A 57,671-nucleotide genomic window follows, 5' to 3' on the forward strand; every position below is an offset into this window, starting at 1 on the left:
TCCTCAAGGGCGCAGATGAGACCAGCCGCTCGCTCGAACTGCTGAATCGTCAGAAGCCGCAGGGTGTAGCGCATGAGGACCCCGACGCCGGCACCACCCTCAGGGCCGCCGCGCAGACGCCGCAGCACCAGGACGAACGCGATCAGGCCGAGGTAGGCCTCTGTCTTGCCACCACCGGTCGGGAACCACAGCAGGTCGGCGACATCGCGGTCGGCGTGCTGCGGGTCCGCCAGGCCGACGAGGTTGAGCAGCACGAACGCCATCTGGAACGGTCGCCACTGGCCTTCGATATCCGGCGGCGTTTCCAGCCCCGCACGAACCATCGCCTGCCGTACCCGCTGCTGCTGCATCACCTCGTTCATGACCCGGAAGGCGCGGGCCGCATCTGGGTCTCGGTCGAGCAGCGCGATCCCCTCACGCATACGGGCGACCGCGCGCCGGGCGTCGCCAAGGTGCCGCTGCGCCGTCCCGACATGCCTCGCCTCGAGGTCAGGAACGCGGGTCGCCTGGCCGGCAATCCACTGTTCGTAGACGTCGACCAGTTCGACGAGTGCACTTCGGTCGTCACTCGCGCCGAGCGTCTTCATTCCAAATGGGGAAACATCGGACCGATCAGCACGCGCGAGGCGCAGATCGTGGCTCGGGAAGAACGTCGTCTCGACCCGCGTGACGAACGAACTCTCCTCCCATGAGACTGCACACCCGTGACCGACGGCAAGGTGTCGCTCGGTCCGGTACAGCAGCTCACCGCCCCGCTCGTCGTCGTCCTGGTAGGCGCGGTTTCCGGACGGTCGCCGGTCGACGAACTGCCCGTCGGGGGTGGTGACCACCAGACGAGGACGGAACCAGCACTCCGCGTCGGAGAACCCCTTGCTGCGCCGGGGCAACGTGTTGACCAGCACAACGGTGACGCTGACGGTCTCGCCCTGCTCGGGCCGGACCACCGAACGCAGCACGAGGCCCTCTGCGACGTTCCACTCCTGGTCGGTACCGGCACGCGTCACGTCCAGCGTGAATGTCACCGACTCCTGCGGGACAACCCTCCACAAACCTTCGTTCGTACTCGCGGCCCGAGTCTCCGCACTCTCCGTCGCCTCGGTCCCCACGTCGGCGGCTGCCTCGCCGAGCAGGGCACGGCGTTCCTCAGCACGTCGGACCAGCTCCTCCCGGGCTTCCGCCAGCTCGTCGGGACCGGTGATCTGGCGGTAACGGTCGGCCGACACGGTTACCTCGACCAACGACGTTTCCGCCGCGACCGAGAAGGTCAGTCCCATGGTCGACGGGTACCGCATACGAGCCAGCGCCACCGCCGGGTCGTTGGCCGAGTCGGCAGCCATCCCTGCATCGGACTCGTCGTCGTCACGCACGTCGTCGATCGGATCGTCCGATCGCGGGTGCAGGATCCCGACGACGAACCGGGACAGCGGCGCCTCGGTCAGCAGGTCATCGGCGTCCCCGGACCCGAACAGGTCCGCGACCAGCGCGTCGACCATGGCAGAACGAGCCGTGTACCAGGCATCAAAATCAGTCATCGTCCTTCTCCGTCCCCCACCTCACGTCGAGCATGCCCGCGGCCGTCACACCGAGCCACAGGCCGCGGCGTCCGACACCTTCCTGAGCCGGTTCCCCGGCGACGGTCACCACGTCCTCCACCCTGGCACCCGCAAGTCTCGGCCACGGAAGTTTTCCCGAACTGCGCTTCTCGGCCGGCCCGACGCGGCGGGCGAGTGCCGTTCCGAAGGCCTCTCCCGTGCGTCCTACCACGACACCGTCGTGGAGCAGCATGTACGTCGGGAGCCGGAGCGTCGACCGCCTCGGGTCAAGGGTGAGATCGAGCGCGTCGCCCGACCGGACCTTCGTCGCGAGGTGCTCCTGTGTCCAGGCGGGATCGGCCCCCGGTGGCGCCGTCGTGTCAAGGTCGCCGGTCCGAAGCTCGAAGCCGAACGTCTGCCATTTCTCACGGCCAGCGAGGTACCAGCGGTCTTCACGGTGCCTGAACACCTTGCTGCGCGGTCCGTCGGCGCGCACGATCCGGTCACGTGCCCGGGTGAGGGCCACAAAGCGTCGGCGACGTTCTGCGTCCGGATCGCGCTGCTCCTGCTTCCCGTACGCGACGAAGTCGACGAGCACGACGTTGTCGAACTCGAGACCTTTCGCCCGGTGGACCGTGGACACGATCAAGCCGTCGTCCTGCCGGTGAACCAATTGGGGTGGGAGCGGTCGACTGCCCGCCAGTCTGCGTGCCAGACGACCCAGGTCGAGCTCGTTGCCCCGCGACCCTGCGACGATCCGCAACGCCCGCCACAGGTCGGTCGGGTCATGATCCTCCGTCAACGGTCCGAGCCGTTCGAACAACTCCTCCTTCCGGATAGAGGCCGGTTCCCAGTCCGCGAGCGCATCGGCGATCCACCGTGCCAGGACGCGTTGGTCCGCCCGCCGCCGGAGGCGAACGGGAGCGCCTGCTTCGCCGATCAGGCGAGCGACGAGCATCGCCTGTCCGTTGGTCTCGGTGAGAAAGGCAGTCGTGCCGCTCCAGGCCTGGGCGATGCGTACCACGTCCGGTACCGCGCCTGCGTGGACGGCCTCTGCCTCGAAGTCTTCGAGGTCGTCGGTGCCGGCCAGCACACCATCGCGCAGCCGTGCTGCACGCCTGGCATCTCGTGTACGAGCGCGGTACTGCCCGTTCAGGACCTTGCGCTCCACGTCTCCCTTCGTCGAGGCCTCTGCAAGCAGCGCTGCCGAGGTTGTGATGGACCGGTCGTCGAGCTGGAAGTCGTAGATTGCCTGGGCGAGGTCCCCGAGAAGGCTGAACCCTGCATCGTCATCCAGGACGTCGAGGATCGTGAGCAAGAAATCAGCTCGAAGTCCGACGACATCCTGGACCTCGTCCACGACGAGGTACCTCACGCCATCGAGCCGGTCCCAGCCCGCCTGGCGAACGAGTTTCGTAGCGGCCTGAACCCGGGCGTCGAAAGAGAGTCCGGTCGGGTCGTCGTCAGAGGCGTCGTGAAGGATCTCCAGCGCAAGCGAGTCGATCGTCTGGACGGTCACCGGGTCGAGGCCCTTACGGGCCAGACGCGCCGTGGCCGCGTGGACGGCGGCGTTCGAAAAGCTGATGACGAGGATCTCGGTGGACGGTTCGAGACCCTCCTCCACCAGGTGCTCGATGAGGGCGGACACCACCTCGGTCTTTCCCGAGCCAGGCCCTGCAACGACGATCTGGCGGGTCTCCGCCTCGATCGCGACAGCAGCGGCCTGGTCCGGGTCAAGTGCCATCACCGCAGTCACCGCTCCCACAGGTACTCGAACTGGTTGAAGGCGAGCATTTCGCCGAACTGCGTGAAGTTGTCCTGAACGTTCACGATCATGACCTCCTCAGATCCGCCGTTGAGCGGCCCGCGGAGACCACGCCCGATCATCTGCTGGTAGACGTTCGGGCTGAACGTCGGTCGGGTGACGTAGACGGCCTGGACCTTCGGGGCGTCGAAGCCCTGGGTGAGTACGCCATAGTTGGTGATCACTCGAATCCTGCCGGCCTTGAACTGCTCGACGTAGTGGCGTCGGGCCGTCATCTCGGTATTGGAGGAGATCGAGACCGCCGGGATCCCCCGGTGCGAGAGCAGCGCGGCAAGCGTGCGGGAATTCTCGACCGAGGATGCGAACACGAGCATGGTCCAGTCCTCGGGCTGGGCAGCGATGTGGTCGACAATGCGCTTCGTGCGGTCGTTGTCGTCACCCAGGCGCTCGGTGACGCCGGCGGGGAGCCGGCTCAACTTCTCGATGTCCGCGATTTCCTGGCTGCTCAGCTCCACGACCACGCCGTCGAGGATCTTCTGACGCACCTGGGCGAGTACGCCCATGTCCTGCAGCTCCAGGTAAGGATTGTCGGGGTCAGTGAAGGCGCCCGTGTCGAGGCGGTTTTTGCCGTAGCGACTCACGAGCCGCTCGGTCTCATACTGCGATCTGCCACGGAACGGAGTGGCGGTCAGACCGATGAGCGGGCGCCTTTGGCTGACCTTGCGGTTACGGCCGCTCCTCCCCAACCACTCGAGCGCCTTCGTGTACTCAGGCGTGACCGAGGTGTGTGCCTCGTCGATGACCACCACCGAAGGACCCCGCAGCCACTCATACTGGTCGCCCTCCTTCTCCGAGACGCTCCGCAGTTTGTCGATACCGGCAACGACCAACTGGAACGACGAAGGATCCTCGACCACGGAGTTCGTCCCCCACAATCGACCCAAGTTCATCGGGACCTCGGGACCTATGGCGCGCCAGATGTAGGTCCAGGTCTCAGCCGCCTGCTCGCAGAGCTCCTCGGTCTGTGCGATCCATACCAAGGGCTCGTCGCTGGCGATATATCCCTCGCGCAGCCCTTCGACCAATGCCTGGACAGCGACCCGAGTCTTGCCAGCGCCGGTGGGCAGCGCCATCATGCCGCGGTCGGTGTCGGTCCCGAGGAAGAGGTCCTTGATCCGCTCGGTGACGGTGACCTGGTAGGCGTGCAGCGGCTCGAGCCGAGCTGGCCCGTCGATCGTTTCCTGAGCCGGACGCGCGTTGGACGAGAACCCCGCCCATTCGGTCGGGAATCCGAGATCCTCGACCCACCGCCGGGTCATGCTGCGCCCCGCCCACTCTCGCGGGGGCTCCAAGCCCTTTTCCTTGAGCGCCGCCAGTACGGACGGCTGTTTGAGGATGCTGACCCCGTGCACAGAGCGGGCGAGCGCCGCGATCTCAAGCGGTTCCAATGTGCCGCTTTGACTCTCGAGGACGTCGAGGACCTGCTTGGGCAGGCTCCTCCGCAGTACGTCCACGCCGACGGCGACGAGCAGCCGGTGGTCGTCAGACTTCGCCTTCCTGACCTCGGTGACGAGCTTTTTGGTCTTCTGCCGTTCCATGTCGTCGAAGACCTTGCGAACGTCGGCAGCCGACATCTCGAGATTGAGCGCCTTTGAGACCTGGGCCAGGACCTTGGCCGGGTCGGTCGCGGTGACGTGGACCACATCGCCGTCCCGGCGCTGCGGGATCGGTCGACCCTTCTGGCCCTCCGGCGTGGCAACGAGCTGCTCGATGGTCCGGCACGGCTGGACCTGGATCTCCTGGTCGACGACCTCCACCCACAGCTTCATCGGTGGATACAGGTCCAGGAGATACTCGGGCTCACCCGCCGTGACGGTGACGATCTCCTCCTGCAGCAGGTCCTTGGCCGGCTTGGCGTTCCACCTGGCCACGAACTCCTCACAGTCGTCATCATCGGACAGCAGGAGCGCCGGGACCTGGGCCTCGATCAGTGATTCGTAGACCGCAGGGTCTGTCGTGACGCCGATGTGCTCAGGTGCAACCTCCTGATAGCGCGACCCCATACGCGCGACGAGCTTCAGCGGCTCCCCCGCCAGCTTGAACGGCAGCCAGCCGTACAGCTTGCCGCGCCGACGATCCGCGTCCACGCTGCCGGTCCAGGCCGCCGCCCGGGCAACCTGCGCCTTCCACGCAGTGGCCGGCATCTGGTCGTCATCGTTCGGATCGGTCTTGAGCCGGAGCTGCTTGGCGAAGGCGTCGCTCACGTCCGCCGTCGGGAAAATCTCGGCGTCCACACCCTCCGACGCCTGGAACACCTCGCTCGGCGGGAGGACCCCGAAACCAGGGACGTCGAAGGCACCGTTCCTGGCCAGGAACCAGACCTCGGGTGCGAGAACCTTCAGCTCGCCGTAGCTCGCATTCGTTGCGTGCCGCACCACCCATGCCGCGGGCATGCCCCGTCGGATGATCGTGTCGGTCGCGATGGCGCGTGCCTCCGCGGACATGCCGATTAGCGGCTCCAGCGGCCACGGCGGTGTCGATCCGCCGACATTGATGCGATCACGCTGCGGCGTAGAGCCCTTCTGCCTCGCCAGGAACTTGTCCGCCACAACTTCCTCATAGGCGCGGAGCCACGGCTCAGCGGGTGGATCCGGGCGGTACGTCGGCTCATCGACCGCTCCGATCCGGCGCAGCACGCGGACGTCGCTGTCGGCGTGGAAGATCGGGTCGATCAGACAGTCCTGGTCACGGCCGGTGCCGCGCGCCACAAGGCGCCCCTCCAGGTAGGCGTCGGCGATGCCACGCCAGGCGCCGTCTGCCGTACGGACACGGACGGCACCGGCCAGCCCCGCCCCGAAGTCCTCGACGAAGAGGGCGTAGACCTTGTCGTCGTCCTCGACCATCCGCGCGGTCTGCCAGATCTGCTGCCAGATCTGCCCCAGGCGGGTGCGGTCGTGCAGGATCTCGGGAGCTTTGGCCTGGGCGAACAAACCGCGTAGCTCTCCGCTGCGGTCGAAGATCACGATGCCCAGCACCCGAAGCGCATCCTTGACGCCCGGTAACTCAACGAGCGCCGGGTCGACGAAGTCGTGTCCGGTGTCGGCCTTCGACTGGCGAACGAAGACCCGACCCTTCTCGGGCCTGCGGAATGTGCCGTCCTCCAGGCGAATCAGTCGTGCGCCGAGGACGGCCGTCATTGCACGCGAGCGCCGACTGGCGTCGACGATCCGGTGCGAGTCCTGGCTGATCCGTGCCGCGAGCCGGATCGCCGCGGCCGACGACTCCACGGATCCGTCGACGACGAGCTCCTCGAGCCACTCAGTGACGGACGCCGCGGTCGGGCCTGCTGCTTCGCCGGCAAGAAGCCTTTCGACCTTGGAACGTCGCTCAGGGTTGGAGTAGGCGTCCGGATGGACCCACCGCTCCTTGGGTGCCGCAGGATGCTCCGTCCACTGCTCGAGCCAGGCACGCTCGACGTCATCGGCGAAGCCGGTCCACCGAACGTCCGCGGGCCTCCTCAATACACCCGTCCCATCGGGAACGGAAGGAATAGTCCGCATGTGCTGGAAGACGGGCACGTTGATCGTCTCGTCGGCCCAGCCACGGCTCTCGCGCCCACGGGCAGGGAGTGCGTCGAGGACCCGCACCGGGTCAGCCGTCGACCCGTAGACCTGGACCGCACTGCCGACGAGCCGCGGAAGCACCACGGTCAGGATCTCCTCGTTGAACGGCGTGTCCAAAATGGAGAGTCGGTCGTCGCTCAGTTTCCACGGCGCGTTGACCAGGCCCGACAACGTCGTGAACTCGCGGGTCGGGAAGTAGGCCCAGAACTGCCCGATGCCGGTGGCCGGCGGGACCTTGGTGGCGTACTGGACGGGGACGGTGGCGCGATCGGCGATCCGCCCGGCCTCGGTCCGCGCCCTGGCGCTCGGGGTGTGCACGGCCTCGGCGACGCTCCAGATCTCGGTTGTGTCGCCGACCGTCAGCGTGACGGTGCCGTCCACGTTGCAGCTCCGACGGACAACGTTGTCGGTGACCTCCGGGTGTCCGATGTCGCCGCTGCCCTGGGCCTTCCAGGTCGTCAGATCGTAGAACCGCGCCTCCCGCATGTGCGAAGCGAACAGAAGGAACTGCGGCCTGAACGTCATGAGCCGCCTGCTCACCGCGAGGTACCCGCCCGACAGCGGCAGCACCACCACGGTGCTCGCCCACTCCATCAGCTCCTTCAGGTGCGGGTCCGCGGCGGCGTGCACCTGCGGATCGAGCACCTGTGCCAGGCGCATCGTCGGGTAGCGCGGCGACTCGAACCCGTACTGCCGCAGCGTGGACTCCGACCAGGTCTTGTCGAAGCCGAACGACACCGACCGGCTGAAGACCCGCGGCCGGTCCGAAACAGCGAGCACCGACTTGAACCCGATGCCGAAGCGCCCGATGCTGTCGCCCTCCTTGCGCGAGAGATCAGAAGCCAGGAGCGCGTTGACGCCGTTGGCCACGAACGGCTCGCCGTCGTTGGCGACGTACAGGGTGTCGGACGTCAACCTGACCTCGATGCGGCTGCCACCACGGCGGGCCGCATCCACCGCGTTCTGCACCGTCTCCTCCAGCTGACGGTTGTTGTACCCGCCCTCGGAGATCCGGAGCTCGTTGTTCGCATCCTGTTCGACACGGCTCCGGTCTTCCCGGTAGACCGCAAGACATGTCTCCGTCTGCTCGGCCACGAGTCTTGCGAGATCGCCCTCGCCGCGCTGCCACACCTGCATCAACCTCACAGCCTTCGAATCGACGGTCGCGTTTTCGCCCGAAACCTACTGTCGCAGGCCAGAGGCCCTCTGAGCCCGCATAGAAGCGAACGGACATCGCTTCACCCGGGTGAGGAACGCGCGCTACCGCACACGTCATGCAAGCGGCTCGATGCCTTCCCCCGGCCCCCGAACCACCATTCCGGATCAGCTGTTGCTCCACCATCCCCCGAACCGGTAGCCCCTGCTACCGGTTCAGGTCATGGCAGACCCCCATGTGGAAGTCGGACAAACCTGTCCGCTCAGTGCACACCGGTAGGTCGTGGTCTCAACAGTTCTCATAACGGCAGGGCTCTACTGTGGACCCGTGACAAGAGTGCTCATCGTGGACGACGACACCTTCACCCGGACGATGATCCGTAGGCTCCTGACCGCCGACGGCCTGGAGGTCGTCGGCGAGGCCGCCGACGGCGACCAGGTCCTTGACGCCGTGGCTGAACACCGTCCCGACGTAGTCCTTGTCGATCTCTTGATGCACCGCGTCGGCGGTGTAGAAGCGATCGCCCGAGTCATGGCCCTCCCTGACCCTCCCTACTGTGTCGCGCTGACGAGCCTGAACGCCGAGGACGCCGTCGTGCAGGCGGTCGAAGCCGGGGCGTCCGGGTTCCTCTCCAAGAACGAGGACCAGGAGAACCTCGCAGCGCACGTGCGTAGCGTCGCAGGCGGCAATGGGATCCTGGGAACCGAGGCGACCACGGCAGTACTGCGCCGGATGAGGGAGCAGGCGGACGAGCGTCCGAACCGTGGCGCCGAGGCCCGCGCGAAGATCGCCCTGCTCACCGACCGTGAGCGGGAAATTGCCGCCTTCCTCGTCGACGGCCTGGGCAACACTCAGATCGCCAGGCGGCTCCACCTGTCCGAAGAGACCGTCAAGGTTCATCTCGCCCACGCTCGGGCAAAGCTCGGCGGGCTGAACCGAACCCAACTGGCCGTGCTCCTGGCTCTCGCCGGGCTCGGAGCGGCCAGCTGATCCTCGACAGCTGTTCTCGACCACGCCCCACCAGCAGCAAACCACCACGAAAACGCCTGCTCAACGACTACTCTCGATCTGTGCCTCAGGTGATCATCCCCTCGGACATCCCCTCGATCGACGACGGCCTTCGATCACAGGTGTGGGGGTTCATCGAGAAGCTGCGTAAGAACGACACAACGCCGGGTCTGCACATCGAGCCCATGACCGGCGCGGCGGACCGGCGCGCCCGAATCGGGCGAGTCAACGACAACTTCCGCGCAGTCCTGATCCAACTCACCGGGTCGGACGGCGAATCCCGATACGTCTACCTCGGCACGTTCGAACATGACGAGGCGATCGCATACGCCAAGAACGTCGTCTTCCGGCGCAACGCGCAGACGAGCGGCGCCGAGGTGATCCGGGTCGATCAGAGCGGGACGACCGCCAAGGCGGTACCGGAGCGTGCCAAGCTCGACGCGACGAGCTCCGGTACCGCTGCAGCCGAGCCTCCCACGGGCCCGGCGGTTCCGATCCTCCAGGTCCATGGCGTCACGTTCGAAGAACTGATCGAACTCGGGATCGCGCCGCTGATCGCCTATCGGGCGATCAGCGCGGTCAGCCAGGAAGAGCTGTTGGAGATCGCTCTGGCCGCTCCGTCCGTGTTCCAGACCGACGCCCTCCTCTGGCTCGCCGACGGGAAGAGTGTCCGTGAGGTTCGCGCCACCTACGACGTCGAACCGGTCGCAGGCGGAACCTCGAACGACACGGACGACGACTTGATCGACGCTTTGGAGCACACGACGTCGCGGCTCGAGTTCACCTATCTCGAGGACGACGAGGAACTGCGGGCCGCCATCGACGGAACATTTGCTGCCTGGCGAGTTTTTCTTCATCCGGAACAGACTGCCTATGCAACAGCAGCCACCAAGGGGGCGTTTCGCCTGTCCGGGGGTGCGGGGACCGGTAAGACTGTGGTCCTGCTGCACCGCGCCCGCCATCTGCACCGGAAGCATCCAGACGCGCGAATCATCCTGACCACCTTCAACAAGACACTCGCCGGGGCACTTGAGCACAGCCTCCGCCAGCTCGACAAAGGAATCCGGATCGCGAAGCGACCGGGGGACGCCGGTGTCCATGTCGCGACCGTCGACGCGGTCTCCTGGCACCTGATCGCTTGGGCCACCGAGCACGGTCTCGATCTCCCGACCGCCGCACAGACCTTCTTCGGACGCCCTCGCAGCGGTCTCTTGAACACCACGGAGGACGCACTGTGGGACACGGCCCTGCGCCACGCCGGCCAGCAGCTACCCGAGTCCTTGCGGCAAAAGGACTTCTTCATCGCGGAGTACGCCGCCGTCATCGTTCCCCGGGCAATAACGACGGTCGAGGAGTACCTGCACACCCGACGCCCAGGACGCGGCATCGGGCTCGGCCGAGCCCTGCGGCTGGCAGTGTGGAAGGTCGTCGAGGTGTACCGCTCCCTGTCCGACGGCATCGGGGCCACCGACTTCGATGAGAGAGCTCGCATCGTGGCGCTCGCCCTCGACAAGGCCGCGGACGACGGCGCCCCGAGGATGGCAGACCACCTGTTGGTCGACGAGGCCCAGGACCTCACTCCGGCGCGACTCCTGCTGCTCCGGGCCCTCTGCGCGCCTGGGCCTGACGACCTCTTCCTCGCCGATGATTCTCAGCAACGTATCTACGTCCCCAGGACGGTCCTGTCTCGCCACGGCATCCACGTAACCGGCCGCTCCCGACGTCTGCGGCTGAACTACCGTACGACCGCCCAGAACCTCGACTATGCAGTCAGCGTCCTGGCCGGTCACGACCTCGTGGATCTGGAGGACCAGGTCGTCGACGACAGCGAGATGCGATCCGCACGGACGGGTCCGCCACCTGAGCTGATCGGTCGCTCAACGCTGGAAGAGGCATACCAGACGACGGTCGGAAAACTACGAAGCTGGCTCGCGGACGGTGTCCTGGCGGAAACCGTAGCCGTGCTGGTCAAGACGAAGAACGACGCCTCCGCCGTGCACCAACGCCTGGTCCGCGAGGGCATCCCGAGCCAGAATGTCGGGAGCAGGGAGGTGCCGGGCGCCGACCGGGTCGTCGTGATGACGATGCACCGCTCGAAGGGTATGGAGTTCCGGAATGTACTGATCTTTGGCGCCGCAGCTGGCTCCACTCGAGCACTCGACCGGCTACACCAGGACGAGCGGCCAGATGCGCTGCAGCGTGAGCGCTCTCTGCTGTACGTGGCGATCACCCGGCCGCGGGACCGGTTGACGGTCGTCTGGCACGGCGCACCGAGCGAGCTCTTGCCACAACAAGCTCCTCGGCCCGTCGCAGCGCAACCCGCGTCAGTTCGAAGTCCCCGCAACACTGTCGAGGCCGAGCGTGCCGAATTCGCCCGCGAGGTCCACGATTCCGTCACCCACTACCTCGGAAGGATCGGATTCGCGGCATCCGCTCTCGCCGTCGAGTCGGCCGACCCTGAGGTCCGCGAGCTCTCGAAACTCATACGGGCGGACGCGCAGAGCGCCCATGTGGGCCTCCGGAGCGTCCTGGTCACGCTCCGTTCGGGGGCTGACGGCCGGAGGGAGGTCTCCTTTGCTGATCTCACCATCTTGCTGAATGAGTTCAAGGGAATCAGCGCCCGAATCACAAGCACCGTTGACCTCACCGAAGGCCACACAGCAAACGGGGACCTGACCCGCGCCTGCTACCGGATTGTGCAGGAATCCGTCACCAACGCAATGAGGCATGCGAGCGGACTACCGATCGACATCGCACTGCGTGGGGCGCCCGGAACCGGAGTGACGATCGTCGTCACCAACCCGTTGCCGGACGGACTCACCGGGCTTCCTCGACCAAGTTCCGGGATCACCGGTATGTCCGCCCGAGCTGCGGGAGTCGGTGGGGCTCTCTCCGCCGGCCCGTCCGGTGGGTTTTTCCGCGTAGACGCGCGGCTCCCGTGGCCGGTGGGGTGACCTTGTGGACGACCTGACCGCTGTGGAGGCCGGGTTCTCCCGGCCACCACAGCGACGGTCTACAGCTCGAGATCCAGGGACCCCTGGGTGAACCCTGCATCGTCAGCCGGCTCCTGGTCCGGGCCGTCCTCGTCCGCCTCCTCGGCCAAGCTCTCGGGAAAGGCGTATTCCCCCGCCTTGGAGCACAAGTCCAGCACGTGAGGCAACCCGCGCCCATCCGTGTAGTCCTCGGTGGACCGCTGCTGGTGGACGAACGCAGCCCAGGCCGCAGCGGCGCCGTCCCCGTCGGACGGAGCCAGGCCAGCGACATCGAGCTCGATGATCCGAGGCACCGGGGCGACCTTGTTCGGCGACGGAGCCTTGGTCCCGTCCCGCGTGAACTTGCGCAAGCTACGGGGGTGGGCGTTCAGTTTCGCGTTCTTCTCGGTCAGGCTGTAGAAGACGCGGTCACCGGGCTCCGCGCCAGCGGCCCGGAAGAGCCCGAACGTGAAGCCGGAGATCCCGTCCTCGCCCGGGACGGTCCACCACATGGGTGTCTCCAGGCGACCGGCGTCGGTCCGCACGCGGACGACACGAAGCTGCTTGTTGTGTGCGGCGAGCCGCATCGTGGCAGCCTCGCCGAGGGAGATCGTGTCCTCGCGCAGTCCGGCGTCGAGCAGCCAGGACCACCGGTTGCGGAGGTTCGCGGCCTCTGCGAGGAGCAGGAGCGGGCGTCCGCGGAGCGACGGGAGGACCACCCGCATGAACCGTCCCATCTCCTCGCTCTGCCGCTGAGCGCTGGCCAGGTCCTTCGGACGCTGGTCGGCGCGGGCGAGACCGCACAGGAACTGGTTGTAGGGGATCCAGTCCTTGGTCTGGGGAGTCCGGGCCATCACGCGCGGCTGTCCGGGGCGGATCAGCACAGCGATCGGCATGAACACAGGTCGAGAGACCGTCGTGGTGACGTTGCGCCGCACAAGCCAGAAGGCCACCTGGTCGATCTGCTCGGGCAGGCCGAGCTCGGCCGAATGCGGGGTGACCAGGCCGATCCCAAGAGACCGGATCCCGTCGGCCCACGCTGCCTCGGCCCGGAACGCAAGGTCGTCGCCGTCGCCAGTGGTGATGAACTGGGTAACCCGTCCGGCTCGGGCAGCTCCCTGGCGGATTGCGTTGTACGGGTCTTTCCGTCGCTCCTGCTTCTGGTAGGCGTCCAGGCCCTGAATCTCGACCAGCGCGAGTTCGCTCGCGAGCTCCTGGCTCTGGAAGAAGGCGTTGACCATCTCCGCACGCTCGTCGATCGCGCGGCGGTGGGCTTCACCACGCTTCGGCGTCGTGCCGTCGCCGAGGGCACTGGTCAGTTGGCCGGCCGGGTGGCAGAGAAGCCGCACCCGGAGGCCCTCGTCCTGGAAGAGAACCTGGCCCGCCGACGTGCCGTCATCCGGCTCGAGACCCAACCACTCCCCCGCAGCCTTGACCAGTGCCGCGCGCACCGCGTCGGTGTCGGTGAGAACGTCGATGCGGAGCTCAGCGCCCTGCAGCCCGAGGGCGAGCATTCCACGGTTGACCTGGGAGTTCCTCGCCTCGTCCCGAGCCCGCTCGGCGGCCTTGACGGGGTGCTCCACCTTCCACTCGGCAAGCTTCTTCTCGTAGGCAGCGTGCTTCACCTCGTAATCGCGGGCTGCCTCTGCGTCGTCCGGCGCGTGCTTGGGCCGCGGCTCCTTCGGCTCCTTCGGCAGCGGTGTGCGCTCCACGAGCTGGCGTTCGACTCCGTTCAGGGAGATCTTCTCCAGCTGTAGCGCCGGCTCGAAGGCGTTGGGCAGGGCCCCAGCCGCCCAGGACAGGATCCGCCGACGCTCGTCGGGCATCACCCCGGGTTGGACCGCGTGCGTCCGCATCCTGGTGTGGAAAGCGACGGCAGCCTCCAGGTTGGAGGTAGGCGGGAGGTAGGCGCCGGGGTCGTTCTTGATGCGTGCGGCATCGGGGAACTTGCCGCCCACGGTCAGGCTCTCGAGCACGCCGGCCGGGCCGTTGTTCCGCCAGACGTAGTCCCCTGCCGACTTGTTCCAGGTCAGGGACGGCACGGCGAACCTGGTCCCGGCGAAGCCTGTGGCAGGGTCGGCGATCGGGCGGACGTACACCGACGGTGAGAGGTTCGGCGGGACGAAGAGCTTGTTCTCCGAAACCCACCGCCGTGTCAAGACCGCGAGGTGGAGCCGCGGGGCCGGGTCGAAGGGAACTGTTCGCATGACGATCGTGAGAACGGCCGAGTAGTACCAGAGGCGTGTCTCGCCGTTCCGGCTCTTCTTGGGGTACGACTGCGGCGGCCATGACATGAGCTCGGCGCCGTCGTCGCTGGCGACCTGGACGAACGAGAGCTCGCCGTCGAACTTTCCGAGCTGCAGGATCCGGCCGGCGACCACCTCGGGGATCAGCCGGTACAGCACGGGGTCGATCGTGGCGGTCCCCGCCTCGTTCACCCCGACGCCGTCCGGGTCGATCTCGGCGGGTCGCCAGTCGGTCGTGTGCGCGTCGAGGTCGAGAGCCCGGACGGCCTCCCGCAGGCGCGGGTAGTCGCTCTTCGCGTCGAGCCGGGTCTGCAGCCAGGACTGGACGACTCGCTTCAGCAGCCCGGCGTCCATCGGCTCGCGCGCATAGAGCCAGGTGTTGAGCCCGTCCTTGCGCTCCAGCTCGGAGCCCGCGTACAGCACGTCAGGGACGAGCGCGCGGATCGCCCGGTTCACGCCGTAGACGGGCAACTTCTTCTCCGGGTCGTACGCCTTGGCGTCGTGCTCCCAGACCTGACGGATCACCTCGGGCCAGGACTCGGGGAAATTGAAGGCGTGGAACCCGCCCAGGAGCCCGGGCAGGTCGGCGGGCAGCCGCAGCCGGTAGGCGGCAGTCTCGATCCGGTCGTAAGCCATGTCAGTCCCTTTCGTCGATCTTCTTCAAGGCGTCCCAGAAGGGCTCGAAAAGTGCAGCAGCGACGGTTCGGTCGGCCGGGGTCGTCGAGCTGTCGTGCGGGTCGAAGTAGGGCGCGAGGATCTGCTCGAAGCGGCGCAGGAGCGAGGTGCGTGGCGTGTCGACGGTCGCGTCCAACTTCGCCATGGACGGGACGAAGGCCGCGTCGCAGAACCGCACGCGCGCCTCGACTCCGCCGCGAACGAGCCGACCGATCACCTGCCACATCACGACGAGCTGGTCCCAGGCAAACGCGTCCTTCTCGTCGCTCGCCAGGCCGGTCCAGGCGACCTTGCGGGTCAGGTAGCGGAACCACTTCTGCTGGGCCTCCCGGCGAAACCCGGAGGCGGCGGCGTCAATCGTCGGGTACCTGCCCGGTAGGCCGAAGAACTCTCCGCCGGGTCGGGTCTTGCGCACTGCCCAGTCGTTGATCGCGTGGATGGCGAGGTTGATGTCGTCCGGCTTGTCGTGGGGCCGGACCAGGAAGTAGACGGCGCCGATCGCAGCGGTCCCGTCGGACAGGACGATGTTATGCCCACGCTCGACCGCGAGCAGCGGCGCGACGAGAATCTCGCTGTCGGTCGCAGCGAAGTTCGCGACGTCGCCCCGACGCAGCGCGTACCAGGCGTCGTCCTGGTCGGCGTCGTCAGCGATGAGCAGAGTCACCTTGTTCGCCCATCGCGGTTGTGCGTGGAGGTACTGGGCAGCGGCCCGTGCCTCGTCGTAAGAGCCGGTCAGCAGGAGGATCCGACGGCGGTGGTCGGGAAGGTCTGCCAGTTCCAGTTCCAGCGGGCTGAGCGAGCCGACCAGCCCTGGGTCAGCGACCGCGAGCGATGTCAGCATCGCCTTCATCGCAGCGGGCCTGTCGTGCTGGGACGATCCGGAGACGGTGATGGCGTTGCCGTCCTGGTCGTACTGGAGCTCGACGGAGAACCGGGTCTTGCGGACGGCGTCGACGTTCCTCTGCGGCGGGCGCAGGATGGCGCCGACCGGGGGGCCGAGGTGGTAACGGGTGGAGGTGCCGGCCCAGCTGGTTCCGGACAGAAGCAGGACGTGCGGTCCGGGAATGTCCTCGGAAAGGCCCAGTGTGGGGAGCCTCCGGAGAAGATCGCGGCCGATCCCGTTGCAGTGGAAGTAACGCAGGGAGCCGCTGTAGGCGGGCGGTCCGGGGCGTTCCTCGCTGAACTGGAAGCCGAGAATGTTGCCCATCGGGGACTCGGCGATCACCGGCTCGAAGTCCTGGGGCGGACGACGGGTCAGCGTGTTGGCAGCGGACTCAAGGTTGAGCTCGGCCTCGACGCTGGGCCACATGTTCGTCAAGGTGGTGAGCTGGTTGGACAGGGCTGCGACGAGCATCGCGAGAGCGAAGCGTCCGCGGTCACGGTTGCGGTCCTCCGGGGAGCGGTCGCGCCCCTGGGAGAACTGGAAGGCTCCACGCGTGAGCTCCACGAGACAGTCGTCGAGCCGCGCGTCGTCGTCCCCGAAGGCGAGGAAGAGGTTGGTCAGGTCGACGAGCTCGGCGGCGATCCTTCCCTTGTCGTCGGAACGGTCGTGGACGGCCTGGATGGGGTTGTCCCGGAAGGCATCGAGGATGCCCTCGAAGAACCGGGCATCGGCCTCCTGCTCGGGGGTCCGGTTCTCCTCGGAGCCGGCCCACCTGCTGTAGAGGCGCTGATGCAGGATGACGGCGCTGAAGTAGTTCGTACCGACCCACTTGCGCAGGTCCTCCGAGCCGTTGAGCTTCATGTAGATGGCGTCGGCGGCGTTGTGGACGACATGCAGGGCCGACGTCCATCGGGCGACGAACGCGTCGCCGAGGTTCTTGCGTCCCTGGGTGGTGAGCTGGTTGATGTTGTGCCGCTGCAGCCAGTCGATCCAAGAATCCTCGCCGCTGTCGCAGAGCGTCTCGGCGGGCGCGAACGCGGTGTCGAGCTGGGTCTGCACCCGGTCGGCCTCGTCGACGATGATCAGGTCGCTGCGGTCCGCAGCGGCCTCGAGGTACCGGACGTTCTCGTCGGACTGGTGGCGCGGCACGCGGGCGTGGAGCAGTCCTGGCATGGTCGCGACCCACACGGGCGCGTCCACGAGCTCCCGCGCGGCCTTGTGCCGGGGGCACCGCGACCAGAGCGGGCACCCGTGCGGCTGGCCGACCTTCGTGTCGTCGGCACTCTTCACAGGCTGGTCGTCGTCGGGCTCCACGTCGAGGTGGTGGCCAGCGGGAGCGGCGACCGGCCTCAGCCTCTCGCAGGGCGCCTCGTGGAGCCGGAGCGGTTCGACGCCGTCGTACCCGCGCAGGGCGTCGACCGGGCAGGCGCTCGACAGGTAGTCGAAGGCCGGCCCGGTGTGGGCGAGCATCGAGGCGTCGCCAGCGGAGTGCCGGCGGCGGTGCAGCCGCTGGAGGTGCCGTTCGCGGGTGGATCGGCCGATGACGGGCGCCGCGCTGATCACGTCGTGCCGCAGGTCGTTGAACACGGCAGTGCTCTTGAGGCTCTCGGCGACGTCGCCGACGACGATCGTCACCTTCAGCCCGAGCTTCACAACGCAGTGGTAGGTCAGCAGGTGCATGATCGTGCTCTTGCCGGCGCCGACCATGCCGACCATGTGGAGTAGGCCGTCGAGGGTGAGTTCCCACTCGGCGTCGTGCCGGAAACCGTCATGGCCGAAGGCCATGGGACCGTCCGGCAGGGCAACGGACATCTCGACGTCGCCGAGACTCCTCTCCCAGTTGCGCGGTTTGGTGACAAACGAGTTGGCTGCCTCGGCGGCGTCCATCTCCCGGGCGGCGGTGCGCAGGTCGGCTCGGCTGACGACGATCGGCTCGCCCTTGCCGGCTTTGCCTGCGCGAAGCGGTATACGGGTCGGCGTCGAGCCGTCGACCAGGGTTGCGGGGAGGCGAACGGCGTGCGTCTCCCGCCCGGTGCTGAACCGGTGCTCCCCCGCGCCCGCGATCGGGAGCGCCTTACCCGGGTTCGGATCGAGGCCCTGGAGTGCTCGTTCGTAGACGCCGAACCGGTCGGGCGCGGTCGAGGGCTGCCGTCGCACGGCGACGGCGTCGACCGCGGCGAGGTCGTAGCCGCGGAACTGCTGGTCGACAGCCAGGTACTGCTCCAGGCGTTGGGTCCAGACGTACCGACGCCGCAAACCGTTCAGGTAGTAGCGGGCGGTCTCGATCCGGCGCAGCTTCTCCTCGGAAAGACCTAGGACGAACGCCTGGGCGTAGGGGAAGCCGCTGAGCAGCGGCCAAAGGTCGATCGCCCGCGCGCTCGGGTCGACATCAGCCAGCAGGTGGAGCGCAAGCTCGACGTCGGCCAAATCGGCCGGGCGGGGCCAACCCGCTCGGCCGTCGGGCCAGCCCTGGAGCGCCCGGACGACAGGCAGGCTCCAGCCACGGGTGCTACGCATCCGAACCCTCCTCGGTCGGCAGGCTCAGCCTGCGGTCCACGTCCTTCAGGAACTTCTTGACGAACCGCAGCGCGAGCGGCGGACGACCCGCCGACTCCCGCGCGGTCCGGAACTTCTCGAGGTACTGCTTGTCCCCCGTACGGCGGTAGTCCGGAACGACGAGAAACGCCCGGTCCCAGGGCGGGTCGGACGGGATCCCGGCGAACTTCCGGCCCAGGACCCGCGGGTTGGCGTAGTCCTTGACGTCGACCGCCCACCGCGCGCCGTCGGGGAAGGTGATGAGCAAGTCGTACGTGTCGAACTTCGGCCACATCTCGACGTCGAGGCCACGCTTGTGCAGCTTCGTCTCCAGGTCGAGCTCGAACAGGCCGGGCCCGGTGACGAACGTCCGCAACGGCAGGCGCAGGTGCAGGACGCCGCCGGGCGTGTTCGAGTCGATCAGGCGACCGACCTTCGTCGTCCTGGCGCGGCAGCGGTCAAGGTCGCACCGCCACTCGTCCTGGCCGATCGGGCGGAGCAGGCATCCGCACCAGGCACACTGCGCGTAGTGGTCGTCGCGGCGCAGACGCGCCGAGGCGGTCTCATAGCAACGGTCCAGAAGGTCCACGACGGGCATCAGCTCCATCCGAGCCCGCTCGGTGACGTGCTCGGCGTAGGTCAGCGTCGGATTCTCGATCAGCAGGCGTCGGAACGCCTCGTAGCTCTCCGGGGCGTCGAGCGCCCGGCAGGTGTCGAGGACCTCGCCGAGGATCTCGTTCTCGAGCTTCTCCCCGATCGGGTCGTGACGGTTACCGACGATCAGTTCGGCACACTCCTGGGTCGGGCTGCGGGTGTCCTTGTGGACAAGGACCGCCTCGGAGTCCGAACCCGGCAACCACATGCGCACCGGCTCGTCGGCGATCAGGTCGATCATCGCGGGCACGCTGTCGGGGGTGTCGTACCCGTCGTGGGGCAAGGTCCGCAGCACGAAGTGGTTGTAGACCCGTTGGACTACGTCGTCGTACACCAGCTTGCCCGGTACCTCCTGTTGGGCGAGTCGGTGAACGGCGACTGCCAGGCCGGCGACGAAACCCGACTCGTCGATGACCTCGGCCTCACTCATCGGTCTCCTCCTCGGTTTGGTCTGCCTCGGGGCACCACTGGCGGTAGGAACAGGAACGGCACGCCGCTCCCGGGGTCGGACGGAAGGTATGGTCCTCACGCCACCTTCGGGCAACGGGCTCGACGACGGTGCGGGCCGCACTCACCGTGGCCGGATCAGACGGGTCGAGGTAGCGCAGGTCGGGACCACGGTCGGTGAGGTACTCGACCTCGATCCGCGCGACCGGCTCACCGAGCGCGCCGCAATGGCAGAGCAGGACCGCGAGCGCCAGCTGGAGGCTCTTGCGGGTCTCGAAGGGGTGCTTGCGGCCGGAAGGTGCGGACCTGCTGGTGGTGGTCTCGCGCCAGACGAGGTATCCGTCCTCGCGGTAGAGGAGGTCGGGCTTGGCGTTCAGCACGGCGGAGGCCTCGGGGTCGAACATCACGACTTCCGGCTGGACCTGGAGATCGGAGATCTCGGCGCCGGTGTTCAGGGGGCAGACGGCGGCGTGGTGGCTCAGCAAGGTCCGGGCCCGGACCCTGTCATCCGGTCCGAGACCATCCTGAACCAGGGCCGCTGCCGGGACCTCGGACGGACACGGCCCGACGTCGTCGGTCCCGTGGGCGGCGTCGAGCAGGCCGTCGACCGCTCGGCCGACCTGGATCCGGGTGGACTCCTGAACGCCGTTCGACAGGTGAAGCGCGTGCAGGCGGGCCTGGCGTGGGCAGGCCTCGTGGTAGCGGAGTGTGGTGGCGGAGACCCTGCGGAGCGGGGCCGACGGCACATTGATCCCGAGCAGGCCGGGGGTGCGGTGGATCGCCTCACATGTGTCGACGATCTTGCAGTCATCACAGTTGCGGCCGGGCGTCGCGAGCGTCTCCCCCAGGACGCTCTCTGCAGCGACGCGGCCGTCGCTCTCGTAGCGCACCTGTGCCTCATCCGGGGTCCCGTCGAACCACTTTTTGATCGATCCGTCGAGCAGACCGACCTGGCGCACCGACACCAGGTCGGGACGGACCTCCGGAACGCCTGTCGGTCTGAACGGCTGGGACCACTCGCGAGGCGCCGGCCAGGTGGACGCCGTCCCGAAAGCCGTCGTCAGGGCTGCAATCGCGACCTTCGACGGCGGGGCCGACCGACCCGTTGCAGTCGCAAAGGCCAACAGGACGAACACTCGCTGTCGTCGATCGGCGCTCACGTAGCCTCGGCCCCACGAGTAAAGCTCGCGCAGCTCGTCGCCCGCCTTGCCCCGACGGACCCAGACACCGGGCTCAGGGACGAGACCCTCGTCCAGGAAGTCTGGGTAGTTCGTCACCGCGTTCCTGATCCAGCCGATCTCCGGCTCGTCGAACCTGCCCTGCAGACGCACCAGACCGTCGAGAACATCAGCCCGCGACCGGCTCTGCAGCTCGATCTCGTCGAGAGCTGCCAGGACGGGACGGAGCAGGAAGCCTTCGAGTCCCTCGCGCTCTCGACGGGGACGGTCGATCCGGTCCGTCACTCGAGCCTTGACCCGCTCGAAGCGAGTGCACGACGTGTCGTCAGCCCCGATCCCGGCACCCACACGAACGATGGGGAGCGGAAGCCCGACCGTGGTGGCAGGAACACTCGGGCGAGTCGCCGCGAACGAGGTCGTCGTGCGAGTCGGTCTGCCATAGCGGGCAGATAGTGCGGAGCGCCCACGGGTCGTACCGGGTTGGATCCCGAGCTGGTCGGACATCAGGTCTCCCGAGAGAGTAGCGGACGGTTCGTCGCGGCGACACGAGCCGACCGCGATTGGTGCTCCCGCGGTCGTGCCGACCCCACTACTTTTCCGTGCGCCCACCTCCTGCGGCATCACCCAAACCGGTAGACCGGCATCCCCCATTCGGGTAGAGGTACAGCGATGGAGCCGTCACCCCAGGACCGGAAGTCGGCCCAACGGAGGCAAATTCAGTTCCGGGTTCTGGCCACCGCGACTTCGGACTCAACGACGTGATTCGCCCGGTCGCCAGCGGCGGTGATCGTGTCCCCGTGCCGGTGAACAGGGTGCCCGCTCACAGGCCAATCGACTGCGTAGATACGGAATACGCCGGGCGCGGGGGTGCCAGCTGAGTCGTGCGCCGAGCTCTGCTCCTCACGGCACGGTGTCGTTCAGTCGACGTCTTCCTCGCTCAGGTCGGCGGGCGCCAGCGGACCGTCCTCGAACCACTCGGGCGCGATCTGTGCGAGCGTCGAGTCGCTGTCCAACTCGTCGGTTCGATTTGCCCAGCCAGCCAAGAGGTCCCAGCCCTCGTCGTTGCCGAAGGGCGCGAAGTCGTCCGCTGGATCGTCGTAGATCGGTTCCCGGAAGTGCGCGGCGAAGGCCGGGTGCTTCGGTCAGAGGTCGGTGTCCTCGTCGCTCACATCCGTCGTATCCATGACAGGCATGATCGCACCGTCGGCAATGCCGTTGTGAACGAACGTGCTGATGTCGTCGAGAGCGTTCGCGGCATTGCCACGAGCTTCGTTGTCTTCGAGAAGATCCCGCAAGACAGGCGTGACCGCGTCAAGGTCGGTCCGCCCATGCAAGCGAGCAAGGTGTCCGACCGCCAACGCCGCAATCGAGCGGACCGAGCCGTCTGCATCCCGCATCAGCTCGACGAGTTGACTTTCCATCCATTGCCGATCCGGCTCGGTCAAGGCGAGCGCGATCGCCGCTTCGCAGATGATTGGCACGTCATGATCCGCTCGTGCCCGCTCGAGGTCGTCTCGACCGAGAGGAGTCGGCCGACGGTAGATGCGCTTCACTGAATTATCCCCTTCACGATGGCTATGCCTACGCCCCTACGCAGGGTTCGAGCCCGGCCGAGGCAGCAGGCTCGGTACTTCGCCCGGGTGAACAACGGTCTGCGAGCGGACACGGCACCGGGATCTCGACGAGGGTTAGGCGGGGCTCACGCACCGTCGCAGAAGGCGACGGCGGTGGAAGGCCCAAGCCGCGTCCGACGGAGGATGCTATGACGCACTGGCTCTATCCGGTGAACCCGACGAACCGAGACTCCTGGGGATACACCGATTCACCGACGACGGTGATGGCACGCAAGAAGGAGACCCATACATGGCACGTGCCCAGGAGGTTGGGCATCACCACCGGAGACCTGATCTGGGTGCGAGAGTCCATACACCAGGACAATCCCGTGGCGAAGGTGGTCGGCGTGGGCGTAGTCCGCAGCGACGAGCCCTGGGCCGAGGACGACGCCTATCGATTCAAGGTTCTCTTCGGCACTGGCCTCTGCCAGCACCTGGCAGCCAACCCATTCGGTCTGGTCGTCGACACCGTCCCGATGAGCGCGAGGAAGCTGAAGGACCAGGAACAGGCTCAGCTTGCCCTAACCCTTTTCGAGTTCACCGTTGCAGAGGCGCGAACACAGGCCCTCGGCAAGCGGTCGGGGAGCACACTGTGAACCAAGAGATTCAACTGATCAGTGATGGCGACGGCCTGGCTGTCATAGGGAATCCTGAAGTCGTCGAACGATTCCTCAGCACCGAACGTCTGCAGTCCAAGGACCTCGGTCTCCAGCGGCTCGGGCCGAGCTTCAGTGCCGCGGCCGGCGTCACGCAGGCAGGTTCCGAGCTTGCCGCCAACTCCGGTCGCTGGGTGAAGCTGTCCAAGGAGTCGGCGCAGCTCGTCGACAAGTGGGGGCTTCGGACGAGCTCAAAGACCGGCCTGAGCTCTGGTGTGCTGAAGGGACCCAGCGGTCAGATCAGGGGGTTCGTCGAGTTCGCGGCGAAGGGTCCTGGATCCCTGTTGACGAATCCGGCGGCGCTAGCGGGCGCCGCCGGGATTATGGCGCAGCTCGCGATGCAGCAGGCGATGGATGAGATCACCGACTATCTCGCCACGATCGACGCGAAGGTCGACGACGTCCTGCGTGCGCAGAAGGACGCTGTGCTGGCCGAGATGATCGGAGCGGACCTCGTGATTGAGGAGGCCATGACGATCCGGGAGCATGTGGGACGAGTGTCGGAGGTGACCTGGTCGAAGGTCCAGGCCACCTCGATGACGATCGCGCAGACGCAGGCCTATGCGTTGCGTCAGCTCGACGCCCTCGCAGAGAAGCTGGAGCGCAAGTCCTCCGTCGGCGACCTCGCCGCAGCGTCGAAGGACGCCGAGTCCGCAGTCACGGAGTGGCTCGCTGTTCTGGCTCGCTGCTTCCAGCTGCATGACGCGGTAGCGTTACTCGAGCTCGACCGTGTGCTGGATACGTCGCCGGAGGAGCTGGACCGTCATCGCATCGCGCTGAGGGTCGCACGGGGCAAGCGGCTGGAACTCATTTCGCACAGCACCGCGCACCTCATGGCCCGGATCGACAGAGCGGCTGGGACGGCGAATATGAAGGTACTCCTGCACCCGACCTCGTCCAAAGCCGTGGTGCAGTCGAGCAACAAGATGGCGACCGCCGTCGTCGACTTCCACGGACGCCTTGGGATCGAAGGCGATCGACAGGCTCTGGAGGCGAGGCGATGGGTGGACGCCGTCACAGAGGTGAAGGACAAGGCGATCGAGACCGGGGCGGACGGCGTCGATGCCGCCAGGCGCCTTGGCAACGGCACCATCGACCGTGCCAGGTCCGTGACGGGCAAGCTGTCTGGCGAGATCGCTACGAGGACTCTCCGTGGACGCGGGGACGACGAAAAGACGAGGTAATGGGTAGATGGTCCGGACCACGCACAACCTCACTGAGCGGCTCCACGGGGCCATACGATGACAGATCTTCCGCCGCTGCTGAGAGAGAAGACCGCGCCCGAACGCAGTGAAGCTGTTCTGGGTCAGGCGGTGTCTTTCAACCCACAGACCTGGAATCGATGGCTGCCGGACGAGCTCTGGCCGGACGAGCTTGATTTTCTCCAGGTCACGGGCCGCACCCACCGGATCACTCGCGAGGACGTCTTCAAGCTCTCCGCACATGTCGAGACGCCCGCCCAAGCTGTGCGGTGCTATGTCGCAGCGTGCGTGTGGGGTACCGGAACAGCGGGCCTCGGAGTCGTCCGGCGCACCCGCCCGTTGCACTCGCACGACGACGCCGGCGAACGCCTCCTGAAGGCAATCACGATGTTGCGCGAGGACGGTGCCGTCGCCGCTTACCGAAGCCTCCGAAGGGGTGGCGACACGCATCTCAGCGGGATCGGCCCGGCATTCTTCACCAAGGTGCTCTACTTTGCCGGCTGGGGCACCGCAGCGGGTCCGCGTCCGCTGATCCTCGACAGGTTCGTCGTCAGAGCCTTCAACGAGCAGGCTGAACTCAGCTGGCGAACGGACTGGGGCTGGACCCCGAGCCAGTACGAGCGGTACCTGGACACAGTCGCCGGTTGGGCGAGCTCATGGGGGACGACCGCCGATGTCGTCGAACGTGAACTCTTCGATCACGGCAAGGCAATGGGCAGACGACGATGAGCCGCCGGGCTCACCAGACTGCCCGCGAGGAAGCGCACAGATCGGCACGTTGTCGCCATGCCGGATGAATCGCGATTGAACGGCGACGAACCGTTTACGGAGATCGGGGCGACCGTACGGGACTTCTGGGCCTACGCCCTGTCGGACCTGAAGTCGAACGCCGCCCGCGGGCACCTTGCCGAGTTTCTCGTGGCAAAGTCAGTCGGGGCGACCGGGGCGCGCATCGAGTGGGACGCATATGACGTGCTGGCGCCCGACGGGACCACGATCGAGGTCAAGACGTCCGGACACGCCCAGACGTGGCACCGCACTGCTCCCCCAAACCTGAGATTCAGCGGCCTCCCGGGCGGAGGCGAAGGCACCAAGGTCAAGCGATCCTGGAGTGCGGCCACCGGCACGATGATCGATGCCCACGTTGCCGACGTGTACGTGTTCTGCGTACACACCACGCGTCAGGACGAGCCCTACGATGGCCTCGACATCGCTGCCTGGGAGTTCTACGTCCTTCCAGGAACGGCAGTCGCCCGTTCCAAGCAGAAGTCGATGGCTTTGTCGACCGTGGTGCGCCTTGGCGGGACCCGGCTCAGGTGGAGGGACCTTGCACGGGCGATCAAGGATGCAGCCACGCTGAATGCAGTCGTAGCCGACCAACCGGCGGCACCCACAGAGCGCTCACACGCCATCGGATAGAACGAACTGTTCTTGGCCCGCTGGCCGAATGCGTCGTGTGCGAGTGCCGGGAACTGATGCCTGGGCAGCTCTGTGCCATCGTCGCGACGGCGGACTTGTCCAGCCCAGTCTCGTCCGGCGAATCACCAGTCACCGATCGTGCCCAGGGAACCTGGCTGCCCTTCGCAGATGAGCGCGATGATCGAGCCGCTCTCGTCGGCTTCGGCAACGACAAACTCGTGTACGGGCCAAGGGCGAAGCGGGCGTCTCGTCGACTCATCAAGCACGCTGCAGGGAATCAGCCGGGCTACGGCCCACGACTGACCGTTCCGGTGCCCTCCTGGCCATCGCGAACGCTCCTCATCGTGGGTCGACCCGGCCGACCGCCGCTGGTGGGTTATTCACTCGTCCGCCGCTTGTCGTCGTTGACATCATGTGCGGCGTGCTAGCTACCACCGAGATCGCCGACCGTCTCTCAGACGGTGCCGCTGCCGTGCTCTCGGGTGCGCTAGGTCCGCTCGCTGAGATCGAGAACTGGATGCTGCTCGCGTCGGCAGGTGAACTGCTTCGGATCGACCGGACGGCACGTTTCTGGAGGCACCGCGCCGCGCTGGGAACGGCAAGCCTCTGGGAGGGTGGAACGCTCAGGAGGTCCGGCTGCCTTGGCGCTGCCCTCGCGAGCATGCACGGCGATGGTCGGGTCCGGGAAGCCGCCGTCGGCATCCTCACGCGGACCGATGCCCCGTTGGCCGACCGTATGCTCGCCATCCGCCTCACAGATCATGTCCGGCCCGTCCGAGACGCAGCCACCAGGGCTGTGCTCCGCAGAACATCGCTGACTCAAGCGGACCAGATCGTGCCCGTCCTGCACCTCATCGAGGGACGCACGCGAGGCGCCGAAGTCCTGCCCCTGTACCTGCACGCGCTCGCCGGGGTTCACGGAGAAGCCACACTGTGGTCGCGCTTGCGCGGCTCGACCACACCCGCGGTCCGGCGTATGGCCTTTCGGCACAGTCTGACCAACGAGCTGCTGAGTGTCGGCGACGCCGTCGCCGCCCTGCCGCGCGAGCACGACCGCATCGTCCAGAGCCTCCTCGCACACGCCATCGCCGACCGGGCCGCCCCCGACGTCGTAGCCTCGGCCCTCCTGAGCGACAGGTCGGCCGAGAGTCGTGTGCTCGGCCTCGTCCGGCTGACCGCTGACCTGCTCGATGCCCCAGATGTGGAGCGGCTGCTGGTCGATACTGGCGTCCTGGTCCGGCTGTGGGCACGGCAGCGCTACGAGGAGCAGGGCCTCAACGCGCTTTCGGTGTATCAGGATGTCGCACGAGGCACGGGACCCGCAGCTGTGCGTGCGCGGGCCTACCATGGCCCGATCGAGGCCGGCGGCACAGTGGAGCACGAGACGGCGCTCGACCTGGTCCGCAGCACCGAGCCGCCGCTGACGAAGGCCGGTCTCCGACTGCTCATGGGCTGCGTGGCCCCCAGCGACGCCCCGTTGCTGTTCGAGACGCTACAGGCCGGTACCAATCGTGTCGCACGGCTCGCGTCCGAGGCCCTCCTCGAGATTCCGGCCGCGTGGTCGGACGCCGACCTGCTCCCGCTGACGTCATCCCAAGACCCCGACCTCCGACGTCGGGCGTGGTGGCTCAAGCGCAACCGCTCCGGCTGGGACGAGACGATCGCAGATCTGGAGATCCTGCTCGACCACGACCCCGCTCTCGCCGCGCTGGGCCACAACATGACCTTTCCACCGTTCGCTCGGCCTACCGAGCTACAGCGAGCTCGACTCATCGCTTTGCTTCCGCAGGTGTGGCCCGAGACCTGGCGCACGAGTCGCGTCGCGTTCGCAGCCGGGTTGCGAGGCGAGGCGTGAAGCTCTCGCCGCTCCACGTGGAGTGCACGATGGTGAACGCGCCGTCATCACGGCATGAGCGTCATCGGACGCCGCACGAAAGGCGTTCGTCAGCAACGGGATTCATCAACGCCATCGCCTCCTTGGGCATGATCAGGCCCGTGCCGCCAGGAATCTCTGCTGAAGATCGTGCGCCACGGCAAGTAGCTCTTCGATTCCCTCGACAGCCCACGTCGCGGGCTCCACTGGCGGTCTCCCCCCGAGCAGGGCGATCGCAGCTGCCACCATCTCGAACGACTGGTCCCGACGAGGCTCGTCGGCGATCCGGTCAAGGTACGTCTTCATCGCTCCGATGGCGTCCGGCCCGGCAAGGATCGTGCTGACCGCTGCGAGGGGCAGCGCGGAGTCGTCCCGATGCGACTCGACCATGCCTTCAAGGACAGCCTCGCCGACCTCCTCCGGCGGCACTGCCAAAGCGAACCATGCACCCATGCCCATCCGCCGCCAGTCGCCTGAACTCAGCAGCCATCGCACCTCGTCCGCGGTGATCTTGGCGCTCGCCCGCACGAGCGCTCGTTCAACCTCGTGCAGGTAGGCGGTGGCGTTGGAACCCGTCATCTTGAGGTAGAAGGGCGCGACGAATCGCCGGTCGATCCGAACAGTTCCCCGCCGTTCAGGCGGGCTGTTCCGACGAGTTTCGTCCGGGTCCCGCCCTAGCTCCTGCAGCAAGCGGTCGATGTTGTTGCCTGCCTCGATCGGCAATGGCGAGTACCGCGGGGAGACCGCGAGCTGTCGGAACCGGTCGGACAGCCAGACCACGTCCCAGTTGTTTGCAACGCCCACCCGAACTACACCGACTTCGGTCCCCAGGATCGTCCTGGGCACCGACCAACGTGGGCCGGGTTCGTCCTTGCCGCTCCAGAGCTCGACCCGATCGGCGAGCACGACCACCGCTGCCGGACTCCCGCCGGACGCGTTCGGTCCGGCTACCTGCAGGCCCAGCTCTCTGCCCACCGCACGAGAGGGCGCGAGTGCCGCAACGGGGATCACCGTGCCATCGGGACGCCGCTCGGACGCGTGCCTCGCCACCCGCTCGATCTGCCGGGTCAGCATCCCCAGGAGCGGGATCACCCCCGCTGGCGCAACGATCACCGACAGCACGAATACGGACCAGGCAGGAAACCTGGCTGCGTCGGCCACCACGACCAGCAGACCCGCGAAGACCGACATGGCCACGACCCACACGACGATCATCCGATACGTCGTCCAGAAGAAGTTCGACCGCACGCCCACAACCGTCTCCTGCCGCGTCATCAGCGGGAGTCTCCCATCACGCCAGCACCAGCAGAACCATCCGACTCGGCAATCACCCTGCCCCCGGGCCCTGTCCACGACACCCCAGGACGCGAAGAGGCCCGAACCCGCGAACTTCCGCGGATCCGGGCCTCCAGCCAGGCTCGACTCCCGAGAACCCGGGAGACCGACCTCAGAAGTTGATCATGTGGTTCGGAGGCTCTGGATCGTTGGAATTCTGCGGTTTCTAGTCTAGCGGGGGCGGGACGTGCCTGCTGCGTGCCACTCCGGATGAGACGTCGAATCAAGCCAACGAATTGAGCAGCGCGTCGACCGGCGGACCCGGTCAGCGGTGTCATGCCAGCATCCAGACACGCTGGAGAGGGAGTCGCGTTCGCATCTCTTCGGGGAGTCGCTCATAGAGCCGGAGGACTGCATCGACGACATCTTCGGAGGTCCACGCACGGATCTTGAACTGCTGGTGGCGGACAGCCACTCGAGCGGGTCCGGTGAGGCCGCCCCACGCGATCAGGAGGCCCTGGTCGGCATTCTGGGTCGAGACGACGCCCAGCAGGTCACGTACGACCGACTCGCCGACTCCTGAGCCGGACTTGACCTGGACGATGACCCTGGGAGCGTCCATTCCTAACAGACCGCGCCCCGCGACGATGTCGATCCCCTGGTCTGCGCCCGGAGGGGACATCGTGCACGTGAAGCCTTCGACCTCAAGGAGCGCGGTGATAAGTGCGGCAAGATCGTGTCCGGCAAACTCTTCTGCGATCCGGGTGGTGATCTGGTCGCGCGCCACCTCCTCGACGTCGGCATGAAGCTCGGGCTCGTCGACGGCGTCCTCGTCGAAAGTCTCCTTGCCAGGCTTGGGTGTCGGTCCGAATCCGACGGCACCTGGATCTTCCCCAGTCGTGAGGAGTGCTTCCAGACGCTCGACCGCGTGTCCCTTGCTCGGAGCGAAGATCGTCAGCGCGCTGCCGAGCGTGTACAGCAGGTCTTGCTTGACTGCCGATCGTGGCAGGTCGTTCATCTGCCAGTCGACCTGGACCGTGTGACGCCGGTCGGGTGCCTCGTCCGAGAGGTACTCGTAGCCGCCGATCACCCGTCCGATGGCAATCTCCTTGGTCGCGCGGACAGGCAGGACCATCACATCGCCGACCTGGATCCGTCCCCGCAGGGCCCAGAGCTGACCGGTGTAGCCCGCCTGCTGGACAGCGTTGAGGTCAGGGAAGGCTGCCGCGACGACGACCGCAACTTCCTTGCGCGAGTTACACGCAGTGAGATCCGGGACCTCCTGCCAGCCAGTGCCGGCGCGCCCGTTCGCCAGGACCCACTGCGCTCGCTCACCGTACTTCCCGGCTCGGACCACCCATGCTGCGGTCATGACGTACCTCCCGATACTGATGCGCGATCCGACCGAATTGGCTTCGGCTGGTGCTGCCCCATGATCTCGTAGAGCTCTTGAACCCGGCGCCAGAACCTTCTGCCAGCGGGCTTTCTCGGTGCGGAAGAGATCACAGCTCCTGACGGCCACCTCATCATCTAAAACGTGGCGTGACGTGGTCGAGCGTCAGCGTCACTCTCCTCCAATTGCATCTGACGGTCGGGCAAGCTCTTGCGCGGCGAGACGAGCTCCGGGTCGATCAGCGAACCGCTCGGCGAGCGTCTTCACTGCAGCCGCTTCGGGGAGCGCGACGGAGAACTTAAGGCTCGTGACCATCTCGGCGGAGACGCGGGGGGCGACGTCGTCGAAAGCGACGTCCGCAAGCTCGCCCAACGGTCCAGCCCGGCGGATCACCATGATGTCGTTGAAAGACTGTCCTTCTGCTCCGCCCAACCCGGCGCGCAGGGTCTCGTTGGCTTTGAGCCCTGCCCAGGTCCACACATGGACGTCCTGACCCGATTGCTCGACGACTAGCCCGTCGGGTGAGACCTGGTGTGTCCGCGCCTCGCGCACCAGGTCTAGCCGGTCTACCGCCCGTCTGGACAGCGGGACGTCAGGGGTCTCACCGAGGAGCACGTCCCGTTGAGCACGCATCATCTCGCAGGACAGCGCGATGGCGTCGCTGTGCCAGCGCACGTCGCCTTTGTAGGCGACCGGGCTGACGAGGACCTCGAACCGCTCCCAACTCACGCTCTCGACATGCCAGGCACGCCCGTTGAGGAGGATCGGCTTCGAGTCGAGCTTCGCTACCCCATCGCGTGGTAGGGCGAGCGGCGAGATGAATCCGATCTCCTTGGTGCCGGCGACGACGCGCAGTTCCTTCTCCGCGTCGAACGAGCTCAGCAGGTCCATGAAGTGCCGGCGCCCGAAGGCCTTCTCTGCGGCCGGCCCGAGCATTAGCAGGCCACCGTCCTCGACGAGGAAAGCTTCGTCGCGCAGGTACGCCAGCACCTCCTCGCCGTCCTCCATCAGTGCGAGCGAGCCCCACCACTCCTTCCATGTGTTGGCGCCGAAGGAACCCTCCTGCAGCGCGAGCGCCAGCAGCTGCTGTGCGGTGAGGTGTCTCGGGTGCGGTGGCGGTACGACGGGTTCGACGTAGCCGCGCCGCCAGAGCAGCAGCAGCCCGGCCGCCTCCAAGAACGCATCCGAGCTGGTCGTGAGGAACAACGTGTTCCGCCTGGTCCCGGGTCGCCGCCCAGTCCGGCCCAGCCTCTGGAGAAAAGACGCGACGGTTCTGGGCGCGTCGATCTGGATGACCCGGTCCAGGTCGCCGATGTCGATGCCGAGCTCCAGCGTGGACGTCGCGACGATGACGGTGTTCTGTGCCTCAGCGAATGCCTGCTCGGACCGACGCCGCTCCTCGGCAGACAGCGACGAGTGGGAGACGAAGGTCTGGACGCCAAGCTCCCGAAGCTCGAAGGCGAGCTGTTCGCTGACGCGGCGCGACTCGCAGAAGACGAGCCGCTTCTCACCGCGGTGAAGGGAGGCGACGACCTTGGCCGCGTTGGACACCGACCCGACGTAGTCGAGCAGCACCTCGGGATCGGACGGCGGGGTCACCTCGGACACCACCCGCAGGTCGCGCGACCCGCCGAAGGCCTCCCCGCCCTGCAGCCAGCGCCCGATCTGCTCGGGATTGCCCACGGTCGCGGACAGCCCCACGCGCTGGATGGGCAGTCCTGCGAGCCGTTCGAGCCGGGCGAGCACCCCCAGCAGGTGCCAGCCTCGGTCGGACGCCGCGAAGGAGTGCAGCTCGTCGACGACGATCGCGTGGAGTCCTGCGAAGAGCCCGTCGTGCTCGACCCGGCGGGAGACGAGCATCGCCTCGAGCGACTCAGGGGTGGTCAGAAGGATGTCCGGCGGTTCGGCGAGAATCCGCTTGCGTTCGGTGTCGCCGATATCCCCGTGCCACAGGCCCACCCGACGGCCAAGCCAGCCACCGTATGTCGTCAGGCGCGGATAGAGGTTGTTGAGCAGTGCGCGCAGTGGCGTCACGTACAGAACCGACAGCCCGCTCCACTGGCCCTGCACCATCGAGGTAAGGAGCGGGAAGACTGCGGCCTCGGTCTTGCCGCCGGCGGTCGGGGCGATCAGGACGCAGTCCGCCCCGGACCGCACCGGCTCGACTGCAGCGGACTGCAGCGGCCGGAGCGAGGGCCAGCCGAGCGAGTTCACCACGTGGTACTCGATGGCCTCGTCCAGCTCGGCACCCGCAGGCATCAAAAGCCCAGGTCCACGTCGTCGACTGACGACGCCGTCCGCAGGTCGCCGCGTGCGTGCGCCTCCCGTTCGACGGCGGTCAGCTCCGTCGCGCTGACCGTCAGCCGATAGTCGCGGCGAGGATCGAAGTCGGGGAACTGGTCGACGCGGTCCAGGACGTCCGCGACGAGCTTCTTCAGGAACACACGTGGGGCCACGCCGGTCCGACCGCCGAGCTCACCGGCGACCGCCGCAGCCAGGGTGGCGACATAGGCATCGTCGACCACGGTGTGGATATGCCCGGTGGCCTCGGCGCCCGCCGCGTAGATGTCCCGGACCCGTGACCCGAGCTCCACCAGCGTGTCGGGTGTGAAGCCGCGCAGACGGATTTGCGTCGCACGCGGGTTGTCGAACCGGTCGTCGGTGTCGAAGTCAGTCTGGAGCCGCTGTGCGAGCGGGGCGAGCCGCTGCACTCCTTGCTGGCCGTCGTAGAACGCGGGTGTACCGGTCATGAGCACGTACAGCCCCGGGAACCGACCAGCGTCGACCTCGTCCATGAGCTGCCGCAGGGCGTTGAGGGACTTCTCACGCACGTCGGACCGCATCCGCTGGAGCGTCTCGACCTCGTCCAACACGAGGACCAGGCCGGCGTAGTCGGAGTCTCGTAGCACTGTGAGCAGGCCCTGGAGGAAGCCGAGCGCCCCGAAGTGGTCCAGCTCGCCCCGCACCCCTGCCGAGCGCCGGACAGACGCCGAGACGTGCGGCTGGCCCCCGAGCCACGCCAGCAGCGCATCTGCTTCAGCCTCCTGTCCGGTGGCACGAGCCTGCCGATAGGCCCGCAGCGCCATCGCGAACGCAGGAGCCTCCTTCGAGACGGCCGCGAGCCGCTTCTCCAGGAGCTCGTCCGTGCGGGCCTCGACCGAGTCGGCGTCCAGCGGCCCGCCCCCTTGCACGTCCTGCCCGAGCACGTAGAGCCACCCGTCCACCACGTCCCCGAGCGCGCCCGAAGAGACGCCGGGCGTCGAGAGGTTCTCCACGACGCGCCGATAGACCTTCTCCAATCGATACAGCGGTGTCTCGGTATCGGAGATCTGAATCTCGGCGGTGGCGAAGTTCTTCTTCTTCGCACGCTCGGTGAGCCAGCGCGAGAAGAAGGTCTTGCCGGACCCGTACTCGCCGCGGAGTGCCTTGAACTGTGCCGATCCCTGCCGCACGACGTCGAGCTCGTCATCGACGGCCTTCTCGAACCTCCCGAGCCCGACGGCCAGCACGTCCAGACCCTGTCGAGGCACCGTGCCCCGACGAAGTGCGTCGATGATGTCGCGTCGTCGTCTCGGGCTGATCGTCACGTCTACCATCATGCGACGCCGAACTGCTCCTTGAGCAGGTCAAGGTCCAGACGGAGAGTCGCACCGTCGGTATCGACCGAGAGGATGTCGTAGCCCTCGACGTTCAGCACCCGCTTGACGACGGCAAGGCCCTGCCCGATCGCCGTGGACGACATCCCGGCCGCCGAGGCCACAGTGTCCTGGTGCGCTCGCCCGTCGCGTTCCACCAGGGTCCGCAGCACGGACTCGATCGGGGCCGTCGCGGCAGCGCGTCCGCCCAGACGCAGCTGGTCGGCGTACACACTCGACGCCAGTACGCGTGCCACCAGGTCGTCAGCCTTCGCGACCGGAGCTGCGTCGATCTCGAACAGCGCAGGTCCGACGGCGACGTCGGCCGTCGGCTTGCGCCGCGATTTCCTCACGGGCGCCGCCGGAACCTGTGCCGCGTCCGGCCTGACGGCGGGGTCGTTCCACCAGGTCGGCGTCTGCGGAGGCGCCGCCTCCCACCCGGCCGGTGCGGTCTGCGCGAGCGACCGCTGGTAGACGAGCACGGGCACGGTGATCTCGGCCAGCGACGCGCCCCCGTGGTAACCGGCCTTCGCCGGGCCGTAGCGACGATCCTCCCTCCACAGCAAGACCACCTGACCGGACTCGGCAGCGACTCGAGCCCCGGACACCAGCACCTCGCTGTCGCCCGCCTCACCCGACGACGCCGGCCGCCACCGCGCTTCCCCACCAGGAACTGCGGGGCGCATCTCGGTCGAGCGTTCGACGACGTGGCCGTGGTCCGACGTCACCACCACCGCCCGCCCGGCGATCGATGCCGCGTTCAGCAGGGCGCGCAGCGGTTCGAGGTCCGCCATGGACCACGGGCGGGACGAGGTGTCGTTCTTGTGCGTCGCATCGTCGATCGCATTGATCACGACCCCGACCACGGACACGGACGGGTCCTTGATCGCCGAGACAACATCGTCGGCCAGCTGATTGCCGCCCCGAGCCCGCAGCTCACCCTTGTGGAAGAGGCGCGCACCGGGGAAGGCCACAGCCAGGCCCGTCTTCTCGGTCGAGGAGTCGCCCACCCGGATCTCGCCGCAGAGCAGGCTCGTGCGAGATACCCCGGTCACTGTGGGCAACGCCGCGGCGACGGCGAGCCGACGTCTCGTGGCCGAGGGCACCCACTCGACGAGTCCCGACCGGCCCACCTCTCCAGCCAGGTCGACGGCGACAGACGCGCTCATCCCGTCCAGGACCACGAGCAGCACCCCGCCCTGGGCCCGCCACGGGTCAACGACGGTTCGCAGCACGTGCTCGATCCCCAGCGCCGGCCCGTCGAGCAAGTCGGCCAACGTCCGCATCACCGCGGACTCGCCCAGGCGCGTGGCGGCCGCCTGGTCCCGAGACCCACGCCGGAGCCGTACCTTCTCGATGAGCCGTCCGTACGCGGCGCCCACCTCGGGATCCGACGAACCTCTCCACAGCACGCCGAGCGCCGCATCGACCCATGCGCCGTCGTCGATCTGTCGTTGGAGATCCGCTCCCAGGCTGACGGGCGCGCTCTCCGGCGTGGCGAGCCACCGGGACAGGCGCACGGCCATGCGCGGCGCGAGGTCCTGCCCGCTCAGACCCGCCTCACGGTGATCGAGGACGGCGACCAGCGCGTCCTCCACGTCGCCGCTTCCTCCCGCGGCGGCGGCGTCCAAGGCTGTGGCGAGCGACCGTAGCCTGGCCACGAACCCTGGTCGCAGAATCGCTGACCGCCGCGCGCCAGCGGGCCAGCCCAGGTTGTCGCGCAACAGCGCCTCGGCCTGGTCGAGAACCACGCCCAGCCGACCCTCGGGGTCGTTCTCCCGGGACAGGCGCAGCACGGCGGACACGGCAGCGTCTGCAATCTCTCGTGCCTGCACCGGTGTCAGGGTCCGGCCGCCCACGTACCGCTCGGTGAGCCGGGTGCGTGCCGCGACCTGTTCCTCGGTGAGGTCCGCGACCGACCCCGGCTGCGGCCACAACACGTCGATCGCCAGCCCGAGTGCGAGCGGCTTGACCAGGCCGCCGGGCCGCGCCGTGGTGCGCAGCGCGAATCCGGCCGAGGTCCCGTACTGGTCATCCGCCCATTCGATCAGGTGCTTCTGCAGCTGGGGGTCCACACCGGCCCACGGGGACCTCGAGCCGTTGCTCAGCACGGTCAGCAGCACCACACCATCGAGATCGGTGCTGTCCAGTCCCAGTAGGTGCGCCAGCAGGCCGCCCACGGCGTGCTCGGCAGTCACCGCCACGTCCGTCGTCGGCGTCCACCCGCCCGCCGGCTCGTAGTCGAGCAGCGCTGTGGCGGCCCACTCCAGGCGTCGCAGGTCCCGGCTGACCTCCCGGGCACCACCGAACAGCGCCGGGACACTCCCCCACTCATCCGGCTCCTCGATGCGCTGGCCATAGGCACGCGCGAGCACCGTGTCGGTGAGGTCGGTCCTCGGCCGGTCGGTCAGCACCACCAGGTACTCGTCGGGCGCCTGGCCCGCGTAGGCGTCCAGGATTGCCAGCTGCGAGATGCCCTCGACGACTCGTACCCGGTGTCCGTCGACGACCAGGTCACCACCATGCCAGCGCGGCTGCGCCCGCAGCACCAGGACACGGCAGTCCCTCCCCCTGGCCACCAGCTCAGCGGCGCGGGAACGCACGAGGGCTTCCGAGACCGCGACCGTGCGCGGTGTCTCGGTGGTCGGGCTGGTCACTCCCACCTCCAGCTCACCCGCAGCGACTTGCCCTCGACCGGGTTCGCGAGCTCGTCAGTGATCCGCTGCCCGATCGCCTGGACCTCCGCCACCTTCGACACGAGCTGGCTCTTCTCGGCCAGCCTCGCACGCTTGCGCTCGTCCTGCTCCAGCCGGATCTGGTCGAGCTCTTCGAGCCGGCGAGCGATCTCCGCCTCCCGCGCCTCCTGCTCGCGCTTCTGCGCGTCGAGCCGCTCGCGCTCGCGCCGCAGCTCCTCCTCACGGGCCGTTCGTTCCGCGGCAGCACGGCGCTCGGCCTCCTCCCGGGCCCGTCGTGCCTCGTCGTCGCGCCGGCGGAGCAGGTCCTCCTCGCGGCGACGCTGCTCCTGGTCGTGACGACGACGCTCGACCTCAGCGGGATCGACGGCGACCACCTCGAGGGCCTCGCTCGACGCCGCGTCCAGGGCCGGCTTGAGCGGCGCGTGCAGCTCCGTCTGGTGCGCTGCCTCGCGCAGCGCGGTCAGCGCACGGACGGCGCGGTCGCCGTTTAGCGTGGGCAGCCGGTCGATGAGGAGCCAGTTCGCGCCGCGCAGCGCGGCGACGACATCCCCTGCTCCGGCGACGGCTCGACCGACGGCCTGCGACTCAGCCGGCAGGTCGAACTGCGCCAGGGCCTCGATCCGTGCCACGGCGTTGTCGGCCGTCGCGATGACGGAGACCAGGTCCCGGCCTCGCGTCACGGACTGCCAGCGCGGCGAGGTCTCGTCCAGCCCGAGCACCTCACGGTGCGCGGCCAGCTCGGTGGCAGCATCTGACGTCGTGCTCAGCGCGGGACGCGCCTTGGTCAGCAGGGCGTCGCTCAGGCGACCGACCGCGGCCGTCGACAGGTGGTACTCGTCGGCGCCGACACCGAACAGCGACTTGGCCCGGGTGAGGGCGACCTGCCACTCCTCGTCGGAGGGAAGCACCGGCTCGCGCAGCAGCATCTCAGGTGCCAGCGCACCGATGGTCGGCTCCGGTGTCCGAGCCTCGGCCCGGTACCACTCCCGGTCCTCGATCTTGGCCCAGACCAGCACCAGCAGATCCATCACGTCGCGGGTCAACCCTCGCTCCGCAAGGACCCCGCGGAGCGCCCCGACGGTCACGTCCCCGGCCGCCGCAGCGCGGGTGAACTCGTCGTAGAGCGCGAAGTCCTGTGCTCCCAGCGCGTACGCAGTCTCGCGCAGCGTCCCCACGCCGTAGGCCATGACGATGCGGCGCACCCTGGCATTCGTCGACCGGTCCAGGTCCGCGAGCCGGCCACCGGCGTCCACGGCCCGCCGGGCCAGGTCGAGCACAGCTATCAGCTCGGGCCGGCGCACCTCCTCGGCGCCACGTTCGACCTCGGGGTGCTTCGGGTACCGGACGGCCAACCCCGCCCCCAGCACCCCGACGACCGCGTCCCGCAGCGTCGCCGCCGACGGCTGCGTCGGCGTGAACCCGTCGGCCAGCGTGATGTAGTTCGTCCCGGCGAGCCGCGTACCGAGGTTCTCGTCGTTCGCCGACGAGTCGACCCCGTACGCCTGCCGCAGTAGCGCTCCCAGCTGGCTGCGCAGCGAGTCCCGCTGGCTCGTCAGCAGCCGGCGCGCTGGCTCGCGGTCGTTGACCGGCAGGTTCACCGAGTACTGATCGAACCGGTCACCCGTGAGCAGGTACTCCAGCTGGACCAGCTTGCCGACGTCGTCCATCCGCTGGGCGGTCAGGAAGTGCGGCACCCAGATGACGGTGTCCGAGACGACGCCGTCCTGCTTGAGGTCGTAGATCCGCGCCGCGTCGTCGGACGGGCCGCGACCCTCCTCGTCGTCGAACGGGTAGTCGACCACGAGCTTCCACCGGCCGTCCGACGCCTTCAGCGCCTCGACCGGCATCGCGGCCCGGTCGCGGACGTTGCCGAAGGCGACGTCGACCGTGCGCTTCTGGCCGCGCCACACGTGATCGAGCGTGTACTCGCCCGCGTAGGAGCCGGTGGCGACGGCACCGATCTCCGCCACGAGGGTGTCGCGGATGAGCCTGCGCCGGTTGGGGTGGGAGTCCTCCTGGGTGACGTGGGCGAGGATCGTGTCGAAGTCGACGCCCGTCAGCTGCAAGCTGATCACCGGGTCTGCCGTGGAGCCGACGGTGATCTCCGAGAACTTGCCCTGCCACTCCGTGGCCAGGGTCGCCACCTGCCCGGAGACGTTGCCGCCGAACATCGACACCACGGACCCGAAGTTCAGCGCCGCCAGCTTGGACGCGGTCAAGTCCTTCAACGACGTCGCGCCCGGTGCGATGGCCGCCACCAGCAGCGTCTTGGCCAGGCGGTCCTCACGGCGCATCGCGTGGTTACGGTCCAGCGCAGGGGCCTCGGCGTCGGTGACCTTGTGCTTCTGCAGCAGGTAGGGGCGCATCTTGCCGCGGTAGAACGACGCGGCGGCCTCGAAGATCTTCACCATGTCGTCCGTGAGCGGCTTCGCGTCGCCGAACACAACGACGTCGAACAGGTCACCCACCGGGATCACGTCACCCACGGTGAGCTCGTCCCGCCCTCGGTAGAGCAGCTCGCTCATGATCTTCAGTGCCGTGCGCTCACGCTGCATGATGGCCGACAAGGCGACCATCGCGTCGACCAGGGCGGGCGAGAACGGGTACACCTTCTCGAAGTCCACCGCTCCGGAACCCGCGGAGTCCGTGAGCAGGTGCTTCCAGTCCGTCGAGTTCGCCCGCACCCGCGCCACGGCCGTAGCCAGCGCGTCCTTGCCGTCCGTGGATGACGGCACCAGCAGACGCCTGTTCACGATCTCCGGCAGGTCCGCGGCGGCGAGGGTGATCTTGTCGAACCGGTCCTCCCACCACTGGAACGAGTCCTCCAGCGCCACCTGCTCGGCACCGACGTTCCCGCCGCCGAGGAACTCCTTGAGCGCCCGCTGCCGCGCGACGAACGACACCATCGGGATCGCCATCTGCCCCGACCCGGTCTCGACCAGCTTGGCGACCTTCGACGTCTCGTTCTGGATGAACGCCGAGTCCCGCAGATGGTTCGCCAGCCACAGCACCAGCTCGTCCAGGAACAGCACGAGGCCGTCGTAGCCCAGGCCCTTGGCGTGCGCGGTCATGACCCGCAGTCCCTGGTCGATCGGCAACCACGCCGATGTGGACGTGTACGCCGGGAAGTATGTCTCGACCAGCTTGGCCGCCACGGCCTGCCGGTCACGCTCGCTCGCTGACCCGTCCGTCGCGGCGTCCAGATCGGCCGCCGTCAGGCCGCCGTCGCCCATGCTGCCCAGCACCGGGTCGAGCTCGCCGTCGAACTGCGCGAAGAACGGCCCGTCACCCATCTTGGCCCGCAGCTCCTGCGCGTTGCGGAACAACAGGTCGCTCTGGTGCAGCACCGGCGCCGCGGCCTCCGGGTGCTTGTCCTTGACCGTGTTGAGGTACCCCTGGAACAGAGCGCCCTCGAACGACTCGGCACCGATCAGGTGGTAGTCGACCGCGAGGAACTTCCGGGACAGCACCTCCGTGTACTCCGAGACGACCGCCTGCAGGCCGGGTAGCGCTCGCGCCCCCGCGTTGCCCGTCAGCAGCAGGTGCATCACCGCCATGTAGTGCGACTTACCGGCACCGAACGAGCCATGGATGAACGCGCCCTTGGCGTTGCCCCGTGCCAGAGCCGACTTCACCAGTTTCAGGCCCTCGCCGAACGCCTCGGCGATCTTCTCCGTGACGACGTAGTCCTTGAGGGTCTGCTCCGCGGCGGGCACGCCCTCGTGGATCCGCATGACGAAGTCGTCGTCGTGGACGGCCTCGGGCACGTGGATCGCGTCACGAAGCATCATTGCCAGCGCGCCAGGTGTGGAGGTGCTCATCGGTACAGGCTTCCGTCCTTCATCGTCACTCGTCCGTCGGGCACACGGCAGCCGCGAACCTGCCGGCCGCTCATGACCGCTTCCTACCCCGGCCTGCGGCGGGCGGGCGCCAGTCGTTCACATCGTCGCGTGTCTTCTGCAGCTGCGCGAGGAGCTGGTTGATCTGCCCCGTCACCGCGTCCGCCGCGCTCGACCCGAACTCCGGCTCCAGGTCCGTGTGCCACTGGTGCAACCAGGGCTCCAGCTCTACCAAGCCCGCGACCATCGGGACGAGCGCCTCGTTCGACGCGCCCAGCGACTGCTGGTTCATGATCTCCCGCACCAGCGCGACCGCCTGGTCACGATGGTTCCACCCGGCCCAGCCCAGTACCGGGCTCGTGTCGCCCTCACGCCCGACACCCGGGTACAGCACGAACCGCTCCTTCGGTACGTCGAGCTTGCCGCGTGCCTTCCAGTACCCGACCTTCTGGAAGTCCGGCGTCGAGTACTTCGGCGGCACGGGGATCGTGACACTCTCCCCTGCGTCCTCACGACGCTGGAGATCCCACACCTTCTGCCACTCCCGGTACTTCTCCAAGCCCGACGGCTTGTACCGGTAGGCGGCCAGGTACGGCACCGCCTCGGCGGGCGCCAGGGTTCCCAGCACGGCGGCGAGGTCCGGCTCGGCCGTACCGGTCAGCGCCCGCGCGAGCCCGAGCAGGATCTGGTCGTTCCGGAGCAGGTCCGCAAGCTGTGCGACCGACCGGGTGGCCGGTCCCTGCGCGTCATGCCACAAGTCGGCCGACTCCAGCCGGTCAAGGATCGCCGACTCAAGTGCCTCTCGGACCTGCTTGTCCCACGGGGTGGTTGCCCAGCGCCGCTTGTACTCCGGACGCTCCAGCAGACCGATGCTGCGATCGGACTCCATCACGTCCAGACGACGCTGCACGACGGCGCGATAGTCTTCCGGCCACTCCGGAGGCACTTCGGTCGTCTCTGTGAAGCGGTGGTTCCAGTGGGAAAACCACGTCGTGTCACTGGCGCCCGCAGCCAGTTCTCGCGCCAGCGCAATCGCGAAAGCACGCTCCGACGACGTGATCGCAACCGGCGGACCGCCGTAAGTCAAATCCTGGTCGATCACCCCGTAAAGGCGGTAGACCTCCCAATCCAGTTCCTCCTGCTCGAAGATCATCTGCTCTCGTAGCGATTTCAACCGAGCATGAGCCTCCTCGAGCTCAGGCGCAAGGCTCAGCTCCACGCCGCCCTTTGCATCAGCGACGGCTGTCGCGATGACCGCGGCCGGAGCCACGCGCGTCATCTCCTGCGCGAGACCATCGAGGGCCCGAGCACGTTTCAGAGGAAGAATGGCAGGGAGTGGAAACTCTTCGAGCTTGGTTCCTGTGAACTCGTAGCGGTGCTCCCATGGTTCATCGGCACCCGCACCGTCAGCACTTGGGCGGCCCTTGTTGTGGCTGACCTGCTTGAGCCAGAAGCACGCTGTCGAGCTGTTCAGCACCCCAAGCAGCTCCAGATACTGCTCCTCTGTCGCCTTTGCCGACAGCTGCAGGAAAGATGCCTCTCGGTTGAATACGCGGCCTTCATTGCGGTCAATAGCGAAATGGCAATGAGTAGCAACCCTTGGGTACGTAATACTCCACGGGCCAACGCGATCAAGCGAGACCTGGTGCCACTCCCACCAGGGTCGCCCCTCTTCTCTATAAGACATCTTCGAGAACGTAGCGCGCGCCCAAAGTTGGGTCCGCATCGGCCACATCCAGGCAAACATACCCTGGTGCTTGGCGATCCGTTCGAGCCCCTCAGACCCGTATGGAAAAATTGCGGAATCTCGCGCATCAATTCGAAAATCGCGAACGTTGTCACCCGTAACAAAAGCCTTCACCATCTCTGGTTCGACGCCGCGCCGCGCGAGCGTCGGTCCAGGCGCCAAGAACACACCGTCGGAGTTTGTTTGACCGGTGTACCCCAAGGTGCGCACAACATCTGCAAGGTTCCGTGCGCCCGCCTCCCCAATGCTTTGCCAGGTCTCTGCGGCACCACCACCGCTTAGGGACCACGGGAACGTCAACAGCGCCTTGCGGTCGAGGTCGGCCACGCCAACGAACGTGCCTTCGAAGCCTGGGATGTCGATGTGCTGGACGATCTCGGTCCAGACCAGGCCCTCAGAGGGAACCTTCGGCTGACCAGGTTCGCCTCGAACGCCCAGCACGGCGCGAACGGTGTCGGCATGCGCCCGGCGTCGTCGTCCGACAAGGATTACCGTGGGCGTCCCGTGTCCGGGGATGTACGCACCGGAGGTGTCAATGACGTGAGTGAGGTCGACGGGGTTGTCGACGTGGTATCCGGCGAACAACTCTTCGATGACCTTCTTGCCAAACTCGCGCTTCATGAAGGAGTTGGACGTAATCTGGCCGACGTGACCCGCGCCCCGTCCCTGTTCGCCGCGGACGGACAGCCGGAAGAACAACTCCATGAACGGAACAGACAATGCATATGTTCCTGCAGCGGTGGTGTAGGCCTCACGGTAGATCTGGTTGAGGGTCTTGTCCTTGACCGTGATGTACGGCGGGTTCCCAACGACCACGTGGTACTGCCCGGGCGTGAGGATGCCGGTGTACTCGCTGAGATCTTCGGACCCGTACTCGTAGCCGGTGTCTTCGCCCGACGCCTCGTCCAGGGTGTAATCCAGTCCGAGGTCAAGAGCGCCGTCGTCGAACAGCTGGTTCGGCGCGCCGCCCTGCTCGCCCAGGAGCGAGTCGCCGATCGCGAGGTGGAACCCCAACTCCGGTACTCCGACCAGCGACTTCTCCCCTGCTGCAATCAGGCCCGCGACCGTGAGTCGGAACCGGGCGATGGCGACCGCGAACGGGTTGAGGTCGACGCCGTGGATGGAGTCCATGGCCTTACGGACCCGCTGCTTCGGGTCCATACCGGGCGCTTCGGCGGCCCATTCCTGGTTGATCCGTTCGAACGCGCCAAGGAGGAAGTGGCCGGACCCGCAGGTGGGGTCGATGAGCTTGAGCCCGTCGATCCCGAACTCGTTGATCGCCGGGGTCAGTGTGCGGTCGAGGATGAACTCCTCGACGAAAACCGGAGTCTGGAGCAGGGCGTAGGTCTTCTTCGCGTGCTCGGACAAGTCCTGGTAGAGGTCGCCGAGAAAGCGGGTGCCCAGGTCGGGGTCTGTGAAATCGTGGATCAGGGTGCCGTCGTCCTCGGTACGACGCCAGAAGTCGAGCAGGGCCTTGGCGCCCTCGGCGCTGATCTCGGCGGTCCAGACGGGGTTGTGCTTCGGGTCGACGAGCGCGGCGCCGGCAGGCTGCGCGGCCAGAACGCGGAAAGCCCGCTGGAGCCAGTCGCGATCGTGGTGGCTGGTGTTCATGCGGAAGTACGCGGTCTGGTTCTCCCGCGCCCTGGCGGTGCGATCGCCCGGGCCCGCGATCCAGCCCACCGGAACGGGCTGGCCGTCGAGCGTCGCGCCCACGAGCAGGTCGTTGTCCTCGCAGAACCTCACGAACGTCGTCGCGATGATCCAGGCGACCGCAGCCTGGTCCACCTCGTTGTCGCGCCAGGCGGTCCAGGTCAGTCCCGTTCGCTCGCGTCGCAGTGCCTCCGCGTGCTCGCGCTGGAGCGCGGCGCCCCACGGCGTCGTCGGGTCGTCGGCGCGCTCCTTGAGGTCAGCCTGCAGCGCCTTGAGCTGGGCCTTGAGATCGGTGAGGAGGGCGGAAGAGTTGATCATGCACGGTCTCCGGTCAAGGTGCTGCGTGGTGCGGCGGGGGCGATATCCCGCAGGAACTCGCCGGGAAGGTCAATCCAGCCGCTGGGGCCGAGCGGCACCGACCGGCCTTCCAGCAGCGGAGCGTGGGCGTCGCCGGGCTTGGCGACGAGAAGCCAGCGGGCTCCGGGGCGTCGGGTCCCCGTGTCGAGCAGGGTCGCGAGCAGCGGCGTCAGCCCGTAGCGGACCAGCGGGCCGGCGTTGGTGATCAGCAGCGGGCGGTCCGTGTCGATCCGGTCGGCCCATGCGGGCTCGACGGACCGCTGGACCGCACCCCGCAAGCCCTTCCATTGCTTGCTGTCACGGTCCATGGCGTCGTACCCGAGCAGGCCCGACCACTGCCCGCCGGCCTGCTCGATCTGGACCTTCGTCGCGGCGACGACCAGCTCGGCGACGTCAAGCACGTCGATGTCGAACCCCGCCGCCAGCGCGCGGGTGGCGCCGGTGTACCGCTTGGGCGGCACGGCCAGGGTCAGCGCGGCGTGGCGGTCGAGGGACTCGGTGAGCTTGCGGGCGATCTCGGCGGCCGGCGTCGGGGCGAACTGCGTCGTGGACAGGGTGCCGGTCGAGTACATGGCGCTGCTCTTGGGCTCGTACACGCCGTTGTGGTTGACCAGGTCCGGGTAGAGGTCGCGCATGAGCGCGTCCAGTGCAGCAGTGCTGGACGGCAGCGGCTGGGTCAGGTGCGGGAAGCGCGCGCTGAGCGTGCGACGGACCGCAGTCTGGCTGATGGAGCGGCCGGGCTTCCCACGCATCGCGTGCTCCAGCGCGGTGCGTACGGGGAGCTCCTTCGAGTAGAGCTCGTGGAAGCCCGAGACGGCCGCTGTCTGGCTCGCCGCGGCGGCCAGGCGCAGCAGGCGCGCGTCGGGCACGTGCCACTGGCCGGACACACCGAGGTCATCGACCACTCCCCGCAGGGCCGCAAGGGCCGTGCTCGCCGGGACGACACCTCCGGCGGCAAGATCGTCGGCCTCGCTGCCCAGCTCACTGGCGAGGTCGGTCAGCAAGTCCGCGGACGGGTGCGACTCAGCGGCCGCGTCGTCCGTGAAGGCCTCGCTCAGCGCCAGCAGGTCCGCCTTCGACCCGGCGCGGCGGCGCAGCACCAGCGACGGCGTGACATCGCGGGCATCGAACTCAACGATGGCGCGCACCAGGGCGGTGCCGTAGGTGGTCCGTGCGGCACCGTCGAGCGCCGAACCGCGCACCGTGACGAGGGCGGCGACCGCCTCCGGCACCGTCATGACGCGCGACGCGCCCTCGAGCAGACCCGTCAGCTCGTCACGAGACGCGACGAACGGCGGGTAGGTCGACCAGGCCGACGCGGCATCGTCCATCAGTGCTGTCACCCGCTCGCGAGTGGTCTGCAGGTCCGCGGCGACTTCGGCCGCCGTTGGCCACGGGGCGCCGTCGCCGAGCCCGAGCAGGCTGCGTGCCATCGGTGCTCCGGAAGTGGGCAGCAGGTCCAGGAGGTTCGTCACGATGCGGTCGGCGCCGAGGGAGGCCTCCTGCCCTGCAACGGTGTCGACAGGTCGCAGCGCGGAGCGCCACTGACCGACGCGGGCCTGGATCTCCTTGCGGTAGGTCTCGCCCAGGCCCCGGATGCCGTTGATCTTGACCGGGTGGACGCCAAGCAGGTCGGCGACCGTAACGACGCCGTCGAGCCGCCGCAGGGCCGACAGCGCCTGCGCCGAGAGCCCTGAATCCTCCAAAGGCGTCTCGAGGGTGGCCGCCGCGGCGAGCTCGTCGTCCTTCAGCCGTGCGTCGGCGTCCAGGGCGAGGCTCGCGAACGCGTGCGTCCACGCGCGCAGCAGGTCCTCGACGTTGCTGTACCGATCCTTCACGTTCGGGGCGAGGGCCTTGCGGAACAGCTCCGTCAGGGCCGGCGCGACGGCGGGGTCGAACGCCGAAGGTTCCACCACCGGCTTGTCCGTCGAATGGGCGGGGGTACTGGCGCCCTTGGGCCACCAGGGCAGTACTCCGGTGGCCATCTCGAACAAGGTGACCGAGACTGCCCATAGCTCGGCTGCACGGTCATACCGGGTGCGGCGCCCCTTGCCCAGGTAGGGGTCGATGTACCCGGTGGTGCCGGACTCGATGTTCTCCAGCGGCTCGCGGGCGAGCGAGAGGTCGAACAGCGTCAGGTGCGGCTTGCGGTACTTCGGGTCCGGGGCGATGCCGAGGTTCGCGGGCTTGATGTCCCGGTGGAAGATGCCCTTGACGTCCACCAGGTAGGCCATCGCCTCCAGCAGGTCGGTGCCCCAGCGCTGCAGCTGCTCCAGGGTCGACTGGCCCTCCTTGACCAGGCGGGTCGCGAGAGTCTCCTTGCCGGCGTCGGACATCAGTAGCGTGCGCCGGCCGCCGATCTCCAGCGTCTCGGTGAGTCGCACGATGCGCGGGTGGTCCAGGCCCGCGAGAACCTCGGCCTCGACGTCGAGCCGCCGTCCGGCCGCATCGTCCCGCGCGATCTTGAGGATGAGCTCCCTGTCGTCTCTGGTGGCGTCGTCCAGGACGGCGAACGCGACGCCGGAGGAGCCTTCGCCGCGCTTGCCCGCGACGAGGAAGCGGCCGCCTACTATGTCGCCGGTCTGTGCGTCGAGCGGATCCTCGATCTGGGCCGCCGGAGCCTGCTCGTCCGGGCGGCGGACCTCGTCCCACGCCATGCGCACCAGGTCCAGGGCATCCTCGACCGTCGGCGGGCGCTCGGCCTCGTCGACGTCCGTGAGTTCGCCGATCACCTCGGCCAGCGAGTCCGGCACGCCCGCGACCACAGCTCGAGGGTCGAACCGGCCCGCCTGCTGCTGCAGCTCCTGGACCTCGGCGACCGACGTCGCCGGAGCTCGTCCCGTGAGGATGAGGAAGGAGAGCGCGCCGTAGCCGAAGACATCGAGCGGTGCACCGGGAACGTCCGTGACCGCCTGTCGCGCCTCGGGCGCGAGCCAGAGCAGATCCTCGTGGCCCGCGAGCCCGACTAGGTCGGAGGCGCCTCGACTCACCGAGGTCCAGCTCGTCGCGGCCCCCGACTCGCGGTCCTTCTGGGCGGAGTACCAATCACGGACCTCCAGCCGAGGCCCATCGGCCGACGGCCTGACCCAGACCCGCTGCGGCGACAACGCACGGTGGAACAGGTGGCGGTGGTGCGCGAAGCGCAGGATGTCTCCGAGCTGCTCGATCAGGGCGACGCGGTCGTCGATGGTCAGCGTGGCGCCGTCGTCGGCGAGGAACACGTCCAGCGGCCGCTCGTCGTCCTGGTAGTCGAACACCAGCGCCGGGCCGTCGTCGGTCACGAGGAACTGTCGCGGGACAGCGATGCCCTCGTGGCGGATGCCGAACGTGAGCTGGTACTCCCGGCGGGCAAGCTGTTCGATGCGCCCGCGCTCCGACGCCGACGCCTTGGGCGGCACGTCGTACAGGCGCAACCGGTGCTTGATCTTCGGCAGGTTCGGGTCCGTGACCACGACGTCCTGCCAGTCGACACCCTCCGCGACCGGGTCGGACTCGACCACTGCCAGGTCGCCGACCATCCGCGTCTTCGGGGTCGGCCGGAAGTCTGCCTTTTCGCACAGGACCCGGACCAGGTGAGCCCGCTGCGGGTCGATGGCGTCGCGGGGGTTCTGCGGAGGCGTGGCGAGGAACTCGCTCAGTCGCTGCAGGGGCGGCGTGGACTTGACCTGGTAGCCGTCCAGCTTGATCACGCCTGCCCGGCCAGACTGGTCGACGGCGAACGTCGAGCCCTGACCGTGCATGACGACCAGGGCGTTCACCCACGGCACGTTGCGCGCCTGCTGAGACGTCGCGTAGGACTTCAGCACCGATGCCAGCCGCTTGCCCTTGCTGTCGGTGACGATGAACGGGTTCGTGTGCGTCTTGCGCCGCTGGTACCACCGCTGAGAGGAACCGGTGATCGTGCCGTGCCAGCCCTTGAGCTCGACACAGAAGAATCCGACGGGGGTCAGCAGCAGGACGTCGACCTCGGCCGTGCGGTTGTTCGTGTCGATGAAAGTCAGGTTGACCCACGCCGTCGTGCGGCCGTCGTCGGGCAGCACCTCGCGGAAGGCCTCCAGGGCATCCGCCTCCTCGGGCGTCGCGGGCGGACCCATGACCTTCCAGTGGGGAGAATCGGCCTTCATCGCTGGATCAAGGCTCCGGGTGCGCGGCGCTGCCTGAGGGGAAACACGGGCCCAGCATAGTTCGCGGGTCAGGCAACGGGCCTGGTAAAAGGGTGCGGAGTGGGTGAGGTTTGCTCAGTCACCGACCACGGTCGGTCTGCTGGCGGGGCGAGCCGACCGTGCTACTGGATGAGATCGCAGACGACGGTCTCGACGGGCTCGCCCGTGCGCATGGCGAAGCCTGGTTTCGTACCAGCCAGAGCGAGGGCGATGCCGTGTAATAAGTGCGTCCGCGATGGCAGGTGCAGAGCGTCGAGCAACGCAACGCGGCGGCCCTTGACGGGACTCCCACGCTGGACATCAAGCCTTGATTCGCTGAGATGGGACCGCGTGGTGAGATCCACCCGCCTCCGCGGGTCTCCGAGATGCTCGGTGACTACCACAAGAGGCAGTCAGCCCTTGGTCCTGAGGTCGCACAGCTGGCCGGCTTCGCGTTGGCCCTTCGCCGCAAGAGCCACGGCCGACCGAGCTCTTCAGTCACTCGGTCCCGCAGCCATGGTCCTGGAAACGGAAACGACTGGCCGGCATCCGTTGACGGAGCGTGCTTTCTCGGTCGACGGTGCGCTTCATCTGGCTGTCCACGCTCTCACGGTGTAAACCGTGGAAGGTGTCCTGAACTGCACAGACGCTCCCTGCTGATACACCCGTGGGCATGCCACGGGCATTCGAGGTTCATGTGCGGATGCATGGCCTCAGACTCCCACGCGAACGCGTCGCGTTGCCAGCAGCGCCTGTGTGCCACCCAGATCCAGGACCGCCGCGCTAGACATCACACCGGACACGTGTGGCCGGCCGAGATGTGCCGCCTGACAGTTCGGCTTTAGCTTGACGAACTCGCGCACAAAACTAAAGCGGCGTGCTATGTTCTACACACAACAGTGAAGGGAGTCGACTGTGGCAGTTGACGAGGGGCGCGCATGGGCACTGCGGACGCTGGGCGCTGATGGCGTGCTGGTCCGGGAGAAGATCCCGGAGATCATCCAGGACTGCCACGAGAAGCTGGCTAACGCCCAGGCGGCGGCCGAGATGAATCACTCCGGCCCGTACGGGTACATCTGGCGCCGATGCCTGGACCAGTTCGTTGCAGTACTCGGCAGGCTTCCCTCAGCAGAGCTGATCACGGTAGGGCGCCACAAGCTCGTGGCGTTCAACGGCGTAGTCCTGTTCCCGTGGCGCTACGCGAAGGACCGGGCGGCAGAAGCCAGCACCCGCCCATTCGCGGTCTCGGACTCCCGTGTCTCTCTCTTCACGCAACGGCACCCCGACCCCCAGGACCGGCTTCCGATCGAGTTCGACCACCCCGAACTGAGCGCCGAGGAACACGCATTGCTCGACGAGGAGTCGCAGACCCTCGCCGAGACCCTGGAGCAGCACCGCGTCGTCGTCGTTCCCTACGCGAGCAACCCCTCCGCTTTGCACAGCATCGAGTGGGGCGAGGCAACACTGGGGTCCGACGGATACCTGACATTCGAGTCCCTCGAGTCCCTGCTCACCTTGGGCAGCGGCTCGCTGGTCGAGGTTGAGCCGACGAACGACGGGTTCTCCGACGGGCCCATCCCTCGACCGCAGCTGGGAGTGAAGCAGGAGGACCAGACCGGAGAAACGCATGCGTGACAAGAACACCTCGCTCACGCTCTTCGCGTCCTCCCGCGATCTGGACCTCGAGACGGTCGCGGGAGCGTTCGATCCAGCACGCCTGACCCAAGCACGAGCAGCGGCCGGCCTTTCGAAGGCCAAACTCGCATCTCTGGTCGGCGTGACACCAGCAGCGATCGGCCAGTACGAGTCCCAGGTCGCCAAGCCGCGGCGCGACCTGCTGCCTGCGTTGGCCCGTGAGCTTCACGTGCCGGTGGACTATTTCGCCACTGGGAGACCGATCGGGCGTGTCGATGGGTCTCAAGCCCATTTCCGCAGCCTGCGCTCCACGACCGCGCGCGACAGGTCGAAGGCGATCTCGTTCATCGAGCAGGTCTGGGAACTGACGTTCGCGCTGGAGAAGAAGGTTCAGTTTCCCGACGTCGACCTGCCCACGATCGATCGAGAGCGGACCGATCCAGTGTCAGCCGCGCAGCAACTGCGAGCCCACTGGGGCCTCGGCCACAAGCCCGTGAAGCACCTGGTTGCTCGCGCGGAGTCGCATGGGATCGTCGTGTCCCTGCTGACGATGGCGAATCAAGACGTGGCCCGTGTGGGCGCCTTCTCCACATCGCACCTGGCCCGCCCGGTCATCATCATCACGCCCGAACGGGCCAGGTCAGTGTTCGTCTACCGGTTCACCGTCGCCCACGAGATTGGGCACATCCTTCTCCACGGCGAAGCAGCTCCCGGTGACCAACAGCAGGAACGCGAGGCGGACCAGTTCGCTGCCGAGTTCCTGACCCCGCACTCCCAGATCGTCAACCTGCTGCCACGCACGGTGAACCTCGCCCGCCTGGATGAGCTCTCCCGACACTGGGGTGTCTCGGTCGACTCGCTCCTGCTCCGCATGAAGGAGGCCGGCACGGTCTCCGAGGCGTCGATCCGTCGTGGCTACCAGAAGCTGAATCAGCTACGAAGCACAGGCTTGGTGACGCTCGAACCAGTCAGCGCCTATCCCGGAGAGACGCCATCGATGCTGAGCGAAGCAGCGCGTTTGGCCGACACCACTGGATTCACAGAGGTCGACCTTGCCCACCAGCTGCGCTGGCATCCCTCTCGCGTCCGAGAAGTCCTAGGAACGGAAGACACGAGGCCGGTCCTGCGATTGCTCGACGGCGGCGCCAGTCCACGCTGAGGCTTACCACGAAACCCTCGGTGCTGGCAGTTGATTGAGGACGTCCGGCCCGCACTGGACAACAGCGCCCAGGGCCGCCTCCGCGGCACGGCGTGACTGAAGCACATTGGAGGATGGGTAGTGGCTTCTGTACCAGCCACGGTCGGAACGGTCGGGGCCGAGGTGATGTACCCCGCATACCGGGACTACATCGAGACTCGAACCACGGTGAACTCGGCGATGATGGCACTCGTCGCCGGCTCACAGATCGCGAGCCACTCGCTCCAGTTGGTCCAGGGCTCGACACGACCCCTGGCGGAGCTGTTTCCCGCCGTGCCGCACATCGGACGGTTCAACCTGCGGAGCGACCAGGCGCGCGACGTATTGAACAGCGCAGAGCACCACCTCGCGTCCGTGGCGCTGCCGTACGCACTTTCAACTCACGAGGACTTCGTGATGGCAAGTATCGAGACGCTCAAGGCTGAGGGAGTCTCGCTTGTCCATAGTGGGGCACCTCTGAAGAAGCCGATCAAGGCCTGGAACATGCACCCTGTGCTGTTCGAGTCCGCCGACCACACGCCGGCGCCTCACCTGCTCGAGGTGTTTAACCTGGTCCGCGAAATGCGCAACTGCACTGCCCACAATGGTGGCCGGGCGGACGAGAAGTTGCTCAACTACATCGACAGCGCGAGCCAGCCGGCCCTCGAGCTCTGGACCAAGCTCGCCAGGCAGCGCCCCACCGATTCTGTGGTCAACGGACGCGTCGTGCTGACTGCCGAGCACGTGATCACGGCTTTTGCGATCACCAAACGACTCGGGCGGGAGATCAATCGTGCGCTCGCCGGAGGCTTGTCGACGAGCATGTGGGCCACGACCGCTACGGAGGACTTCGCGCTGAGCACGACGAAAGTAAAGAACTCGTCGGCATGGCGACGCGCGCTTGTGGGCTACACCCGCCGCTACTACCAGGCGCTTGGTCTGGCCGAAGCCGATCTAGAGTCTGCTGCACGCGCTACCGGACACTGGACGCGGCAGAGCTGGACCGACTGAGGGACACACGGTCAAAGAAGTGCGGTGACCCGACTCGGATAATTCGGGTCGGGCCACCGCTTCAACAAATCAGACCGTCACTCCAGCATCAGTGCCAGTGCAAGAGCAACTTGCCAAGAGGAGGGGTGGGGCTCTTCCTGTTGAGCTACATCCGCCTTACGGCGGAGCCGGGACTCGAACCCGGGTCTCCGTTCCTTTTGTGAAAATCCTGGTCGCGAACCAATGGGAGCAAACTCCAGATTTCCGTGATAGCCACTATAGCACACCTTATCGACGAGCGAGTCATGGCAGGCACGGGCATGTTAGCCGCCGGACGGTCAGACCTCTTCCCGATGGTGGGCCAGGGTGGCAACTACGCCAAGATGAGAAGTAGCACTCCGGGACTTGTCATCAGCAGGCTCAGGACTGGGTCCACCCAGATCATTTGGACGAGTCCGCCGAAGGTCCATATGCCACCAACGACCACTCCGGCCGCGCCAACGACCATCACCGCAAGGCCAGGCAGTCCGAGCAGAAGCCCGTGGCAGCATGCTGCCACGGGTGGTACTGAGCGCCATGAGTCCGTACCAAGCGCCGACTGCCCAAGCCACAGTTGCCGCCACAGGGACGTCACTTCCAAACATGGAAGGTGAGGAACGCCCAGGGGTCTGTCCCAGGAGGACTCGGGAACGGCGCGAACGCCTCCTCCATCCAGTCGGCCAGGGCGCAAGCGCCATCGGACGGCGGAAGATGGGCCGGCCGGGGCGTGCTGTCGTCGTCATTCCTCGCGGCGACAAAGCCATCCACTTCGAGCCGGTCGACAAGCGTCTCCACGTTCCAGCGGGCCCGCGAGGCCATCTCCCGGGCCACGGCGTGCGCGTCCTCGCGGTGCCGTGCGTCGAACACCGACAGCTCCAGTGCACGCAGATCCCGCCACACCTCGTCGCGCTCCCCGGCCTGATACCGGGCAAAATGACTGGTCACGAGCACATCCTGGCAGACAGCTCCGATCAACAGCCGCCAGTTGCGGGCCGCCTCTCGGCCTCCTGATCGACACTGGCCTCGCTGGAGGTGTTCCGGTCCCGCGCGTCCGCGCTTGGGAGCTCTGCCTACGGCGCCGCCGAGGTGCAAGTGCTGCTGGGTGGCCTAACGCTGGCGACTTCGGTGTCCGGGTGCGGGCCTGGCAGCGTCTGATATTTCAGTACCTTCGATATTCCTCGGCGCAGCTGCGGGTGGTAGTCATTCCTCGAGGATCTGGTGGGCTCGCTATCCCGCTGGACCGACGCCTCGTAGTCTCCGGTAGCGCGTCCCCGCAACCACACAACGGTCGAGCTCGGCACTGATCCGGGGGCAGCGCAGCTCCTGACGGCTGCGCACCAACCTCCACCGACACCCGCCCTACCGCCTGGTCAAACGGGCCCACGCTCGCCGGGGCATGCTGATCATCACGCGGACCCTCCGAGCTGGCGCCACGATCGCGGCGGGTTCCGCTGCTTGCTGGTACGCCATCAGCATCGCGCCGCGCTGCAACGTCACCGTAACCGACGCCAGCTCCCCCTTCGGCTCGCCAGCCATGCGGTATCTCAGGTGCAGGCTCGTGCCGCTTGTTTGCCTGTGCGCGCGGCGGAGCGCACCCTTCGATGTCCGGACCCAGGTTCGGCCCGCCGCGTCGTCAAACTCGACGACAGCGACGCTGCTCGGGCTCGCCACACCAGTCATGCTGAAGTCCAGACCAACGTCGGCCGGTATGAGGTCGACGTCGCGCGTCTCGTTCTCAAACGAGCCGAGCGCGACGACGCGCACGGCGCTGATCAGCTGGTCGGATTCGTTGCGGACCGTGAGAAAAGGCTCCCCCGAGCGCGGGGATCGGCGTACCAGTGTGACCCGGTCCGCCTGCGCGCGCTCCCGCTCCTCCTGTAGCGCACGCTGCTCCCGGACGGCTCTCAGCCCGAGCCATGCGGCAAGGCCCGCTGCGGCGATGGTGCCGATCGCGCTCAGCCACGTACCGACCAAGTCCCCGATGAGGTACCAGGTCGGATCAGCAGTCTCAGCGAGCGTCATGCGCAGAGCTGCTCGCGTCCAAGGTCTCGGTCATGGTCAGCACGCTATCCGACCAGCAGGCCCAGCGCCGGGAGCACGGCTGGCGAGCGCTCCCCGAGCGCATCCCGTGCTAGACACCCGCTGGAGTGCGGGTGAGTGCTGCTGGTGCGAGCACCAGTGTTGTGAGCCGAGCGCTACGTGGGCGTCTCCGGTGAATCCTGCAGCTCGCGGCACGATTCCTCCTCACCGAAGCGACTACATCGCTGACGACCCAAGCGGCGGCAGACAACGGCGCGCCCAACAGTGCCGGAATGTCGTCCATGTATCACCCGCGACACCTTGCACCTGCGTCGCAGCATCACCAGCAGCCGCAAGATCACTCGCCGCACGCGACCATCCATCGACAAGTCGGTGCGGCGATCCCACCGGGAGCCCTCCGTGACCAACGCACTCATCTGGGATACTACGAGCATGGCATGGGAGTGGGTCGGACCAGCCGCGACAGCGTTCGTTGGCGTGTGCGGTATCGCGGCAACGGTGATCACTCAACAGGCAGGACGTCAGCACGCCTTGCTGATGGCCCGTGATGCGATGACTCAGGATCGACGCAAAGTTGCCTATGAACGCATCCTCCTTACGGCGCTCAGGACAACTGAGTTCGTGGAATATGCGGACGTTATCTGGTCGCGCGAGGGCCAGCCGCCCGACGTTGACCATGAGAACTACGACATGTGGATCCTGGCCGATCTCTACACCACACCCGGGTTCCGGATCGCTTACGACGAGTGGCAGGAAAGCGTCGGGCATGCGAGAGTAATCGGCGATGAGGGCGATCCTTCAAAAAGCGTTTGGGACCAAGGCGGAGACCTTCCGGCTCGCTATAGGAGAGCGTGCACGGAAATGAGATCGAAATACGAAAAGCTTGTAGCTGTTGCTCGGGCAGAGTTGGCAGGCTGATCGGTTGACGTCGAGTCATGTGGTGGGCCATGGCTCGCCTCAAATGCATGGACAACGACGAATCCCAACCTCTGATGGCGAACTGACTGCTCGAGCGCTCGGCGTTCGACGAGCAGCAGCCGGCAGTCTCACACCCCGAAGTTGCCCTACCTGTAGACGCGCTCGTGAACTTCATGAGAGCGACGCCTATCAATCAGGCATTCACCTGCGGGCGGATGCTCTTGCCGACGTGTGGCTCCTTCCCCTCTACGCGCACCGGTTCAGGAGCCGCGACAGGGGGATCCTCAACCGGCCGCGAGGAGCAGCTCGCCGAGCTGGATGCGGCGCCTTCCGGGTTGCTGGCTACTCGCCGGTCAGACCGAGGCGGGACTCGGTGCTGATGGCCAAGTCTCGCGAGCCGGCCGAGCCGCAGCGCGAGGCCGCAACGCCAGGTCCTTATCGGTGGCGCTCAGCCCGTCGGCGAGCTCCGGCGCGCGGGCCGAGCGAATCGGCTCACAGCGGATGTAGATAGAGTGCTGGACGCAAGGAAAGTCGACCCTGCCCGAGCGCGGAAATATGACGGAGCGCGGCTCGTCAGCAGGCGGCTCGGCCGTCGAGACGCACAGCGCCAGCTCGGAGCGGGTCGCTGTCCCGGCCTGGAAGCGACGCCACTCGTCCGCTCCCCGGTCATGGAAGCCCGATGCCCTCAATGGCGGAGACAACGCTACTGGTGTCGTCACCGACCCACCGCGGCTCCAGGCCCAGGTCCGCCCAAGCGATGTCCTCCGCCGCGATCCGCGGTCGGGGATCGCGGCGCTCCCGGTCTCAACTAGCCTGGATCTGTTCCCGCTCATCCCACCGCGCTGGTGGGAACGTACCGACATGCACCTCAAGGAGATCCTGCACGGTCCGAGCCTACGACCGCACACCGACATCTCCCGCTAGACATGAGCGGAGTCAACCTGGGGCGGCGCGCCATGCTGCGCCGCCGGGTCGATACCGACGGAGGCAGGCGCCTTCTTGTCATGCCCGCCGTCGGCAGAGGCCGGCGCCGATCGGGCGACGTGGGGTCGAAGAGGTGGGAAGCCAAGCCGAGGTCCTTGCCCACACTTCATATGTGGGCCAGTATCGACCTGTGCCCACAGCTCACCTAGTACGACGAAATATCTCGGCCCTTTGGCTCGCCCCGACGATTGCGATTTCGCTCCTTGTCGGCGCTTACCTCGCTATCACATTGGTAACAGCAAACTTGGCCGCATGGGGACAATGGCTGCGCGACTTCGCACAGAGCCCGGGCGCCGCGGCATTCGCGGCCCTGACCGCAGCGGTCATTGCGTACTCAGGAATTTCCAGGCAGATCAAAGTGTCGCGGGAGTCGCTCGCACATCAGAAGGATGCCGCAAAGACTGACGCGTGGTGGGCCATGTTCGAGTGGGTGTCCGATCGAGCAATTCCTCCTCGAAAAGAGGATGAGCCGTTGCCAACCACCGTCACAATCAGCACCCTTGAGCGCCTTTCTGAAGTTGCGACCTCGGGAGTTCAAAAAGCCGCTTGCGCTGGTGTCATCGATGCTCTCACGAAGAACATCGGCTCCCGTACGACCGAACCTCCCCTGGACCCCGACACCACCTCACCCGAGCCTGACGACACGACGCTCGCGGCTCTCGATTCTTACGTTGAATCCAACCGCGGAACACCCGCAGCCTCGATGCTGGCGGAATCTTTCATCTACGAGGACAAGGTTATCAAGTCACTTGCCTCTCTGACTGCGGCCGACCCAACACTGAATAACCTCCAACTTCAGCCTGCCGACGCAGGTGCCGACGCCGTCGTCGACGTCGATGGCCGGCAGGTACTCATCCAAATCAAGACTGCACGCAACCCCCAGTATGTCGGTGGCATGGTCTTCGAGACCATCCGTAAATTTCGAACACGTGGTTCGAGCACTGATGGATATCTGGTGATAACCCCGTTCCCGTCACCCCTGCGCCCGGATCAGGAGGCTGAGCTGCGAGCCGTGGCTGCACAATGGCAAGCACCCACCGACAACGCATCGCTTCAGGCGGCACTTCACCGTGCGAGTGCATTGAACTCATGAGGCATTGTTGCTCGATCGGCGACTACGCCGTTGGATAGCCGGTCACGCGAGGCAGCCGGACGCTGTTGATCTCGGTGTCCGGACGAACACCTGGCAGCGTCCGATATTCAACACCGTTGGTATTCCAGCTCCGGGACGCGGTCCGCCAGCCGGTCCTCGTGGCTGGGGCTGGTACCCGCGTGGCATCTACCACCTGCCAGATCTGACCACCTGCGGCCGGCCGCGGCCGAGCTACATCGAGCGTCGCGATCGGTGATCGTACCCCGCGAGTGCCGCGATGCCCGGCCAGCAGCCGAAGGTGAGCACTCCTGCGCGGAGCGTAGGCTGTCCTGAGCTCGACTAGGCTCTTTCCTGCGACTGGCTGATCACGTACCGGTGCAGGTGATCGGCGCGTACGACTCGCAACAGGGCTACCTTGCCGGTGAGGGTGCCGCCTGCCCAGCTGCCTTGTCGTTCCCCGCCGAGCACGACAAATCCCGCCGAGGTCAAGTCGTCCAGGGCTGCGTGAACCGACCGCTTGGCGTCGCGCATCGCGCGGAAACCGTGCGAGACCACATCGGGCCCGATCTCGCCCCAGTCAACGAAGGCTTGTAGGGCGTCATCCACCAGATCGGCTTCGGCGTC

Annotated in this window: 31 protein-coding genes (2 of these 31 running past the window's edge); 12 read left to right on the plus strand and 19 right to left on the minus strand. The window is 67.2% G+C overall.

What is annotated here, in order from left to right; genetic code table 11:
* The 3 genes in view from ACIG47_RS13180 to ACIG47_RS13190 are tightly spaced (at most 8 nt apart) and all read right to left on the minus strand, a layout consistent with a single transcriptional unit that may run on beyond the window.
* A protein-coding gene (locus ACIG47_RS13180) for a helicase-related protein (RefSeq protein ID WP_397431259.1) crosses the window boundary here: on the minus strand, positions 1-1,532 show its 5' end (the start). The gene continues 1,723 nt to the left of window position 1, outside the view; only the first 1,532 of its 3,255 coding nucleotides appear in the window; it begins with the start codon at positions 1,530-1,532; the stop codon falls past the left edge of the window.
* The gene (locus ACIG47_RS13185; RefSeq protein ID WP_397431260.1) at positions 1,525-3,276 is read right to left on the minus strand and encodes a UvrD-helicase domain-containing protein; all 1,752 of its coding nucleotides are present in this window, start codon (positions 3,274-3,276) and stop codon (positions 1,525-1,527) included. The genes ACIG47_RS13180 and ACIG47_RS13185 overlap by 8 nt, the downstream gene beginning before the upstream one ends.
* A gap of 8 nt (positions 3,277-3,284) precedes the next feature.
* Positions 3,285-8,057, minus strand: a complete 4,773-nt coding sequence (locus ACIG47_RS13190; RefSeq protein ID WP_397431394.1) for a sacsin N-terminal ATP-binding-like domain-containing protein — start codon at positions 8,055-8,057, stop codon at positions 3,285-3,287.
* A gap of 364 nt (positions 8,058-8,421) precedes the next feature.
* Between ACIG47_RS13190 and ACIG47_RS13195 the strand changes: the two genes are divergently transcribed.
* Together ACIG47_RS13195 and ACIG47_RS13200 are read left to right on the plus strand one after the other, a co-directional pair.
* The gene (locus ACIG47_RS13195) at positions 8,422-9,066 is read left to right on the plus strand and encodes a response regulator (RefSeq protein ID WP_397431261.1); all 645 of its coding nucleotides are present in this window, start codon (positions 8,422-8,424) and stop codon (positions 9,064-9,066) included.
* Positions 9,067-9,146: 80 nt separating this feature from the next.
* Positions 9,147-12,038 (plus strand): 3'-5' exonuclease, encoded by a 2,892-nt coding sequence (locus tag ACIG47_RS13200; protein WP_397431262.1) that lies wholly within the window; start codon positions 9,147-9,149, stop codon positions 12,036-12,038.
* Positions 12,039-12,097: 59 nt separating this feature from the next.
* Here ACIG47_RS13200 and ACIG47_RS13205 read toward each other — a convergent pair whose 3' ends face one another.
* The 5 genes from ACIG47_RS13205 to ACIG47_RS13225 form a co-directional block, all read right to left on the minus strand.
* Entirely contained in the window at positions 12,098-14,938 is a 2,841-nt protein-coding gene (locus ACIG47_RS13205; RefSeq protein ID WP_397431263.1) for a pPIWI_RE module domain-containing protein, read from the minus strand.
* 1 nt (position 14,939) lies between these two features.
* Positions 14,940-18,287: a hypothetical protein gene (locus ACIG47_RS13210; RefSeq protein ID WP_397431264.1), complete on the minus strand. Its 3,348-nt coding sequence runs from the start codon at positions 18,285-18,287 to the stop codon at positions 14,940-14,942.
* Between the two features lie 82 nt (positions 18,288-18,369).
* A complete protein-coding gene (locus tag ACIG47_RS13215; protein WP_397431265.1) occupies positions 18,370-19,479 on the minus strand; it encodes a hypothetical protein in 1,110 nt (369 codons plus the stop codon).
* Complete coding sequence (locus ACIG47_RS13220) at positions 19,472-20,959, minus strand: PD-(D/E)XK nuclease family protein (RefSeq protein ID WP_397431266.1); 1,488 nt, start codon at positions 20,957-20,959, stop codon at positions 19,472-19,474. Before ACIG47_RS13220 ends, ACIG47_RS13215 begins: the two co-directional genes overlap by 8 nt.
* Before the next feature lie 857 nt (positions 20,960-21,816).
* Positions 21,817-22,227 (minus strand): hypothetical protein, encoded by a 411-nt coding sequence (locus tag ACIG47_RS13225; RefSeq protein ID WP_397431268.1) that lies wholly within the window; start codon positions 22,225-22,227, stop codon positions 21,817-21,819.
* Positions 22,228-22,436: 209 nt separating this feature from the next.
* Here ACIG47_RS13225 and ACIG47_RS13230 point away from each other — a divergent pair, with 209 nt between their 5' ends.
* The 5 genes from ACIG47_RS13230 (at position 22,437) to ACIG47_RS13250 (ending at position 27,419) form a co-directional block, all read left to right on the plus strand.
* Positions 22,437-22,883 carry a hypothetical protein gene (locus tag ACIG47_RS13230; protein ID WP_397431269.1) on the plus strand — a complete coding sequence of 149 codons (447 nt, stop codon included), beginning with the start codon at positions 22,437-22,439 and terminating at the stop codon, positions 22,881-22,883.
* A complete protein-coding gene (locus tag ACIG47_RS13235; RefSeq protein WP_397431271.1) occupies positions 22,880-24,127 on the plus strand; it encodes a hypothetical protein in 1,248 nt (415 codons plus the stop codon). The genes ACIG47_RS13230 and ACIG47_RS13235 overlap by 4 nt, the downstream gene beginning before the upstream one ends.
* A gap of 57 nt (positions 24,128-24,184) precedes the next feature.
* Entirely contained in the window at positions 24,185-24,874 is a 690-nt protein-coding gene (locus ACIG47_RS13240; protein ID WP_397431273.1) for a hypothetical protein, read from the plus strand.
* 57 nt (positions 24,875-24,931) lie between these two features.
* On the plus strand, positions 24,932-25,564 hold the full coding sequence (locus ACIG47_RS13245; protein WP_397431274.1) for a hypothetical protein: 633 nt from the start codon (positions 24,932-24,934) through the stop codon (positions 25,562-25,564).
* 421 nt (positions 25,565-25,985) lie between these two features.
* Positions 25,986-27,419: a hypothetical protein gene (locus ACIG47_RS13250; RefSeq protein ID WP_397431275.1), complete on the plus strand. Its 1,434-nt coding sequence runs from the start codon at positions 25,986-25,988 to the stop codon at positions 27,417-27,419.
* Positions 27,420-27,551: 132 nt separating this feature from the next.
* On the opposite strand, the gene ACIG47_RS13255 is transcribed toward ACIG47_RS13250, so the two are convergent.
* The 8 genes from ACIG47_RS13255 to pglW all read right to left on the minus strand — a co-directional run bounded on the left by ACIG47_RS13255 (position 27,552) and on the right by pglW (position 48,153).
* Positions 27,552-28,712 (minus strand): DUF6000 family protein, encoded by a 1,161-nt coding sequence (locus ACIG47_RS13255; protein WP_397431277.1) that lies wholly within the window; start codon positions 28,710-28,712, stop codon positions 27,552-27,554.
* A 334-nt stretch (positions 28,713-29,046) separates the two neighbouring features.
* Positions 29,047-30,084, minus strand: coding sequence for a restriction endonuclease (locus tag ACIG47_RS13260; protein ID WP_397431279.1), 1,038 nt, complete (start codon positions 30,082-30,084; stop codon positions 29,047-29,049).
* 192 nt (positions 30,085-30,276) lie between these two features.
* Positions 30,277-32,322 (minus strand): DEAD/DEAH box helicase, encoded by a 2,046-nt coding sequence (locus ACIG47_RS13265; RefSeq protein WP_397431280.1) that lies wholly within the window; start codon positions 32,320-32,322, stop codon positions 30,277-30,279.
* 41 nt (positions 32,323-32,363) lie between these two features.
* Positions 32,364-33,692, minus strand: coding sequence for a BREX system ATP-binding protein BrxD (gene brxD, locus ACIG47_RS13270; RefSeq protein WP_397431282.1), 1,329 nt, complete (start codon positions 33,690-33,692; stop codon positions 32,364-32,366).
* An 8-nt stretch (positions 33,693-33,700) separates the two neighbouring features.
* Entirely contained in the window at positions 33,701-36,397 is a 2,697-nt protein-coding gene (gene pglZ / locus ACIG47_RS13275; protein ID WP_397431284.1) for a BREX-2 system phosphatase PglZ, read from the minus strand.
* The gene (locus tag ACIG47_RS13280; RefSeq protein ID WP_397431286.1) at positions 36,394-40,257 is read right to left on the minus strand and encodes a DUF6079 family protein; all 3,864 of its coding nucleotides are present in this window, start codon (positions 40,255-40,257) and stop codon (positions 36,394-36,396) included. Before ACIG47_RS13280 ends, pglZ begins: the two co-directional genes overlap by 4 nt.
* A gap of 70 nt (positions 40,258-40,327) precedes the next feature.
* Positions 40,328-43,990, minus strand: a complete 3,663-nt coding sequence (pglX, locus tag ACIG47_RS13285) for a BREX-2 system adenine-specific DNA-methyltransferase PglX (RefSeq protein WP_397431287.1) — start codon at positions 43,988-43,990, stop codon at positions 40,328-40,330.
* A complete protein-coding gene (pglW, locus tag ACIG47_RS13290) occupies positions 43,987-48,153 on the minus strand; it encodes a BREX system serine/threonine kinase PglW (protein ID WP_397431289.1) in 4,167 nt (1,388 codons plus the stop codon). The genes pglX and pglW overlap by 4 nt, the downstream gene beginning before the upstream one ends.
* A 933-nt stretch (positions 48,154-49,086) precedes the next feature.
* Here pglW and ACIG47_RS13295 point away from each other — a divergent pair.
* The 3 genes from ACIG47_RS13295 (at position 49,087) to ACIG47_RS13305 (ending at position 51,994) form a co-directional block, all read left to right on the plus strand.
* Positions 49,087-49,806, plus strand: coding sequence for a hypothetical protein (locus tag ACIG47_RS13295; protein ID WP_397431291.1), 720 nt, complete (start codon positions 49,087-49,089; stop codon positions 49,804-49,806).
* Positions 49,799-50,965 (plus strand): helix-turn-helix domain-containing protein, encoded by a 1,167-nt coding sequence (locus ACIG47_RS13300; RefSeq protein WP_397431292.1) that lies wholly within the window; start codon positions 49,799-49,801, stop codon positions 50,963-50,965. The genes ACIG47_RS13295 and ACIG47_RS13300 overlap by 8 nt, the downstream gene beginning before the upstream one ends.
* A 120-nt stretch (positions 50,966-51,085) precedes the next feature.
* Entirely contained in the window at positions 51,086-51,994 is a 909-nt protein-coding gene (locus ACIG47_RS13305; RefSeq protein WP_397431294.1) for a hypothetical protein, read from the plus strand.
* A gap of 609 nt (positions 51,995-52,603) precedes the next feature.
* Here ACIG47_RS13305 and ACIG47_RS13310 read toward each other — a convergent pair.
* Entirely contained in the window at positions 52,604-52,957 is a 354-nt protein-coding gene (locus ACIG47_RS13310; RefSeq protein ID WP_397431295.1) for a hypothetical protein, read from the minus strand.
* 414 nt (positions 52,958-53,371) lie between these two features.
* On the minus strand, positions 53,372-54,034 hold the full coding sequence (locus ACIG47_RS13315) for a hypothetical protein (protein ID WP_397431297.1): 663 nt from the start codon (positions 54,032-54,034) through the stop codon (positions 53,372-53,374).
* Positions 54,035-54,451: 417 nt separating this feature from the next.
* On the opposite strand from ACIG47_RS13315, the gene ACIG47_RS13320 reads away from it, so the two are divergent.
* Positions 54,452-54,970: a hypothetical protein gene (locus ACIG47_RS13320; protein WP_397431299.1), complete on the plus strand. Its 519-nt coding sequence runs from the start codon at positions 54,452-54,454 to the stop codon at positions 54,968-54,970.
* A 1,114-nt stretch (positions 54,971-56,084) separates the two neighbouring features.
* Positions 56,085-57,047 carry a hypothetical protein gene (locus ACIG47_RS13325; RefSeq protein WP_397431301.1) on the plus strand — a complete coding sequence of 321 codons (963 nt, stop codon included), beginning with the start codon at positions 56,085-56,087 and terminating at the stop codon, positions 57,045-57,047.
* Positions 57,048-57,386: 339 nt separating this feature from the next.
* Here the strand turns inward: ACIG47_RS13325 and ACIG47_RS13330 are convergent, their stop codons facing one another.
* Positions 57,387-57,671 carry the final stretch of a hypothetical protein gene (locus ACIG47_RS13330; RefSeq protein ID WP_397431302.1) on the minus strand. Its footprint extends 453 nt past the window's final position, so only the last 285 of its 738 coding nucleotides appear in the window; the start codon falls outside the window, past its right edge; its stop codon occupies positions 57,387-57,389.

This window comes from Promicromonospora sp. NPDC052451 (assembly GCF_044547525.1).
Taxonomy (GTDB): domain Bacteria; phylum Actinomycetota; class Actinomycetes; order Actinomycetales; family Cellulomonadaceae; genus Promicromonospora.

Bases quoted from the DNA above. Each gene is read 5' to 3' on its own strand.
- ACIG47_RS13300 (WP_397431292.1), top strand. From the start codon at position 49,799: ATGCGTGACAAGAACACCTCGCTCACGCTCTTCGCGTCCTCCCGCGAT.
- ACIG47_RS13190 (WP_397431394.1), bottom strand. From the start codon at position 8,057: ATGCAGGTGTGGCAGCGCGGCGAGGGCGATCTCGCAAGACTCGTGGCC.
- pglX (WP_397431287.1), bottom strand. From the start codon at position 43,990: ATGATCAACTCTTCCGCCCTCCTCACCGATCTCAAGGCCCAGCTCAAG.
- ACIG47_RS13185 (WP_397431260.1), bottom strand. From the start codon at position 3,276: ATGGCACTTGACCCGGACCAGGCCGCTGCTGTCGCGATCGAGGCGGAG.
- ACIG47_RS13315 (WP_397431297.1), bottom strand. From the start codon at position 54,034: ATGACGCTCGCTGAGACTGCTGATCCGACCTGGTACCTCATCGGGGAC.
- ACIG47_RS13255 (WP_397431277.1), bottom strand. From the start codon at position 28,712: ATGACGCGGCAGGAGACGGTTGTGGGCGTGCGGTCGAACTTCTTCTGG.
- ACIG47_RS13245 (WP_397431274.1), top strand. From the start codon at position 24,932: ATGCCGGATGAATCGCGATTGAACGGCGACGAACCGTTTACGGAGATC.
- ACIG47_RS13260 (WP_397431279.1), bottom strand. From the start codon at position 30,084: ATGACCGCAGCATGGGTGGTCCGAGCCGGGAAGTACGGTGAGCGAGCG.
- pglW (WP_397431289.1), bottom strand. From the start codon at position 48,153: ATGAAGGCCGATTCTCCCCACTGGAAGGTCATGGGTCCGCCCGCGACG.
- ACIG47_RS13230 (WP_397431269.1), top strand. From the start codon at position 22,437: ATGACGCACTGGCTCTATCCGGTGAACCCGACGAACCGAGACTCCTGG.
- ACIG47_RS13215 (WP_397431265.1), bottom strand. From the start codon at position 19,479: ATGAGTGAGGCCGAGGTCATCGACGAGTCGGGTTTCGTCGCCGGCCTG.
- ACIG47_RS13280 (WP_397431286.1), bottom strand. From the start codon at position 40,257: ATGAGCACCTCCACACCTGGCGCGCTGGCAATGATGCTTCGTGACGCG.
- ACIG47_RS13240 (WP_397431273.1), top strand. From the start codon at position 24,185: ATGACAGATCTTCCGCCGCTGCTGAGAGAGAAGACCGCGCCCGAACGC.
- ACIG47_RS13205 (WP_397431263.1), bottom strand. From the start codon at position 14,938: ATGGCTTACGACCGGATCGAGACTGCCGCCTACCGGCTGCGGCTGCCC.